General features: G+C 63.9%; 50 protein-coding genes (2 of these 50 cut by a window edge). 28 read left to right on the top strand and 22 right to left on the bottom strand.

Annotated elements, in window-relative coordinates; genetic code table 11:
• Window positions 1-5 carry the end of a Gfo/Idh/MocA family protein gene (locus M8523_RS12775; RefSeq protein WP_282585253.1) on the top strand. The gene continues 1,009 nt to the left of window position 1, outside the view, so only the last 5 of its 1,014 coding nucleotides appear in the window; its start codon lies beyond the left edge, outside the window; it ends in the stop codon at window positions 3-5.
• A 12-nt stretch (window positions 6-17) separates the two neighbouring features.
• Window positions 18-1,073: a Gfo/Idh/MocA family protein gene (locus M8523_RS12770; protein WP_282585252.1), complete on the top strand. Its 1,056-nt coding sequence runs from the start codon at window positions 18-20 to the stop codon at window positions 1,071-1,073.
• Between the two features lie 81 nt (window positions 1,074-1,154).
• On the opposite strand, the gene M8523_RS12765 is transcribed toward M8523_RS12770, so the two are convergent.
• The 3 genes from M8523_RS12765 to M8523_RS12755 all read right to left on the bottom strand — a co-directional run bounded on the left by M8523_RS12765 (window position 1,155) and on the right by M8523_RS12755 (window position 3,769).
• Complete coding sequence (locus M8523_RS12765) at window positions 1,155-2,057, bottom strand: SIS domain-containing protein (protein WP_282585251.1); 903 nt, start codon at window positions 2,055-2,057, stop codon at window positions 1,155-1,157.
• Window positions 2,058-2,185: 128 nt separating this feature from the next.
• On the bottom strand, window positions 2,186-3,136 hold the full coding sequence (locus M8523_RS12760; RefSeq protein ID WP_282585250.1) for a shikimate dehydrogenase family protein: 951 nt from the start codon (window positions 3,134-3,136) through the stop codon (window positions 2,186-2,188).
• A gap of 18 nt (window positions 3,137-3,154) precedes the next feature.
• Entirely contained in the window at window positions 3,155-3,769 is a 615-nt protein-coding gene (locus M8523_RS12755) for a glucose-6-phosphate isomerase (protein ID WP_282585356.1), read from the bottom strand.
• A 148-nt stretch (window positions 3,770-3,917) separates the two neighbouring features.
• On the opposite strand from M8523_RS12755, the gene M8523_RS12750 reads away from it, so the two are divergent.
• The 7 genes from M8523_RS12750 to M8523_RS12720 all read left to right on the top strand — a co-directional run bounded on the left by M8523_RS12750 (window position 3,918) and on the right by M8523_RS12720 (window position 13,275).
• On the top strand, window positions 3,918-5,420 hold the full coding sequence (locus M8523_RS12750) for a xylulokinase (RefSeq protein WP_282585249.1): 1,503 nt from the start codon (window positions 3,918-3,920) through the stop codon (window positions 5,418-5,420).
• Window positions 5,421-5,730: 310 nt separating this feature from the next.
• The gene (locus M8523_RS12745; protein ID WP_282585248.1) at window positions 5,731-6,711 is read left to right on the top strand and encodes a substrate-binding domain-containing protein; all 981 of its coding nucleotides are present in this window, start codon (window positions 5,731-5,733) and stop codon (window positions 6,709-6,711) included.
• A 169-nt stretch (window positions 6,712-6,880) separates the two neighbouring features.
• Complete coding sequence (locus M8523_RS12740; protein WP_282585247.1) at window positions 6,881-8,398, top strand: sugar ABC transporter ATP-binding protein; 1,518 nt, start codon at window positions 6,881-6,883, stop codon at window positions 8,396-8,398.
• Window positions 8,398-9,393: an ABC transporter permease gene (locus M8523_RS12735; protein WP_282585246.1), complete on the top strand. Its 996-nt coding sequence runs from the start codon at window positions 8,398-8,400 to the stop codon at window positions 9,391-9,393. Before M8523_RS12740 ends, M8523_RS12735 begins: the two co-directional genes overlap by 1 nt.
• Before the next feature lie 223 nt (window positions 9,394-9,616).
• Window positions 9,617-10,633 (top strand): galactitol-1-phosphate 5-dehydrogenase, encoded by a 1,017-nt coding sequence (locus M8523_RS12730; protein ID WP_282585245.1) that lies wholly within the window; start codon window positions 9,617-9,619, stop codon window positions 10,631-10,633.
• A 151-nt stretch (window positions 10,634-10,784) separates the two neighbouring features.
• A complete protein-coding gene (locus M8523_RS12725; RefSeq protein ID WP_282585244.1) occupies window positions 10,785-12,305 on the top strand; it encodes an FGGY-family carbohydrate kinase in 1,521 nt (506 codons plus the stop codon).
• Window positions 12,295-13,275, top strand: a complete 981-nt coding sequence (locus M8523_RS12720; RefSeq protein WP_282585243.1) for a sugar-binding transcriptional regulator — start codon at window positions 12,295-12,297, stop codon at window positions 13,273-13,275. The genes M8523_RS12725 and M8523_RS12720 overlap by 11 nt, the downstream gene beginning before the upstream one ends.
• Before the next feature lie 88 nt (window positions 13,276-13,363).
• Here M8523_RS12720 and M8523_RS12715 read toward each other — a convergent pair whose 3' ends face one another.
• From M8523_RS12715 to M8523_RS12705, 3 genes are read right to left on the bottom strand one after another with little or no spacing between them, the layout of a single operon-like run.
• Complete coding sequence (locus tag M8523_RS12715; RefSeq protein ID WP_282585242.1) at window positions 13,364-14,476, bottom strand: alkene reductase; 1,113 nt, start codon at window positions 14,474-14,476, stop codon at window positions 13,364-13,366.
• Between the two features lie 14 nt (window positions 14,477-14,490).
• Window positions 14,491-14,901 carry a DUF427 domain-containing protein gene (locus tag M8523_RS12710; RefSeq protein ID WP_282585241.1) on the bottom strand — a complete coding sequence of 137 codons (411 nt, stop codon included), beginning with the start codon at window positions 14,899-14,901 and terminating at the stop codon, window positions 14,491-14,493.
• 60 nt (window positions 14,902-14,961) lie between these two features.
• Complete coding sequence (locus M8523_RS12705) at window positions 14,962-15,708, bottom strand: SDR family NAD(P)-dependent oxidoreductase (protein ID WP_282585240.1); 747 nt, start codon at window positions 15,706-15,708, stop codon at window positions 14,962-14,964.
• A gap of 121 nt (window positions 15,709-15,829) precedes the next feature.
• On the opposite strand from M8523_RS12705, the gene M8523_RS12700 reads away from it, so the two are divergent.
• Both M8523_RS12700 and M8523_RS12695 read left to right on the top strand, forming a co-directional pair.
• A complete protein-coding gene (locus tag M8523_RS12700) occupies window positions 15,830-16,708 on the top strand; it encodes a LysR family transcriptional regulator (protein WP_282585239.1) in 879 nt (292 codons plus the stop codon).
• Window positions 16,709-17,522: 814 nt separating this feature from the next.
• A complete protein-coding gene (locus M8523_RS12695) occupies window positions 17,523-18,599 on the top strand; it encodes an autotransporter outer membrane beta-barrel domain-containing protein (RefSeq protein WP_282585238.1) in 1,077 nt (358 codons plus the stop codon).
• 116 nt (window positions 18,600-18,715) lie between these two features.
• Here the strand turns inward: M8523_RS12695 and M8523_RS12690 are convergent, their stop codons facing one another.
• Window positions 18,716-21,079 carry a tetratricopeptide repeat protein gene (locus M8523_RS12690; RefSeq protein ID WP_282585237.1) on the bottom strand — a complete coding sequence of 788 codons (2,364 nt, stop codon included), beginning with the start codon at window positions 21,077-21,079 and terminating at the stop codon, window positions 18,716-18,718.
• Window positions 21,080-21,414: 335 nt separating this feature from the next.
• Between M8523_RS12690 and M8523_RS12685 the strand changes: the two genes are divergently transcribed.
• A complete protein-coding gene (locus M8523_RS12685; protein WP_282585236.1) occupies window positions 21,415-22,266 on the top strand; it encodes a hypothetical protein in 852 nt (283 codons plus the stop codon).
• Window positions 22,267-22,746: 480 nt separating this feature from the next.
• On the opposite strand, the gene M8523_RS12680 is transcribed toward M8523_RS12685, so the two are convergent.
• Together M8523_RS12680 and M8523_RS12675 are read right to left on the bottom strand one after the other, a co-directional pair.
• Entirely contained in the window at window positions 22,747-23,829 is a 1,083-nt protein-coding gene (locus tag M8523_RS12680) for a TraB/GumN family protein (protein WP_282585235.1), read from the bottom strand.
• 61 nt (window positions 23,830-23,890) lie between these two features.
• Complete coding sequence (locus M8523_RS12675) at window positions 23,891-24,799, bottom strand: hydrogen peroxide-inducible genes activator (protein WP_282585234.1); 909 nt, start codon at window positions 24,797-24,799, stop codon at window positions 23,891-23,893.
• A 184-nt stretch (window positions 24,800-24,983) separates the two neighbouring features.
• Between M8523_RS12675 and katG the strand changes: the two genes are divergently transcribed.
• Window positions 24,984-27,236 (top strand): catalase/peroxidase HPI, encoded by a 2,253-nt coding sequence (gene katG / locus M8523_RS12670; protein WP_282585233.1) that lies wholly within the window; start codon window positions 24,984-24,986, stop codon window positions 27,234-27,236.
• Between the two features lie 278 nt (window positions 27,237-27,514).
• Here the strand turns inward: katG and M8523_RS12665 are convergent, their stop codons facing one another.
• The 3 genes from M8523_RS12665 to M8523_RS12655 form a co-directional block, all read right to left on the bottom strand.
• On the bottom strand, window positions 27,515-28,240 hold the full coding sequence (locus M8523_RS12665) for a CHASE3 domain-containing protein (RefSeq protein ID WP_282585232.1): 726 nt from the start codon (window positions 28,238-28,240) through the stop codon (window positions 27,515-27,517).
• 185 nt (window positions 28,241-28,425) lie between these two features.
• A complete protein-coding gene (locus tag M8523_RS12660; RefSeq protein ID WP_282585231.1) occupies window positions 28,426-28,845 on the bottom strand; it encodes an SseB family protein in 420 nt (139 codons plus the stop codon).
• 39 nt (window positions 28,846-28,884) lie between these two features.
• Window positions 28,885-30,777 carry a sigma-54-dependent Fis family transcriptional regulator gene (locus tag M8523_RS12655; RefSeq protein WP_282585230.1) on the bottom strand — a complete coding sequence of 631 codons (1,893 nt, stop codon included), beginning with the start codon at window positions 30,775-30,777 and terminating at the stop codon, window positions 28,885-28,887.
• Window positions 30,778-31,088: 311 nt separating this feature from the next.
• Here M8523_RS12655 and M8523_RS12650 point away from each other — a divergent pair, with 311 nt between their 5' ends.
• The 10 genes from M8523_RS12650 (at window position 31,089) to M8523_RS12605 (ending at window position 41,224) form a co-directional block, all read left to right on the top strand.
• The gene (locus tag M8523_RS12650) at window positions 31,089-32,132 is read left to right on the top strand and encodes an NAD(P)-dependent alcohol dehydrogenase (protein WP_282585229.1); all 1,044 of its coding nucleotides are present in this window, start codon (window positions 31,089-31,091) and stop codon (window positions 32,130-32,132) included.
• 34 nt (window positions 32,133-32,166) lie between these two features.
• On the top strand, window positions 32,167-32,535 hold the full coding sequence (locus M8523_RS12645; protein WP_282585228.1) for a hypothetical protein: 369 nt from the start codon (window positions 32,167-32,169) through the stop codon (window positions 32,533-32,535).
• On the top strand, window positions 32,532-32,771 hold the full coding sequence (locus M8523_RS12640) for a hypothetical protein (RefSeq protein ID WP_282585227.1): 240 nt from the start codon (window positions 32,532-32,534) through the stop codon (window positions 32,769-32,771). Before M8523_RS12645 ends, M8523_RS12640 begins: the two co-directional genes overlap by 4 nt.
• 157 nt (window positions 32,772-32,928) lie before the next feature.
• Entirely contained in the window at window positions 32,929-34,596 is a 1,668-nt protein-coding gene (locus M8523_RS12635) for an aromatic/alkene/methane monooxygenase hydroxylase/oxygenase subunit alpha (protein WP_282585226.1), read from the top strand.
• Between the two features lie 225 nt (window positions 34,597-34,821).
• A complete protein-coding gene (locus M8523_RS12630; RefSeq protein WP_282585355.1) occupies window positions 34,822-35,862 on the top strand; it encodes an NADH:ubiquinone reductase (Na(+)-transporting) subunit F in 1,041 nt (346 codons plus the stop codon).
• Between the two features lie 44 nt (window positions 35,863-35,906).
• Window positions 35,907-37,001 carry an aromatic/alkene monooxygenase hydroxylase subunit beta gene (locus M8523_RS12625; protein WP_282585354.1) on the top strand — a complete coding sequence of 365 codons (1,095 nt, stop codon included), beginning with the start codon at window positions 35,907-35,909 and terminating at the stop codon, window positions 36,999-37,001.
• A 36-nt stretch (window positions 37,002-37,037) separates the two neighbouring features.
• The gene (locus tag M8523_RS12620; RefSeq protein ID WP_282585225.1) at window positions 37,038-37,394 is read left to right on the top strand and encodes an MmoB/DmpM family protein; all 357 of its coding nucleotides are present in this window, start codon (window positions 37,038-37,040) and stop codon (window positions 37,392-37,394) included.
• A 367-nt stretch (window positions 37,395-37,761) separates the two neighbouring features.
• Entirely contained in the window at window positions 37,762-38,805 is a 1,044-nt protein-coding gene (locus M8523_RS12615; RefSeq protein WP_282585224.1) for an amidohydrolase family protein, read from the top strand.
• Window positions 38,806-38,810: 5 nt separating this feature from the next.
• Window positions 38,811-39,584, top strand: coding sequence for a metal-sulfur cluster assembly factor (locus tag M8523_RS12610; RefSeq protein ID WP_282585223.1), 774 nt, complete (start codon window positions 38,811-38,813; stop codon window positions 39,582-39,584).
• Window positions 39,585-39,595: 11 nt separating this feature from the next.
• On the top strand, window positions 39,596-41,224 hold the full coding sequence (locus tag M8523_RS12605) for a molecular chaperone GroEL (protein ID WP_282585222.1): 1,629 nt from the start codon (window positions 39,596-39,598) through the stop codon (window positions 41,222-41,224).
• Between the two features lie 54 nt (window positions 41,225-41,278).
• Here the strand turns inward: M8523_RS12605 and M8523_RS12600 are convergent, their stop codons facing one another.
• The 5 genes from M8523_RS12600 to M8523_RS12580 all read right to left on the bottom strand — a co-directional run bounded on the left by M8523_RS12600 (window position 41,279) and on the right by M8523_RS12580 (window position 45,211).
• Window positions 41,279-42,493, bottom strand: coding sequence for a cysteine desulfurase-like protein (locus M8523_RS12600; RefSeq protein ID WP_282585221.1), 1,215 nt, complete (start codon window positions 42,491-42,493; stop codon window positions 41,279-41,281).
• Complete coding sequence (locus M8523_RS12595; RefSeq protein ID WP_282585220.1) at window positions 42,483-43,013, bottom strand: ureidoglycolate lyase; 531 nt, start codon at window positions 43,011-43,013, stop codon at window positions 42,483-42,485. Before M8523_RS12595 ends, M8523_RS12600 begins: the two co-directional genes overlap by 11 nt.
• Before the next feature lie 7 nt (window positions 43,014-43,020).
• Window positions 43,021-43,755 carry an amino acid ABC transporter ATP-binding protein gene (locus M8523_RS12590; RefSeq protein WP_282585353.1) on the bottom strand — a complete coding sequence of 245 codons (735 nt, stop codon included), beginning with the start codon at window positions 43,753-43,755 and terminating at the stop codon, window positions 43,021-43,023.
• Window positions 43,755-44,426 carry an amino acid ABC transporter permease gene (locus tag M8523_RS12585; protein ID WP_282585219.1) on the bottom strand — a complete coding sequence of 224 codons (672 nt, stop codon included), beginning with the start codon at window positions 44,424-44,426 and terminating at the stop codon, window positions 43,755-43,757. Before M8523_RS12585 ends, M8523_RS12590 begins: the two co-directional genes overlap by 1 nt.
• A 74-nt stretch (window positions 44,427-44,500) precedes the next feature.
• On the bottom strand, window positions 44,501-45,211 hold the full coding sequence (locus M8523_RS12580) for a transporter substrate-binding domain-containing protein (RefSeq protein ID WP_282585352.1): 711 nt from the start codon (window positions 45,209-45,211) through the stop codon (window positions 44,501-44,503).
• A 274-nt stretch (window positions 45,212-45,485) separates the two neighbouring features.
• On the opposite strand from M8523_RS12580, the gene M8523_RS12575 reads away from it, so the two are divergent.
• The gene (locus tag M8523_RS12575; protein WP_282585218.1) at window positions 45,486-46,214 is read left to right on the top strand and encodes a FadR/GntR family transcriptional regulator; all 729 of its coding nucleotides are present in this window, start codon (window positions 45,486-45,488) and stop codon (window positions 46,212-46,214) included.
• A 104-nt stretch (window positions 46,215-46,318) separates the two neighbouring features.
• On the top strand, window positions 46,319-47,161 hold the full coding sequence (locus M8523_RS12570) for a transcriptional regulator NanR (protein ID WP_282585217.1): 843 nt from the start codon (window positions 46,319-46,321) through the stop codon (window positions 47,159-47,161).
• Between the two features lie 13 nt (window positions 47,162-47,174).
• Here M8523_RS12570 and M8523_RS12565 read toward each other — a convergent pair whose 3' ends face one another.
• From M8523_RS12565 to M8523_RS12555, 3 genes are read right to left on the bottom strand one after another with little or no spacing between them, the layout of a single operon-like run.
• Window positions 47,175-48,503 (bottom strand): four-carbon acid sugar kinase family protein, encoded by a 1,329-nt coding sequence (locus tag M8523_RS12565; RefSeq protein WP_282585216.1) that lies wholly within the window; start codon window positions 48,501-48,503, stop codon window positions 47,175-47,177.
• On the bottom strand, window positions 48,503-49,762 hold the full coding sequence (oiaX, locus tag M8523_RS12560; protein ID WP_282585351.1) for a 3-oxo-isoapionate-4-phosphate decarboxylase OiaX: 1,260 nt from the start codon (window positions 49,760-49,762) through the stop codon (window positions 48,503-48,505). The genes M8523_RS12565 and oiaX overlap by 1 nt, the downstream gene beginning before the upstream one ends.
• Before the next feature lie 55 nt (window positions 49,763-49,817).
• Window positions 49,818-50,645 (bottom strand): phosphogluconate dehydrogenase C-terminal domain-containing protein, encoded by an 828-nt coding sequence (locus M8523_RS12555; protein WP_282585215.1) that lies wholly within the window; start codon window positions 50,643-50,645, stop codon window positions 49,818-49,820.
• A 195-nt stretch (window positions 50,646-50,840) separates the two neighbouring features.
• Here M8523_RS12555 and M8523_RS12550 point away from each other — a divergent pair, with 195 nt between their 5' ends.
• The 3 genes from M8523_RS12550 to M8523_RS12540 all read left to right on the top strand — a co-directional run bounded on the left by M8523_RS12550 (window position 50,841) and on the right by M8523_RS12540 (window position 55,402).
• A complete protein-coding gene (locus tag M8523_RS12550) occupies window positions 50,841-51,863 on the top strand; it encodes an ABC transporter substrate-binding protein (protein WP_282585214.1) in 1,023 nt (340 codons plus the stop codon).
• Between the two features lie 66 nt (window positions 51,864-51,929).
• Window positions 51,930-54,413 (top strand): ATP-binding cassette domain-containing protein, encoded by a 2,484-nt coding sequence (locus M8523_RS12545; protein ID WP_282585213.1) that lies wholly within the window; start codon window positions 51,930-51,932, stop codon window positions 54,411-54,413.
• Window positions 54,410-55,402 (top strand): ABC transporter permease, encoded by a 993-nt coding sequence (locus tag M8523_RS12540; RefSeq protein ID WP_282585212.1) that lies wholly within the window; start codon window positions 54,410-54,412, stop codon window positions 55,400-55,402. The genes M8523_RS12545 and M8523_RS12540 overlap by 4 nt, the downstream gene beginning before the upstream one ends.
• 160 nt (window positions 55,403-55,562) lie before the next feature.
• On the opposite strand, the gene M8523_RS12535 is transcribed toward M8523_RS12540, so the two are convergent.
• Complete coding sequence (locus M8523_RS12535; protein ID WP_282585211.1) at window positions 55,563-56,783, bottom strand: NAD(P)/FAD-dependent oxidoreductase; 1,221 nt, start codon at window positions 56,781-56,783, stop codon at window positions 55,563-55,565.
• Window positions 56,780-57,197 carry the end of a 4-hydroxyproline epimerase gene (locus tag M8523_RS12530; RefSeq protein WP_282585210.1) on the bottom strand. Its footprint extends 518 nt past the window's final position, so 418 of the gene's 936 nt are visible here — the last part of the coding sequence; the start codon falls outside the window, past its right edge; the stop codon is at window positions 56,780-56,782. Before M8523_RS12530 ends, M8523_RS12535 begins: the two co-directional genes overlap by 4 nt.

The following is a 57,197-nucleotide window of genomic DNA, read 5'->3' as shown; positions in this document are numbered from 1 at the left end:
GTTAGGCGGATCGGGCGATGACACCATCGCGACTGCAGGAGATCGACATGATGCGCATCGGACTTGTGGGCTATGGCACGGGCGGGCGGCATTTCCATGCGCCCTTCATCGCGGCGGCCGAAGGCGTGAGCTTGGCCGGCGTCGTGGCGCGGGCGCCCAAGACGATCGCTCAGGTCGAGGCCGATCTGCCAGGCACCCCGATCTACCCGAGCCTCACCGCGATGCTCGCGGGTGGCGTGGATGCCGTGACGATCACCACGCCCCCCAACACGCGCCGTGAGCTCGTGCTTGAGGCCATTGCGGCGGGCGTGCCGGTCATCGCCGACAAGCCGTTCGCGCCGAGCGCCTCCGCCGGACGGGATCTCGACCGCGCCGCGAAGGCCAAGGGCGTGACCCTGGGTGTGTTTCATAACCGACGCTTCGACGCCGATATACTGACGCTTCGCAAGGTTCTTCAAGGCGGTCGCCTGGGCCGACTCTGGCGGCTGCACTCACGCATGGATCTCGATGACCCGCACACGCTCGATGCCGGCCCGACCGGCGGCCTCCTGCGCGATCTCGGCAGTCATCTCGTCGACCAGGCCCTCTGGCTGCTCGGCCTCGCGGTCTCGGTCCATGCTCAACTGGATCTCATCGAGCGCCCGCAAGGCGCGACGGATGCAAGCTTCGTGCTGACACTGCGGCATGCGAGCGGCGTCCATTCCCATCTCTCCGCCAGCAAGCTGAACCACCTCGCGGTGCGCGAATGGCGCGCCTATGGCGAGGGCGGCAGTTACGTCTCGTCCGGCACTGACGTGCAGGCGCAGGCGATCTTCGCGGGCTTGCGGCCAGCCGCGGATCTCGCGGGTTGGGGCTACGAGACCCCGGAGCGCTGGGGTACCTTACGGACAGCGGAGGGCGTAGAGCCGGTGCCGTCCGAACAGGGTCGCTACCACGACTATTACACGGCTTTCGCCAAGGCGGTGCGCGACGGCACTGCGCCCCCTGTGACCGCGGAAGAGGCCATCCAAACCCTCGCGGTGCTCGATGCCGCGCGCCTCAGTGCGGCGGAGGATCGCGTGGTTGCGATCTGAGTCCGTTCGATGACACCCAGGACCACGGCCTGAACCCAAGATTGGGCGCCCTCGGTGCGGCTGAGGCGCGGAGAGCGCCGCTCAGTCCTCGTTGCCCTCCGTCTCACCCGACCGGAAGGTGTTGAGCCGCCGCTTCATCCCGCTGAGCCTGGCGATGTGGTCTTCACCCCGCCGCATCGCCACGGCGGTCGACAGGATGTCGATGACCACCAGAGCCGCGATGCGGGAGATGGTCGGCGTGTAGACGCTGGTATTGTCCAAGGTTTCAACGATCAGCGTCACGTCGCACAGCGCGCTGACAATCCCTTCCGCGCCCACGATGCCGATCAATTGCGCGCCACTGTCACGCACGACCTGTGCTGCCTCCGCGAGTTGCCGGTTTGAGCCTGTGTTGGAAATGACCACGGCCACGTCGCCCGGCTTCATCATGGAGGCCGTCATGATCTGCTGGTGCGAGTCGGATTGGGCGCGGCAGGGCACGCCGAACAAGGGAAATTTCTGCTGGCCGTCCATGGCCACGATCCCCGAGGCGCCATAGCCGAAGAACTCGATCGATTGCGCCCCGGCCAGCACCGCGACGGCACGGTTCAGCGCCTGGCGGTCGAGGTGTTGTCGCGCCCAATCGAGACTCGTGAGCGTGTAGTCGAAGATCTTGTCGGCCACGGCCCCGGGGTTGTCGGAATCCAGAATGACCGAGTGGGTCGCGGGCCGGCCGAGCGCGAGACTATGGGCGAGCCGGAGCTTGAATTCCTGAAATCCCGAGAACCCGATGGCGACACAGAATCGGATGACCGTGGGCTGGCTGACGCCGGCACGCTCGGCCATCTCGGAAATCGTCGATTCCAAAACCCCGAAAGGCTCTGCCAGCACGACGGCCGCAACCTTCGCGTCCGACTTCCGCAGATCCGGCAAGGCCGCGCGCACCAACTCCAGGACATTTTGTGTTGGGCGCCGTGGTTCGGCCAAGTCTTCGACGCGTGTCATCCTGTGCTTTCACCTGAGAGCGACGCGGCCGCGAAGCTTAGCAAGGCTTATACGCGGATAAGCTAGGTCTTCTCGTCTCTTGGCGACGACGAAAGGCCGATAGTCAAGCGATCCGCATTTGATTCGATTTACGGTTTCGACGCCTCGATGGCGATCTGCGACAGAGCTTCGAAACCCGGGCCCGTTGTGGGGATTGCGATGTGGAACACCTCGGCGATCACCTGCGTCCAGCCGTGGATGAAATAGGTCCAGCCGTCTTCGATCTGCAGGGTCTGGGCATCCTTCTGCGCACGGGCCTGCCGAAGAAAGATCAACTCGCCGCGATAGTTGAGGTCCCACACGATGCCGTTGCGGGGAAACTTGACGAGGCTGGCCAGCGGCGAACCGGGCGCATCCTTGCCGAGACCGGTGGCGTTGATGATCAGGGCGCCCGGCCGCAGGGTGTTCAAGACCGCGTCATTGTCGGACGGCGTCCCGACGCGCAGGTAGTCGACTGGAACATCCGACGCGATCGAGCCGTGGATGCGCCGGATCTCGTCGAGGCGCGACTGGCTCCGGTCCGAGACGATGATGCGCGACGGCGCGTTGGGGCCGCGCTCGCGCCGCATCAGGTGCCAGGTCAGCGCAATGGCCGAACCGCCGGCGCCGATTAAAAAGGCCTCGGCGCCGGTGATGGCGAAATGATCGGGCGGCAGAAAGCCGTCGAGCGCCAACCCCGAGGAGATCGGGTCCTTGGCATGGCAGACGAGCTTGCCGTCATGCTTCGAAAGGCAGCTCGTCTCGTCCATCAGGTCCGCGTGCGGGTCAACGCTATCGAAGAGATCCCGGCAGGCTTTGAAGAGATCGATCTTGTGGGTGGTGACGAGCGCGCCAAGCGAGAGTGGATCCGCTTTGATGAATGCGACCGCCGCCCGATAGGCCCCAGGCTCCGCATGCAGCGGAAAATCGATGCCCTTGATGATCGCATCCTTGAGCCCGAGATGGCGGGCCCAGGCGGGAAACACCCGCATGATCGAACTCTGGCCAGTGGTGACGCCGATGAAATAGAGCGTCGGCTGTGTGGCGGGCTGATAGAGCATGGGAAAAGCGATCCTGCCTCAGGCGGCCGTCGACCAGACCCGCTCGATCTCGGCGGCTGTGCGTGGGCGATAGGTCGGGTTGTCGATGGCGGTCCAGCCGCCCTGGCCATTGTCGATGACGCGCTGTTTCATGCCGCCGGCTCTGGCGATGATGTCATAGTCTTGGCCGGAATCGGCCGGGTACGCGAAGGTCATGACGAGATCGTCGTGGCCGATATTGATCGAGCGATGGATCCAGAAGGGCGGCACGTAGCAGACGCTACGCGGCCGGATTTCGATGAGCCGGCTCTCGCCCGCGGGCGATTCCAGTTGCATCAGCCCGGTGCCGCTCTCGCCGTAATAGATCTCCGGCCGGTTGCCTGTGGCGTGGATGTGGCCGCGCGTCACGAAAAACTCGGCGCCGATCTTTCCAGGGCGCATGCGGGTGACGCCAAAGATCATGTCGCCCGGATGGGTGTTCGGCTTCAGATCCTCGACCGCGTAGACGACCGGATCGCCTTCAGCCAGCATCGCCTCGAAGGCCTGTCGATCGGCATAGATCCCACCCAGATCGGAGAGACGCTTCTCATACCGGCCCGAACCGCCGGCGAGCGTGCCTTTTGCAACATCGACCTGCAGGCACAGGGGTTCCATTAGCTCCACGAGGCTCTCCTTTTTGGTAGTTTTGTTACACACTGCGCCAAGAAGCTCAAGCTGGTCAGCGATGTGAGTGATTGACGTCGCCTCTTCTCGTACTAAAGCTACAACTCAAAAAGTCATCATGTCGTCGGGAGGTTCGGTCTTGACCCAGGATTTCACGCTGGCGATCGATGTCGGCACCGGCAGTGTCCGAGCCGCGCTGGTGGACCAGACAGGCATGATCGTCGCGCTCGCAGCCAAAGAGCAGCAGCAGATCGTTCCGGCCTTCGGCTGGGCGGAGCAGCGACCGCTTGATTGGTGGGAGGGAGCGATCGCGGCCATCCGTGACGTTCTGACGGCGGTTCCCGAAGCGGCGCGCCGGATCGCTGCCGTATGTGCCTGCGGACAGATGCACGGGACGGTTCTCATCGACGACGATGGCGCGCTGACCCGTCCGACCGCGCCGTTGTGGAACGACAAGCGAACGGCAGGCCTCGTGGCTTCGTTCGAAGCCGCGCATGACGCGGCCGCCACGCTTCGAGCGGCCGGCAATCCGGCCACGCCAGCCTGGCCCGGCTTCAAGCTCGCCTGGATCCGCGACAACGATCCGGAGGCCTATGCCCGCACGAAGCACGTGCTCATGCCCAAGGATTATGTGAACTTCCGCCTCACCGGTGCGCTTGCCTGGGACCCGGGCGACGCCTCCTGCAGTTTTCTCATGGATCCGGCCACGCAGGCTTGGTCGTCCGCCATGATCGCGGCGCTGGGCCTCGACCTCGCGAAACTGCCGCCGATCCGTCCTTGCGGCGAAGTCCTCGGCAGCGTGACCCGGAAGGCGGCGGCCGAGATGGGCCTGCGGGAGGGTACGCCGGTTCTGGTGGGTGGGGCGGACTACCCGATGGCGCTGTTCGGATCGGGCGCCTGCCGTCCCGGTCTTGCCTCGGACGTGACCGGCACGTCGTGCATCATCACGGCCATCGCCGACAAGCCGCTGCTCGATCCCGAGATCTGCAATGTCGCGACGATCGAGGGACGCTGGGGACCGTTCGTCCTGCTGGAGACCGGCGGCGACGCCATGCGTTGGGCGCGTCGCGCCTTCTTCGGCAACGATGTCGGCTACGACCACCTGACGGCCGAGGCCGCCAAAGCGAATCCCGGAGCGGAAGCGCTGTTCTTCCTGCCTTACCTCGCAGGCGAGCGACTGGGGCGCCACCGCAATGCGCGCGCCCAATTCTTCGGGCTCGGCGCGGCGCATGGCATGCCCGAGTTGCAGCGCGCGCTCCTGGAGGGCGTCGCTTTCGCGGCGGCGCGGCACATGCGGATCATGGAACAGGCGACCGGGCGACGGATCGAACGCGTGATCGCCTCGGGCGGCGGGGCCAAAACGCCACTCTGGGTGAAGATCAAGGCCAGCGTTTACGGTGTGCCGATCGTCGTGCCGGCCGAGCCGGAATGCGGCCTGATCGGCTGCGCGGCCTTGGCTCAGACCGCGCTCGGGCAACATCGCTCTTTGCCCGACGCGGCCGACGCTCTCGTCCGCATCGCCGAGGTGGTGGAGCCCGATCCGGCCTGGGCTGCCACCTACGCCCGGATGCAGCCCGTCTTCGACAAGCTCTATGCGCATAGCCAGGTCTTCTATGACGACCTGGACGACTTGATCCTATGAGCCGGCGGCGCGGTGGGACTGCCGGCATCTCCATGACCGATATGTAGTATAACTACAAAACCGGGCGGAAAATCTGGCAAGATATGCTCTTCGGTCAGCGAAAGACCGCCATGAAGCGTTGACAGCCTCTCACATTCGTATTCAGATTACGGAAGATGCCATCGGGTGTCTGGACGTATTTGAAGATCACCAATTGACAGCGGCTGGCCATCATGGCTAGCTGATCGGAACAAAAGTGATCTCAATTCACAAAATTGAAGAGCGGTTCGCAGTCAAGCCGCCAAAGATTTGGACCTGTGGGAGGACCTCAATGATCAAGACACTTCTGACATCCGTCGCGAGCGCGACCATTGCCTGTGCGGTTTCGGGCGCCCTCGCGCCAGCGCAGGCGGCTGACTGCAAGGTCGGCATTTCCATGTACACGCTGTCGGCGCCTTACTTCGCGGCGCAGCAGGATGCGGCCGAGAAGAAGGCCAAGGAGCTCGGCTGCACGGTAACGTCGAGCGACGCCCAAAACGATATGCTGAAGCAGATCTCGGACGTCGAGGACATGGTGTCGAAGGGCATCAACGTCCTGATCCTCAACCCGCGCGATCCCAAAGGGCTGATCCCGGCCGCCAATGCGGCCACCGCGGCTGGCGTGAAAGTGATCGCGATGGATTCGACGCTCGACCCGAGCGCCAATTTCATCACCGAGGTGCAGAGCTCCAACCAGCAGAACGGCGAACTCGTGGGCGAGTGGCTCGCCAAGAAGATGGCCGGCAAGCCGATGAAGATCGCACTTCTATCGGGCCAGCAGGGCAACCTCGCCGGGCTTGATCGCCGCGAAGGCGTCTTGCGGGGCATCGCCGAGCAGCAGCTGCGCCAGTCCAACACCGTGAGCTTCGATGTCGTCGGCCAGGGCTGGGGTGCCTGGGCGCAGGAGGGTGGTCAAAAGGCCATGGAAGACCTTCTGACAGCCCACAAGGACATCAATGTCGTGCTCGGCGAGAACGACTCGATGGTGCTCGGTGCCAGGCTCGCGCTTCAGGCGGCCGGTCGTCTCGACCAGGTTCTCCTCGTGGCTGCCGCGGATGGCCAGAAGGAAGCCCTCAAGATGATCAAGGACGGCGGCTATGGCGCGACCGGCTTGAACGACCCGGCGTTGGTCGCCAATACTGCCGTCGACATCGGCGTCAAGGCTCTGAAAGGCACGCTCGGGGCCAATTTCCCCAAAGCATATTACACGACGCCGGCCGTGATCGATCAGACCAACGTCGACAAGTTCTACCGTCCCGACGCGGTGTTCTGAACCACATCTTTCCTTCTCCCGCGTGAGCGGGAGAAGGTGGCCTCGCGGAACGCGAGGTCGGATGAGGGGGAACGCAGGGCCGGAATTCCCCTCATCCGTCACGGCTTCGCCGCGCCACCTTCTCCCGTTCGCACGGGAGAAGGGTTTCCCCAGCGTTTTGGCAATCCCCATGCCCGACCTCGTCGCGATGACCGGCATTCAGAAGCGCTTCGGCGGCCTTGCGGCTCTGAAGGGCGTCGACTTCAGCCTACGGGCCGGCGAGGTGCATGCGTTGCTGGGTGAGAACGGCGCCGGCAAGTCGACCATGATGGGCGTGCTGTCCGGCAAGCTGGCCCCGGACGGCGGTACGATCATGTTCGCCGACAAGCCGGTCCGATTCGGCTCGCCCCGCGATGCCATCGATGTCGGCATCGAGATGATCCATCAGGAGATGGCGCTCGCACCCGACCTCAGTGTCGCGGAAAACATTTTCCTTGGCTCCCTGCCGCCGATGATTTCCTGGTTCGCGCTGCGCCGGAAGGCGCGGGTGCTGATCGAGAGGCTCGGTTTCGCGATCGACCCAGCGGCCCGTGTCGGCGACCTCACGGTGGCGCACCAGCAGGTGGTCGAGATCGCCAAGGCGCTGTCGCGGGACGCCAAGGTCATCATCTTCGACGAACCGACCGCGGTGCTGGCCGCCCGCGATGCCGAGCAACTGCTGCGTATCATCCGCGAGCTGAGCGCCTCCGGGGTCGGCGTTGTCTATATTTCTCACCGTCTCGACGAGGTGCTGCGGATCTCCGACCGCATGACCGTGATGAAGGACGGCGGCTTTGTCGGCACGGTCACGCCGAAGGACACGGGCGTCAACGATCTCATTCGCATGATGGTCGGCCGTCCGCTCTCGGCCCTCTATGGCACTCGCATCGCCCACGACCTTGGCGCGGAGGTGCTCCGCGTCGAGCATCTCAGCGCCGGGCTGCGTGTGAAGGACGTCAGCTTCACGCTTCGTGCCGGCGAAATTTTGGGGCTCGGCGGCCTCGTGGGTTCCGGCCGCACGGAGGTCGCCCGTCTCATCTTCGGTGCCGACAAGCGCGATGCGGGCCGCATCCTGCTCAACGGCAAGGAAGCCGCCCTGCGGCACCCCGGGCAAGCCGTGAAGGCAGGGATCGGGCTCGTGCCGGAAGACCGCAAGCGCCAGGGCGTGGTGCTGGACATGTCGATCCGGGTCAATACGACGATGGCCAGGATGGCGCCGGTGACCAGCGGCGGCTTTATTCGCTGGGCCAAGGAACGCGCGACCGTGATGAAACTTGCCGAGAGCCTGCGCCTCAAGATGGCCGGGCCGGAGGCGCCCGCCTCCAGCCTCTCGGGCGGCAATCAGCAGAAGGTCGTGCTGGCGAAATGGCTGCATGTCGACGGCCCGGTGATGATCCTCGACGAGCCAACCCGCGGCGTTGACGTTGGCGCCAAGGCCGAGATCTATACGATCATCCACCGGCTTGCGGCGGAGGGGCGGGCCGTCATCGTGATCTCGTCCGAACACCAGGAACTCTTCGCCCTCTGCGACCGCGTGCTGGTCATGGGCGAGGGGCGCCTGCGGGGTGAACTCACGCCCGACCTCTATTCCGAAGAAAACCTGCTTTCGCTCGCCATCGGCGGCAAACCCGCCCCGAGCGACAAGGCGCAAGAGGCGACGGTGCATTGATGGCCGACACTCTCACCACATCGCGCGGCCTGGACGTTCCGCGCAAACGGATCGATTTCGCGGCGGCGTTCCACCGCTATGGCACCTTCGTGATCTTCGTGATCATCCTGGTACTCGCCAGTTACCAGTCGGCGGATTTCTTCACCGAGCGCAACATCACCAATGTGCTGCGGCAGACCTCGGGCGTCGGCATCATGTCGGTCGGCATGCTGTTCGTGATCCTGACGCGCGGCATCGACCTTTCCGTCGGTTCGGTCTCGGCGCTCGGCAGCGTGCTGGTGGCCTATTACATCCAGCAATATGCGCCGGAGGCCTCGATCGGGCTCGTGCTGCTCGCAGGCGCGGCCTGCGGGCTCGTGGCCGGCGTCACGGTCGCCTATCTCCGGCTTCCGGCCTTCGTGATGACGCTGGCGGTGATGACCATGGCGCGCGGCTTCGCGTTCATCATCTCCAAGGGACAACCCATCATGGCCGGCGACAACGGCCAGGTGCTGATGACCTTCGCCAACGGCTACCATTTCGGCGTGCCCGATCCCGTGATCCTGATGCTCGTCGTCTTCGCGGTGGCCGGCATCGTGCTGAATTTCACCAAATTCGGCCGTCTCGTGAAGGCGATCGGCTCGAACGAGGAGGCGGTGCGCCTGTCGGGCGTCGCCGTGCCGCGCTACGTGCTGGCCGTCTATGTCATTTCCGGAGCGCTCGCGGCATTGTCCGGCGTCATCGCCACCGGTCGCACGGGTGTCGGCGCCCCCACTGTGAGCACGGGCGCGGAACTGCAGGTGATCGCGGCCGTGGTGATCGGCGGCGCAAGTCTGATGGGCGGGCGCGGCGGTGTCTTCAACACGCTGCTTGGCGCGCTCATCCTCGGGGTCATCGCCAATATCATGAACCTTGCCAACGTGCCGGGCTACAGCCAGCAGGTCTTCATGGGTGTCATCATCATGGTGGCGGTGCTGGTGCAGCAGGGCACGCAAGGATTCCGCTTCGGGCGGTAGTGCCCGCACGGCCGCCATGTCAGCGCGAGGCGGCGAAGCCGCCGTGGCAATCCATGCAGCGCCGGAGATATGGATCGCCTCGCTCCGGTCGCGATGACGGGCTGGTGACCGATCGCGAAGCGGTCCGCTGCACATGCATTCGCCGTGCCCGGAAGGGAAGCGGCGGGAGCCGCCGATTGGACGGCTTGAAGACGATATCGGATCCACTGAACTGGAGAGTTTTATGCGCGCCGCCGTCATGCATTCCCCCGGCGATATCCGCCTGGAGGATCGGCCGAAGCCGCAGGCCGGCCCCGGAGAAGTGCTGCTCAAAGTGGCGGCGGTCGGCGTTTGTGGGTCGGACATCCCGCGCATGCTCACCAAGGGCGCACACCGGATGCCGATCATCTGCGGCCATGAGTTTTCGGGCGAGATCGCGGCGCTCGGCGAAGGCGTCGAGGGGTTCGCGACGGGCGAACTCGTCGGTGTCGCCCCGCTGATCCCCTGTCGCGTGTGCGACCAGTGCCTCACTGGCAATTTCTCGCGCTGCAAGGACTATGATTATTTTGGCAGCCGCCGTGATGGCGCCTACGCCGAATTCGTCGCCGCCCCGATCGGCAATCTCTTGAAGACCCCGGAAGGGATCGATCCGCGCGCCGTCGCCATGACCGACCCGGCCTCGATCGCGCTACATGCCGTCTGGAAAGCTCCGATCACGGTCGGGTCGCGAGGCGGCGTCATCGGCTGTGGCCCCATCGGGCTCTTCGCCATCCAATGGATGCGCCTGATGGGCGCCGCCGAGATCGTGGCGATCGATATTTCCGAACAGAAGCTCGACATGGCGCGCGAGGCGGGCGCCACGCAGACCTTCCTGTCGACGGCCACGCTTCCCGCCGACCTCGGCTGCGACATCATCGTGGAGGCGGCCGGCCACCCCTCCTCGATCAACGCGGCGGTTCGGCTCGCTGCGCCGGGTGGCCATGTCGTGTTCATCGGCATCCCGATCGGCGACGTGGCGTTGGAGAACAAGACTTTCGCGCATCTGCTGCGGCAGGAAATTACCCTGCACGGGGCCTGGAATTCCTTTGCCGCGCCGTTTCCGGGACGGCAATGGACCGAGACGCTGAAGCGCCTTGGCACAGGCGAGCTGAAATGGGAGTTCATGATCACACATGAACTCGGGCTGGAGGCGCTGCCCGAGACCTTCAAGATGTTCAAGACCCGCAACGAGTTCTTCTCGAAAGTGATGTTCCGGCCGTGAGGATTCCCCTTCTCCCGTGTAAACGGGAGAAGGGGCCCGGCAGGTCGGATGAGGGGATCCCCGGCATCGCGATTCCCTCATCCGACCTTGCTTCGCAAGGCCACCTTCTCCCGCTCTCGCGGGAGAAGGGAACAAGATTGTGTGAGCGCTCATGCCCTTCGTGATGGGACTGGATTTCGGGACGGGGAGCGTCCGGGTCGGCTTGTTCGACCTTGAGACGCGCGCCATCGTGTGCGAGCGCGAGGCGCCCTACGCGACCGCCTACCCGAAGCTCGGTTGGGCCGAACAGTCGCCGCTCGACTGGTGGGAGGCGCTGGGCAGGGCCGCGCGTGCCGTCATGCGGAGTTTCGGAGCCGTGAAGGTCGAGGGCATCGCGGTCGCGACCACGGCATCGACCGTCGTGGCCTGCCGCCGCGACGGCCAACCGCTCCGCCCGGCTCTCCTCTGGATGGATTGCCGGGCCGCCGCCGAGGCCGAGCGCACTGCGCTCAGTCGCCATCCGGTGATGGCCTATAGCGGCGGCAGCGATGCCGCCGAGTGGCTGGTGCCGAAGGCCATGTGGATGGCCGCGCATGACCCCGACTTCTCCGAGGCCGAGGTGGTGTGCGAGTGCCTCGACGTCATCAACTTCTGGCTGACCGGCCGCTGGGTTGCGTCGCGCATGAACGCGACCTGCAAGTGGAACTACGATTCCATCGCCCGGCGTCTGCCGGGCGAGCTTTACCGGGAGTTCGGTGTCCCCGGGCTCGAGGACAAGCTGCCCCAGACGGTGATCCCGGTCGGTGAGCCTGTCGAACGCTTGTCCCGCGCCGCGGCGGCCCATCTGGGCCTCGACCATTGTCCCGTGCTGGCCCAGGGCGGCATCGACGCCCACATCGGCATTCTGGGGGCCGGCACCGTGCGGCCGGGGGAACTGCTGATGATCTGCGGCACCTCGGTTGTGTTCCTGCTCCATATGGAAACCGAAAAACCCGTCCCGGGCTTCTGGGGACCCTATCCGCATGCGCTGGTCGACGATCTCTGGCTGGTCGAAGGCGGGCAGGTGTCGGCCGGCTCCATCCTTTCCTGGTTGAGCCGGGACATGTTCGGCCTCACCTCCGAGCAACTCCCGGCGCTGTGGGACGAGGCTGCCAAGCGGCCCGTCGGCAGCACGGGGCTACTGCTGCTCGACCATTTCATGGGGAACCGGACACCCTATCGCGATCCGCACCTGCGCGGCGGTATCCTGGGGCTGACGGTCGGCCACGACCGGGCATCGCTGTATCGCTCGGCGACCGAATCGGTGGCGGTCGCCTCAGCCCATATCGTCGAGCGCATCAAGGCGCTGGGCATTCCTTGCAAACGCATCGTCAGCTCGGGCGGCTTCACCAAGAACCCGCTCTGGTTCAAGGCGACCGTCGATGCCATTGGCATGCCGGTGGCCCTGCCCGAAGACAGCAATCTCACCATCGTCGGCACGGCCGCCGCGGCCGCGACCGGCGCCGGTCTTTTCCCCAATCTGACGGCCGCCTCCGATGGGGTCGCCCGCATCGGCCGGACCGTGGACCCTGACCTTCGCCACCATTCCCGGTATCGTGAGCTCATGAAAGAGTATCACGACACGACCACCCTCCTGGCGCCCACGCTGCGCCGCCTCGCGTCTCATCCCGAACTGCATAAAGATGTTGGCTGAGGCCGATCGGGAGATTCAGTTCCGGGGCTTGTCGCCGGATCAGCGCGAGCATCTGATGCTCCGCGCCGCCAAAGGCTATTACGACCTTGAAATGACGATGGCGGATCTTGCGCGTGAGCTCGGCCTTACCCGCTTCCAGGTCAGCCGACTGCTCAAGGACGCGCGCGAAACCGGCATCGTCCGCATCGAGATCGTACCGCGCACGCCGCGTCGCCCGGATCTCGAAGCCGGATTGCAGCGCCGCTTCGGGCTCAAGGACGCGGTCGTGGTCCCGAACGCGATCGACGATGCCATGACGCTCGACGCTGTGGCGCAGGCCGCCGGGCGCTTCATCGCCGGCCTCGCTCCGCAGTCGCTGATCGGCGTCTCCTGGGGGCGAACAATGGCGGCGGTGGCGCATCGGCTGCCACCCTTCTGGGCCAGCGGGATCGAAGTGGTGCTGCTGAACGGCGCCATGAACATCCGCTCGTCGGCGTCCCGCACCAACAATGTCGCCGAATTGTTCGCGCAAGCCGGCGCCGGCGCGGCCACGTTGCTGCCGGTCCCGGCCATTGTGGGCAAGGCCGCGACCCGCGACGCGCTCGAACAGGACCCGACCATCGCCGACGTGCTCGCGCTCGGGGTCGCGGCCAAGACGGTGATCTTCGGCATCGGCTCGGTCGAGCCCGGCTCGGTCCTGGTCCAGTCGGGATTCATCACGGAACGGGACCTCGCCACGCTGCGTCGCAAGGGTGCCGTCGGTGACGTTCTGGGTCGCTTCATCGACCCGCACGGCGTCATCGTCGATCCCGCGCTCGACGCCCGCACGATCGGCCTCGCCCCAGCCGCCTGCCGCGACAAGCCCTATGCCATCGCGGTCGCGGCAGGCGCCTCGAAACATGCCGCAGTCCGGGCGGCGCTGCGAGCCGGTTACATGAACGTGCTCGTGACCGACGAAGGCACAGCCGCGTTTCTGCTGGGCGAAACGTGAGGCGGCCAGTGACGTGTCAACTCACGTGGTAGAGCGAGCACCGATAAGCGTGCGGCAGCGGATGTGCTCCGGATGACGCGGGCAGGACTTAGCGACCATTTAGCTTTGCATAGTCGGTGTAGCCATGCGCGCCGCCGCCGTAGGCGGTGTCGTAGGCAAATTCATTCAAATCCGCACCGATCCGTATGCGCTCCGGAAGGTCCGGGTTGGCGATGAAGAGCCGGCCGAACGCGATGGCGTCCGCGGAACCATCGGCGATCATCCGTGCCGCGACAGCCGGGCTAATCCCACCGTTGACGATGATCGATCCTTTGAAATGCGGCTTCACGTCTCGCAGGATCTGCGGCATGGCGGGCTTGCCGGTGGCGAAAGCGGCTGTGTCGGCAAGGTGAATATAGCCCAGCCCCTTCGCTTGGAGCATCGCGGCAGCATGGCTGTAGGTTGCCGGCGGATTATCGTCCAACGCGTGATTGTACGGCGCGTAGGGAGACAGACGGACACCGACCCGGTCCGGCGGAAACGCCGAGATCGCCGCATCCACGATATCGTGCAGGAAGCGCACCCGGTTCTCGACCGAACCGCCGTACCGATCGGTCCGCTGGTTTGTCGCGGACGACAGGAACTGATGCGGAAGGTACCCGTTCGCGGCGTGGATCTCGATGCCGTCGAATCCGGCGGCTTTCGCGTTCACGGCGGCCACGCGATATTCCTCGATCACGGCTTCGACTTCACCGGTCGAAAGCGCACGCGAAGGGGTTGCCTTGATGTTCACGTAATGGCCGTTGGCGAGCTGCGCCCAGACTTCGAGCGCATCGAGATCGTCGTTGACCCCGGAAGGCGAGACCGGCTCGCGTCCGTCGAGCAGACCTTTGGCGCTTACACGGCCACCGTGCCAGAGTTGAAGGAACATGTGACCACCGTTGCTATGGACGGCTTCCGCCACCGCGTGCCATCCCGCGACTTGGTCGGGCCGCCAGATGCCGGGCGCGTACTCGAAGGCACAAGACAGCGGGCCAACGTTCGTCGCCTCCGTGATGATCAACCCGGCCGAAGCCCGCTGAACGTAATATTCGACATTGAGCGCGCCGGGCACGCCAGCGGCGCCGGCGCGCGACCGCGTGAGCGGTGCCATGATCACGCGGTTGGGAAGATCGAGACCGCCGATCCGGACCGGATCATGCAAACTGAGCACCTGCGACATGGACGAACTCCTGGTCATTGCGAGTTGCCTGCCGTGGAACGGCCGGGTTGCTCCTGCGACGCCAACTCGATCTCCACCCGGTCGGAATAGAAGGCGAGATGGTCCTTGATGGCGGCGACCGCATCGAAGGGCGCCTCGTAGGACCAGACTGCGTTGGCGCCGCTCCCATCATTGGCCGGCAGGTCGAAGTAGGAGCAGTCTCCCTTGAACGGACAATAGGTCTGGTGCGCGCTCCGTGTCAGCCGCGCCATATCGACGTCCTTACGCGGGAGGTAATAGACCACCGGATACCGCGCCTCGCGCAAGGTCAGGGCATCGCCCGTATCCGCGAGGACCTGCCCGCGCCAGCTGATGCGAACGCGTTCGGGTGTGGGTTCGATGGTGATCGGATGATCGGGCCCCGGGACTTTGATGAGCTTGTTCATGAGTTGATCCTCCTTCTTGCAAGTATAGACCTGAACCACGAGCCGGAGCTACGTGCTGGCTCAGCCGGCCGACTTGCCGCCGTCGACGCCCAAGATATGTCCGGTGATGAACGACGCTTCCTCCGACGCGATGAACAGGATGGCGCGTGCCACCTCGTCGGGGTGGCCGATCCGCTTCTGCGGGTTGAGCGTGGCGAGATAGGCTTTGCCATCCTGCCCGCCGGCAAATCGGTCGAGCATGCCGGTGTCGATCGGTCCGGGCGCGACCGCGTTCACCCGCACGCCATAGGCGCCCGCTTCGAGCGCAACCGACTTCGTCAGGCCTTCGACCGCGTGCTTGCTCGCCACATAGATCGAAGCGCCGGCGCCGCCCTCGTGCCCGAAGGTCGACGAGATGTTGACGATGCTGCCGCTCCGCTGGCCCTGCATCACGCGCAGCTCGTGCTTCATGCTGAGTACCGTGCCCAGCACATTGGTGTCGAATGTTGCCGCGTAGCTCTCCGGGGTCTGCTCCGTCGCGGGGCCGGGCCGTCCTTCCGTGCCGGCCGAGTTGACCGCGATGTCGAGGCGTCCGAACCGGGCGACCGTTTGATCGACCAGGGCGCGAACGTCGTCCTCGTGACGGACATCGGCGCGGATGAACTCGGCCTCGGCCCCGGCGGCACGCAGTTCGGCGGCGAGTTCGGCGCCAGCCTGTTCGCGGCGGCCTGAGACGACGAGCCGGGCGCCTTTTTGGGCATAAGCGACGGCTGTGGCGCGGGCGATGCCGGTCAGGGCACCGGTGATGAGAACGACTGGATGGTTCATGAAATTTCTCCTCCGGGCCAGTTTGGCCATCGGAGATGATGTAGGCCGTGCCGATCGAGCCGGGTAAGACTTCCTTCGCCCGCTCCGATACTTTCGAGGCATCACTTTGGACCTTCGACACTTGCGTTATTTCATCGCCGTGGCCGAGGTCGGCAGCCTGCATGTGGCTGCGGAGAAGCGCCTGAACACGGCTCAGCCGTCGCTCAGCCGCCAGATGCGGGACCTTGAGGCCGAATTGGGGTGCAGCCTGATGACCCGCTCGTCCCGCGGAATCGAACTGACGACCGCCGGCCGCGTGTTCCTCGACCATGCGCGCGTCATCCTGGCCCAGGTCGATGCCGCGGGCGAAGCCGCGCGCCGCGCCGCGGCGCCGCCACGAGCAGAGTTTGTCCTGGGGTTCCTCACCGGCCACGAGTTCGATTGGCTGCCCGGCGTCATGACGATCCTGCGTGAGGAGATCCCGGAGGCGGAGGTCACCGTCCTGAGCCGTTCGTCCCCCGATCTCGCGGCCGGCCTGATGCGCGGCAAGATCGACCTCGCGCTTCTGCGGCCAGAGCCGAACACGCCAGGCGTCGTTTTCGAAACCCTTAACTCCGAACCGCTGGTGGTGCTGATGCCTGCGGACCATCGTCTCGCGATCCGACCCACGGTCCGCCCGCGTGACCTTGGCGCGGAACGGCGCATCGGCGTTCCGGCTGCCAGATCCCCCGTGCTGCGCGCCGTGACGGACGGTTATGCCAAGAAGGTCGGGGTCGACCTCGCGCCCGACTACGAGGTCGACAATCTCTCGATGGCGATCTCGCTTGTCGTGTCGACCGGCGGGATCGCACTGATGCCGCTGTACGCGCGCAATCTGCTTCCGCCGACAGTGGTCAGCCGCCCTCTGGAAGGGGAACCGCCCTTGATCGACGTCACGCTTGGATACAGGCGCGACACTCCACACCTTCAGCTTGCCGCGATTGTCGCGCGGGTCAAGCAACTCCGAGCTGGTGCGAGATGAGCAGAGAAGCCGTCACTGTCCGCCGGTCGCTGGTGAGATCGTCGATCCTGCCGGTACGAACATTTCACGGCACGGCATAGACGACGCGCCCATAGGGCTGGCGGATGATGTCGTCACCAGAACCAGATTCGAGACCGATTTAGCATTCCTGCCGGCGATCCCGATCGGCCTCTGGTCGCAGACATTGAATTGTTCCGCCGCCCGAGGGTTGGTGCATGGCTGTATTTTATGGTAAATAAATAAAATATTCCAAATATTTAGCTATATTTATCCGTTCGGTTGTTGGTGCTCGATCAGGCCATTTTGCTCAAAAGGTGGCGGAATTATCACATCATTCGAGCGAGGTTTGGGTTAGAATCGATCCGTTCTTTTAACTGGCTGCCATCATTTCATGCGCCCATTCGTTCACCGAATTCAGATGATGTTGCTTTCGGCGACGATGGCTCTTGGGCTCTTATATCTTTGCGCAAATCCCGCGCGAGCCCAATCTGCGCTTTGTCCCGCCACAATTGCTGGAGAGACCGGCTTCGCTCTTTCGAGCGGCACTTGCACGAACGGTTCGACAGGGGCGTTTTCGGGCGCCGCCTTGGCGACGCAGGCCCTGAGCAATCTTTCGCAGTCGGCGACGCAGGAAACGGTCCGGAACACGACCTCTGCCATTGCGACGCGACGCGAGCAAGAAGCGCAACGTTGTCCGGCCGGTCTTACACGGGTCGGCGATACTTGCGAGCGAGTGACACGGGTACCATCGACTCCTGTCGCGGCGCAGGCAGCGCCCCCGAAGGCCTCGCTCAGGCCTCTCAGGAGAGCAAATGTGCGCGATCGACGGATTGCGGCGCGCCGTTCCGCGCCGCCCGCCCCGCCGCAGGTCGCGCTCCCGGCGCCCGGGATCTACCCTGTGCCAATTTACGAGAGCCGGTACGGTGCCTGGGCTCAGGGCTTCGGCAACGTCGAGGACCGAAGCGCCGTCGGCCGCACGTCGATCAACTGCTGCACCGCGCTTCCAGGATTCGCCGCTGGTATCCCGATCGGACTGACGATCACTGAGAAGAGCCATGCTGATACCTATGGCTTCCTCGGCGGGATTGATTACACCGCTCGAAGCCTTGCCCGGCCCGGCGATGGCCTCATCCTTGGCGTGCTGGTCGGCTACACCGAATCCGATTTCCGCATCAAATCATCAACCACTTCGAGCCTTGTCGCGAACGTGGGCAATGGTGCGGGTACGGTTCTTGCCAATTTGTCCGGAGCATCGACCGGTGCTTACGCGACCTATTTCTCCGGGCCGTTCACGGCAGATCTCACCTTCAAGGCTGACATTTTCGATCTCAACGAGAGCTTTGCCGATCAGCTGGCCTTCACGGTCAACGTCGACAATGCCGGAAACCTCGTGGCGCCTGGGGTCAACGCCTTCTCGGGCACGGGCTCCGGCGGCCTCACCAATCTTTCGACCTTCGGAAATCTCAGCTACCGCCTCGACGCCTTCGGGCCGATATGGATCGAACCTACTGTCGGGTTCCAGTATACGGCGTCGCTCTTCGATGGCCGCGCCAAGCGTGAACTGGGCCTCGACAATGGCGACCTGCTGATGGTGCAGGGCGGTGCCCGGGTTGGCACGGACACGATCCTCGCCAACCAGAGTCGGCTGAGCACCTCTTTGACCGGCTTGGTCTTCAGCGACGTCATCGTCGACGGCGGGTTCATTCAGGGCGGCTTCTTCGGCACCAACCTCTTGGCGAAGTCCGACGAGGGCAAGGTGCGAGGTCGCGGGATCCTGGCCGTCAATTACGACGTCGGCAACGGCGTCAACCTGTTCGCACAGGGCGACGTTTATGGCGGCGACCGGCTATTCGGTGCCGGCGGCAAGGGCGGCCTTCGGGTCCAGTGGTAACCCGCTACTCGGGCGCCCTGTCCTCCGGGTGCGCGAGGCGGGACGATCGGCAGGGGCACGTCACCGCGATTCGACCGGCTTGTCGTTTCGCTGCCGGGCAATGACGCCCCTCACGATCACTTGGTCTTGAAATAAAAATCCTCCTCGCCGGGCGTCGATCCATAGACGAAAGGCTGCTGCCGGTTGCCGGTTGCCGTGAGGACGTCCGAGGTCACCAGCCGGAACACCTTGTTGATCTCGACCCGCGGCGTCGTCATCCGACTGATCAGGGCTTCGGCGAAGGGACTGTGCCCCGATGAATTTCCATCGGCCGCCTGTTCGCCATCCTTGGCCGCATAGACAACCATTTCGTTCGCGACCCGGGGTTCATAGGGTGCGAGACCGCGCGCTACGGCACGCGAAGCGATCTCGCGTTTCATCATGCCTTGGAACGGGTTCTCTCGGCACGCATCGAGGATCACCATGCGGAGTTTGCGCGCATTGTGGATGCGGTCGAGCACGTAACGCAGGGAGACGCTCTCATCATCCGCATCGCGGTCGGATTGCAGGCGCGCGTCCGTGGGGATGAGATAATTCTGGCCTGAGATTTCGATCCCGTGGCCCGCGTAATAAACCATCGCCCAGTCCGCATCGTCGGCAATCTCCTGGAAGGCGCGAAGGGCCTTCTTCATCTGGCTCAGAGTGGCATTCTCCACCAGTGAAACGGAATTGAAGCCGGCGTCGCGGAGGCTCTGGGCGACCGCCTCGGCGTCTTTCTGCGGGTTCGGCAGCAGCGGAACGGATTGATAGGTCGAATTGCCGATCACCAGGGCCACTCGCCGCCCCTGGTCGGGCAGGGGAGCCGGCGCGTTTGCCGCCGCGATCTGCGCTTCCAGTTGCTTGGCGCGTTTTTCCGCCTGGCTGATGCGCTCTTCCGCTTCCGCCTCTTGGGCCTTGACGGTCGCCTCCAGAGCCTTGGCCCGCGCTTCCGCCTTCATGGCGCCCGTCTGTGCGGCGGCCTGCTGGAGTTCAGCCTCGCGCAGCTTGGCTTCCGCGTCACGCGCCTTGGCTTCGGCGTCGCGTGCCTTGGCCTCCGCCAGCACCGCGCCTTGCTCGGACTTGGTCCGTCCCGCCGCCTCGGCCGCCGCCGCCTGCGCTTCGACCGCCTTCTCGTTCTCGATGCGGGCCAACTCCTGGGTGATGTTCGCAAGGCCATCGCGGGCGAGCGCCTGTGCGGGCTTCGCCTTTTCGGCATCGGCGTCGGACGGCAGCTTCAGGGCCTTCTCGAATTCGGCGCGGGCCGCGGCGAAATCCTGCTTCTTCTCATAGACGAGACCGCGGCCCGTATAGGCGGCGACATAATCCGAAACCGCGCGTGTCGCCGCATTATAGGCGTCGAGCGCATGATCGAGCTCGCCCTTGTAGCGGAGTGTGTCGCCGAGCAGCGTCAGCGCGACGGGCGACTTGGGATTGAGGGCTGTCGCTTTCTCGAGATCGCTCATCGAGCGGTCGTAGTCACCCTTCAGCTGCCAGATCTCACCCCGGTCCGCATAGGCAAGGTCGCTCTTCGGATTGCGCAGAATGGCTTCGGCGAGATCGGCCTGTGCCTTCTCGTAGTCCCGCTTGTCCCGGTAGACGAGGGAGCGGTTGATGTAGACGCTGTCCTGATCGGGCGCGAGGCGGATCGCCTCGGTATGGTCGGCGAGCGCCCCCGTGAGGTCGCCCTTCAAGCGCTTGGCTTCGCCGCGGATGCTGAGCGTGGCGGCGTTTTTGGGATCCAGGCTCCGCGCCTTGTCGAGATCGCGGATGGCCGAGTCGAAGGCGGCGCTGTCCATGAAGACGGTCGCGCGGCCGAGATATCCCTTGGGATCCTGCGGCGCCGAGCGGATCACCGCGCTGTAATCCGCCAGGGCCTTGTCGGTTTGCCGCATGTGGAGGAACGCATAGGCGCGATTCTGATGGGCGTTGACGAGGGTCGGATCGGCCGCCAGCGCCTTGTTGAAATCCTGCACCGCGCGCTCGAACTCGCCCATCGTGTTCAGCGACTGACCCCTGAGATCGTAGAATTCCGGCGCATTCTTGCTCAGCTTGAGGCCCTGACCGAAATCCGACAGCGCGCCTTCCAGGTTGCCGGAGACGAGACGCGTGATGCCGCGGTTCTTGTAGGCCGCCACGAAATCGGGGCGCCGGTTGATCGCGGCGTCGTAATCGGACGCCGCGCTCGTCATATCCCCCATTCGCGCATGGGCATTGCCACGATTGAGGTAGACATCGGGCGCGCTCGACGCATCGATCCCTCCGTCGAGGAGCGCCGTACAAGCCCGGATGGCTTCGACCGGCGGCGTGGTGGCGGCGTCGCAGAGATGATGATCGTCCGCCCGCGCCGGGACAAGCAAGGCGCCGAGCCAGACCGCCACGCCGGCCCGTAAAGCCTGCTTTCGAATGCTCGTGCCAGTAAAGACGTCGTATAACACGTGAATTCCCGCGAATAGGACGCTCATACGTATTTGCGTCTAGCCAATGCCAGTAGGTTCAAAGAGCCCCACATCAGCACGCTCTGCGTCTACACGCAATGCGGAGGCGATCCGGGCGCCGGTCCTGTGTGACAAAGGTCCGGAATCCGGCCTCATCGCTCAGCGGATTTTGATGAGAGGATGCCGAAGGGAAAGGGAAACCCTGCACGGACGCAGTATCATGGCGCAAACGGCACAAGCACTCTATAGCGGTTCGCACCACATTTTAGGGCATGAGCGGCGACATTCCCGCCTGGCTCTAGCGGCTTTGGAGATGGAAGGAGTACGATTGGAAAATCTTTTATTCTTGCCCAAATGAGCCAATGTCCGGCGATCCAAAGCGCAACTCCGTCGTTCCTGACTTTCTCCTGGGCGCACTCTTCACGTTTGTTTTGCTGGCTTCTGCGCTCGCTTTCGCCTCACATAAGACCCAGGAGCAGAAGCAGGAGGATCGGAGCCGCTACGGGCAAGTAGTCGGTCAGGCGCGCAAAGCGGGATTGACGAAGCAGGAATGCGATGGCGATCAAGATCATCGTTCCACAGCCGGGATAGGCTCGTTTGACGCGCTGACTGATTGGCTGCTCGATGTGAAGCTGAGCGACTTGCTCCTTGTCGCCTTCACTGCTGTTTTGGCTTGGAAGACCGCTGGGCTCGACAAATCCACGCGAGATTTGTGGGAAGCGAGTCGGTTGCAGCGGAAAGACAATCTTAGCATCGCTGCTGGGCAGTCCCGAGATATGCGAAGCTCGATAGAAGCTGCTCGGGACGCGGCTTTTGCTGCAAAACGATCTGCAGACGCTGTAGTCGCAGTAGAAACTCCAAAGCTTGTTCTGAGCAGCATTCGCATCCACGCGATCTATGACAAGACTGGAACAAGCAGTATCCGTTTGGGGTTGCAAAACCCAACGGCTATTTGTGAAATCCGAAATTATGGAAGATCTCCAGCTTTCCTCGCTCAATCCTCTTGTGACATCTTCTTGGGAGGCAAGCTCCCAGACGAGCCAGATTATCAGAACGTCCTTACCCTACCGTTCAATGCAGTTGTTGATGGTGGCGAAACGCATGAACTGGACGCCGCAAGGTACGCGACGCTTGGCCTCTCTAATGACGAGGTGGCTGGCATTATGGAAGACAAAATTACCCCTCTGGGTATACGGCATAGTTACATACCGTAACTTCTTGGGACAACTGCACGTCGCACGCTTCTGTAAGCGCTTTGCGCCCTCCCCGCATATGGACAACGTCTATAGCTGGTGGGATGGAGACGCACCCAAAGCTTACACTGAGAGTAGCTAGCGCTCCAGCGAGCGCACGAGCCCACATCGGTTTAACTCGGACCTTCCTTGCATGAACGACGTGGTGGGCTAAACGTCGTCAACGGAGGGCGGAAAGTGCGGCTGAGAGACTACCAGCGGGGATCGGTCTTCAGGCTGGTCATCGCGGCCGTGGCTTTTGTGTTTGCCTTTTCTCTGCTTCAGTAGCAACCAACACCCCCCAATAGCAAAGCCGAGGCCGTCCAGGTAAGTACCAAGAGTCACAAGCCAGAAGCCTTCTGGGAGACAACGAGGAACGACCCTACGGCGTTCTTCACCTTGTGTCTGGTCTTGGTAGGTGGCGTTTTGGCCGGCATCTTCGTGGGGCAGCTTGCCCCGAGGCTAGAGGAGCCGTTCGACTCGGTAGCCCGCCCTTTCGCAAAGCGCGGCCAGTCCGTCCTGGCCAGGAAGGTGCAGAGCGCCCACGGCGATGAAGGCACCCCCCTTGCTAAGGATGGGAAGCAGGCGATCGCGCATCCTGAGGTTCCTCACGCGAATCGTGCGATCCACGAAAGCGAGCGGAATGGCGGCCGCGGCCTTTCCGGGAAAGGGGTCGAGGGCGCTCGTCCAGGCCAGCAGCAAGCCTGTTCGACCCTGCTGATAAAGAAGGATCGAGGATTCAATGATGTTCTGGGCTTCCCGAGACTGGGTCAGCACGGCTTTCAGGAGGGTCGCCTGGGTCTCGGGTGACAGCCCATCCGCGACCGTGAATTGCTCGAGGGCCGATTCGAGACCGATCGTCTTCAACCCTTTGGCTTTCGCCCTCCCCAGCACTTGTTCGTCGACAAAGGGTGGATCGCCGGCCTTGTGGACCGCGCAGGTGGGAAGATCGAGCATCAGGGCCAAAGCCGAAGGTTTGGCGGTTTCCACCACTGTTTCGGGAAGGCCCCGCAATGCCGTCAGAGCTTTGAGCCGAGCGAAATCGACCCCGCCCAAGAGATGTTTCGACTTCTCCTGGGGCGTCGCCGTGAGGGCGGTCGACAGCCCCGTTCCATCCGGGCCGCCGCCCACGAGACTCCGCCCGTCGAGATCGAGGGTTTCGAGCACCACGGCCTTCGAGGCGTCCAGCCCCTCTTTTGCCTGCGCGGGCAGGGACGCGAGCCGCGGATCGGCGACGTGCAGGGTTCCGAACAGAAAGGAGGGTGAGATGCCGTCCCGGCTCACGCGAAACAGCGTGCCCGTGTTGAACGGCATCGCCTGAGCGGCCGTGGCGATCTCGGCATAGGCATCCGGGTTGCGCTCCATGATGGCGCGCAGAACGTCGTGCCCATGACAGGCGGCGCGGGTGGAACTGGTCAAGCCGGCACAACAGCAGAGAGCGAGCGCCAATGATGCCAATGTGGATCGCAGATGGCGCCGATCGCGGGGAGCCCTGATGTGGATCACCTTCATGACGCTGGACGGGCCTTCCTGGTCGCGACGCATGCCGTCGTTTCGTTCGCACATCTTGCAACGCTCTTGCGAGGTGTCGGTCTGTCGCGACGCGTCATGTGATCACCGCGGCCCGGATGGTCGCCCCGAGAAGTTGCAGGTCGGACGCCCGGGGAGACCGCTTCCGCCAGACCAAAGCGATGCGACGCTCGACCCCGGGCCTGATGGCTCGACTGGTCACACGCGTGCCGTGCAGGATACCGGCCGCAACGGCCATCTGCGGAACGAAAGTCACGCCGAGGCCCGCATCGACCATCTGCACCAAGGTCTGCAGTGTCGATGCGATCAGCGGCGACTCGGACGAGGCATTGGAAAGATTGCAAGCGGCGAGCGCCTGATCGCGTAGGCAGTGACCCTCATCGAGCAAGAGCAGCCGCGACGGATCGGCGGTCAGCTCCGAGACCTCGCCGAGGGCCGCGCCCTCGCGCGGCCGTGCCGCAACCAGGAGCTGGTCGGCCATGATCTCGCAGATCGCCACGTCGCCGCACTCGGCCGGCAGGGCGAGAAGCACACAATCGACGGTGTTCCTCTGCAGCGCCTCGCAGGCGCCGCTCGTCAGCATTTCTCGGACGAACAGCCGAAGGCGCGGCCATCGCGCGCCCACGGCCGTGACGATGCGGGGTAGCAGGAACGGCGCGATGGTGGGAATGGCGGCCATCCGCAGCGTGCCCACCAGGGCTTCGCGCTCGCTCTGCAGGCCCTCGCACAGGTCTTCCACCGAGCGGATCACGTCGCGCGCATGGGCCGCGACCACCAACCCGACGGCCGTGAAGCGCAGGCTGCGCTTGGAGCGCTCGACGAGCTGCGTCTCCAGGATCAATTCCAGCTCGGCAAGCGCCGAAGACAGGGTCGATTGCGTCACCGCGCAAGCAGCCGCCGCACGCCCGAAATGCTGATGCTCCTGCAACGCGAGAAGATAGGTCAGCTGCCGGAGAGTGAGCCGCTGGATAATCGATTTGCTCAATGAGAGAATTCGCTAAAATCCATTTGAACGATTTATCGCGCGGGCTTATCCCATTGTCGAGCGGAAGCGCGACGACCCTGATCTGTCGGGTGCGCAAGACGCTGGTTTTTCGCTGGCGCGGCCGGCACCCGAAGGCGTTTTCGCCAACGCGCCGGCGCGCTGCATCAAAGAACGGGATCTGCACATGGACGCCAAGGTCGATGACACGGTGGGGGGATGCCCGGTCGCGCATGGCGGCGGCGGTGGAGGCGGCTCCGGGGGCGGCGGCGGTCGTCGTCATGGCGGCAATGGCTCGTGGTGGCCGGAACGGCTCCGGCTTGAGAGTCTGAACCAGCATTCGCCCCGCTCCAATCCGTTTGGCGGGGACTTCGATTACGCTGCGGAATTCAAGACGCTCGATCTCGACGCCGTCATCGCGGATCTGCGTCAGGTGATGATCGACTCGCAGGATTGGTGGCCGGCGGATTTCGGTCACTACGGCGGCCTGTTCATCCGCATGGCCTGGCACAGCGCGGGCACCTACCGCATCACCGACGGACGCGGCGGCGCAGGCGGCGGGCAGCAGCGGTTCGCACCGCTGAACAGCTGGCCCGACAACGCCAACCTCGACAAGGCACGGCGCCTGATCTGGCCGATCAAGCAGAAGTACGGCCGCAAGCTCTCCTGGGCCGACCTCTTCGTGCTGACCGGCAACGTCGCCCTGGAATCCATGGGCTTCAAGACCTTCGGGTTCGGCGGCGGCCGGGCGGACACGTGGGAGCCGGAAGAGCTGTTCTGGGGCCCCGAAGGCACGTGGCTGGGCGACGAGCGCTACAGCGGCGAGCGCCAGCTGCACCCTGGGCTCGGGGCTGTCCAGATGGGCCTCATCTACGTCAATCCGGAAGGGCCGAACGGTAAGCCCGACCCGCTGGGCTCCGCCCACGATATCCGCGAGACCTTCGCCCGCATGGCGATGAATGACGAAGAGACCGTCGCGTTGATCGCCGGCGGGCACACGTTCGGAAAGACCCATGGGGCAGGGGATCCTTCCTTCGTGGGCGTCGAGCCGGAAGGCGGAGTGATCGAAGACCAGGGGCTCGGCTGGCGGAGCACGCATGGCACAGGCCATGGCGCCGACGCCATCACGGCCGGCCTCGAGGTCACCTGGAGCCAGACGCCCGTCCAGTGGTCGAACCATTACTTCGACAACCTCTTCAAGCACGAGTGGGAGTTGAGCAAGAGCCCCGGCGGCGCTTGGCAGTGGGAGGCCAAGAACGCTCCGGCGGACATTCCCGACGCGCATGATCCAGCAAAGAAGCGCAAGCCGACCATGCTGACGTCGGATATCGCGTTGAGGGCGGACCCGATCTACGAGAAGATCTCCCGGCGCTTTTACGAGAACCCGGATCAATTCGCCGACGCGTTCGCCCGCGCCTGGTTCAAGCTCACCCATCGCGACATGGGACCGATCGGCCGGTATCTCGGACCGCTCGTGCCGAAGGAAACCCTCATCTGGCAGGACCCGATTCCCGCGCTCGACCATCCCGTGGCCGACGATGCGGATATCGCCGCCTTGAAGGAAAAGGTCCTCGCCTCCGGTCTCACCGTGCCGCAGCTGGTCTCGACCGCCTGGGCGTCGGCTTCGACCTTTCGCGGATCCGACAAGCGGGGCGGTGCCAACGGTGCGCGCGTGCGCCTCGCGCCGCAAAAGGATTGGGAGATCAACAACCCGCCTGAGTTGGCCAAGGTGCTGCAGGTGCTGGAGCAGATCCAAGCGACGTTCAATGCTTCGGCTGCCGGCGGCAAGAAGATCTCCATGGCCGACCTCATCGTGCTGGCCGGCAGCGCGGCGGTCGAGAAGGCCGCGCAGGACGCGGGGGTCGAGGTGAAGGTCCCCTTCACGCCAGGCCGGATGGACGCGTCGCAGGACCTCACCGACGTGCCGTCGTTCGAAGCCCTCCGTCCGCTCGCCGACGGCTTCCGCAACTACTACCACGAGGCTCACTTCATGGCCCCGGAAGAGGCCTTGGTGGATAAGGCTCAGCTCATGCGCCTCAGCGCGCCGGAGATGACGGTGCTGGTCGGCGGTCTTCGCGTCCTGGGCGCCAATGTGAACAACGTGAAGGAAGGCGTGTTCACCCAGACCCCGGGCAAGCTCACGAACGACTTTTTCGTGAACCTCCTGAGCATGGACACCGAGTGGGCGAACAGCGGGTCCAAGAACCTGTTTCAGGGCACGGATCGCCGCACCCAGCAGCCGAACTGGACCGCCACGCGGGTGGATCTGATCTTCGGGTCGCATTCGGAACTCCGCGCCCTGGCCGAGGTCTACGCCTTTGCGGACGCCAAGGTGAAGTTCGTGCAGGATTTCGTCGCCGCGTGGAACAAGGTGATGAACGCCGACCGGCTCGACATCGGCAAGCCGGCCGACATCTTCAGCCAGAAGCTCTCAGCTTGAGCTGACGGAGCGGGTTTTTGAGGAGCCCGCTCCCGTTGATCCTTAGGACCCCGAGGACAATGATCGGCGTGAGCGTTACGTCGCGTGCCGATCATGCGAAAGCTTTCTACGCCGGCTCTCTCGCCGCAGTGTGCAGACCGGGATCGTAAGTGACTCCCGTGGGCGAAACGGTCTGGCCGAAGAGAGCCAACCCATTCTCTTCACACTGCATCTGCCTGCATCTGAGATTTGCCGGGGCGATCCTGGACACACATGATAGTGGCGAACTGTCTGGCCTTCTATGCCAGTGGCGCGGAGGGATTGTTTGCCACGCTCGATGTCCGTGACACCGCGACGCCCGATGTCACGCGGTCCTGCGCGAGTTGCTTTCGCGTGATGTAGAGCTCGACGCCGGCGCGCGTCAGCAGGGACGCCAAGCCGACCAGGATCGCGACGAGTTGCACCCGTCGCTCGTCCTTCTGCACCTCGGCGTCCCTGGCGCTCAGAAGCGCCTTCTCGCCTTCGGTGATCTGACCGATTTCATGCCGGATGGCATCCATGGTCGCCCGCTCGGTGCTGGCGCGCTCCGTCGCGAGGGCCGCCTTGAAACCCGCTTTGTCACGAACATCGATCGCGGCCTGCAATTCGCCGAGCTTCGTTTGCATCAGCGTCGACAAAGCGGCGAAATGGGCCGTCTGTTGCGAATTGTCGGCGAGTTGCTCTTTGAGGGTGGCGCTCATCCACCCAAGGCGCTCGCGGGCATGCCCGTAAGGCTCGAGGTCTCGACGTTCGCCACTTAGCAGGTAACCCCGCTGCCCGGTCTCGGCATCGTCGAGACCGATGAGGACGTCCTTCGCCATTTCGATGACCTCGTGCGTGTGCACAACGAGATCGCGATGATCGCTCAACAACCGGTGCGTCCAGGTGGTGAGCACCACACCCGTGACGAGCACGATGCTGATCGGCACCAACCGCAGCAGGTTCGTCGCGGAGAGATAGTCTCGCACAAAGCTTCGAATGGACATGGCGAGCCGATCCGCGTCGATATCACAAGGTTTGGATCGAACGGGATGCGAGCGAAAGCGTTCCCGGAGCGGCGGCTTGCGGGCGCAACCCCGATTGATCGTTCCAAAGGCCGAGTGTCAGGCGCACCAGTCTCCGTCAATTTGGATTGTGTATGGCCTTTCATCGGTAGCCACGAAACCTGTCCTTACGTGGCCTTGTTCAGTGCATCAAAGATTTCGCCGGACAAGAGCAGAGCCACCTCACTGGCCGGCATGGGCTTTTGACATTCGGAAAGCGGGTTGAACCAGAAGTTCGAGCCGGCCAGCATCGGCAACATGTTCTTGGCGACCGCGCCGAAGCAGGTTTCGGGTTCCTTGACATAGGCCGAGATCCGCTTCTTCGATGTGAAGGCCGGATGCCAGCGGAGCCCCTGGAACTCGACGGTCGCGACGTGAAGAGGCTCCAGATATTTGAGAGAGCGGCGTCGGCCCGGTTCCATCTTGGCCTCGGGGGTCAGGATATAAATTTCGGATTCAAGAAGCGTCCGGTAAAAATCGGCGATTTTGGTCGTGTCCCGCACGGCCTGCTGCATGGCCCGTTCGAGGTCGTTTTCCGGGGTAAACATGGGGTTGGTTCCAAGCACTGGAGGGCCGATCGCGATTGGTCAGGAATGAAGGTCGTCTTTGGTCGCGGCTTTGCCGAGCCCGAGAGCGCGATAGACCGTGTTGCGGGAAATACCGAGACGACGGGCCGTCTCGCTCACGTTGTCGCCCGTCTCGCTGTAAGTGGCGGCGATTCTGGCGCGTTGGAAGTCGTGCAACGTGCCCGCGACCCTCTGTCGGCACGGCATGGTCGAGATGGCTTCGATCGCGTCCTCGTCGATCATGTCATCGCCGAGGTCGAGCGTCAGCCGCGAGAGCACGTTGCGCAGTTCCCGGATGTTGCCGGGCCAGTCGAAAGCCGCCAGCCGCGCGACGGCCCGATCACTGAGTTGTCTGTTGGGATCGATCAGAGCCAGCAGGTGCCGGGCCACCGCCCCGAAATCGGCGCGATCCCGCAGGGGCGGCAGCGTAACTTCCAAGGTATTGAGCCGGAACAGGAGATCGGATCGGAACCGTCCGCGCGCGATCGATTCGTCGAGATTGGCGTTTGTGGCTGAAACCAGAAGGATGTCGATGACCCGCTTCGTGCCGCCTATGGGGCGCACGGTCCAGTCGTCGAGGAAGCGCAGCAGGACGGCTTGCAGGGTGACCGGCATGTCGCCGATCTCGTCGAGGAACAATGTGCCGCCGTCGGCTTCGCGGAAGAGGCCGGCCGAACCGCCTTTGCGGGCGCCTGTGAAAGAGCCGTCGGCATAGCCGAACAATTCGGCTTCGATCAGCGTCTCGGGCAGTGCCGCGCAATTGACGGGGACGAAGGCGCCCGGACGGCGGCTGGCCGCATGGGCATATCGGGCCAGTTGTTCCTTTCCGGTGCCGGTCTCGCCCCGGATCAGGATCGGCATCTTGCGCAGGGCTGCGAGTTCCGCCTGATGCACCAAGGCCGCGACGCCACGGTCGGCGGAGACGAACCCGGTTGGTGCGGCGCGCTTCAGATCGGGCGCGTTCGTGGCCACCCGGAGCTTGCCGGCCGCCTGCGCCATGGCAACCGGACGCGAGTGGCCGATTGTCGCGACGAAGCTACTGCCCACTTCGTCTTGCAAGCGCTGGCGCTCCTGGCGGCGACCATCGTCAAGAAAATCATCGAATCGGGTTCGGAAAATGTCGCTGAAATTGCGTCCGGGCATGGCCGGCAGGCCGAGCAGCAGCATGTTGGCCGCCCGGTTCACGGCGAGCACGCGTCCGGCAGGGTCGACGGCCAAGAGGCCGGCGCTCAAAGTGTGCAGGTATTCACCGCGATTGTGGAATGCGATGATCACGTCGGCGCGATGCTGTTCGCGAAAGAGGCCGTTTTCGATCTGCGTGGCCGCCATCGCGACCAGCGCCTGGGTATGGGTCTGGCGCGACAGGCAATCCGACGAGGCGTCGAGGACGCCAGCAAGCTTGCCGTCTGGCCCGAAGACAGGAGACGCCGTGCAGGTCAGCGATCTGTAGCGGGAAAAGAAATGTTCCCCGCCTTCGACCGTGATGGGTCGCTTTAGAAAAGCCGCTGTGCCAAGTCCGTTCGTGCCGCAGAGATCTTCGGTCCAGACGCAGCCGGGCCGGATGGCCGCGGCATCCGCCGTGTCGTCGAAGCTCTGGTCCGACACGATGTCGAGGAGCGTGCCGCCCGGGGTCGCGAAGGCGATCATATAGTTCGAACCGGCGATCTGCTGATGCAGCGTGTGCATTTCCGCCAAGGCCAGCCCGCGGATGAGCGCATGCCGTTGCTGTTCCTGGCGCAGCGTGCTCGCGCTAACCCTGTGAATCGGCGGCGGGCGCTGGGTGTTCAGGCCGAGCGCAATGCAGCGCATCCAACTGTCATAGATGTCGGGCGCGAGAAGGCCGGCCGGAACCGTGCCTCGCCGTTCGAGAATGAGATGCGCGGATTCCATCCGCTCAGGCGCGGAGTCGGCCATTGATCCTCCCAAGGCCGACGTTTGACGTCGGCTCGATGCCTGTGATTGGCCCAGTGCGACAATCCGGCACATAGGAGCAGACCTTATCGCTCTAAGGCAGAATGGCAAGCAATTCGATTCTTTATTCTGAATTGATCATAGGCGGAACAATCGTACCAAAGCCGCTGTTCAGTGACGGATCATGTTTATTCCATGTCAAATGTAAAATAAATATATAGATCAAAGACTTAATGAAATGGCACAGCGCTTGCGACCGAATAATCAATGCGCACCGAACAGAGAAGCGCTAAAAAATAGAATGGGACGGAACGATGAAAGCGGCAGTGCTCCACACGTTCGATGAATCATTGACATCCGACGAGTTCGTTCGCTACGAAAATGTGCCTGATCCCAAGATCAGCCGGCCGACGGATGTCATCGTCCGGATTGGCGGCGCTGGCGTCTGCCGGACCGATCTGCACATTGTCGAGGGCATTTGGCGCTCGAAGGTCGACGTCAAGCTGCCCTATATTATGGGGCACGAGAATGCGGGCTGGATCGAAGCCGTCGGCCCCGCGGTCGAGGGTTTCAGGGTCGGTGAACCCGTCATCTGCCATCCGCTGGTGACGAGCGGCCACTGTCTGGCCTGCCGACGGGGCGACGACATGCACGCGACCGACAGCTCGTTTCCCGGCATCAATGCCAACGGCGGCTATGCCGAATACCTGCTGACCGGCACGCGGGCCCTGATCAAGCTTCCGAAAACCCTCGCGCCCAAGGATGTGGCGCCGTATACTGATGCCGGCCTCACGGCGTATCGGGCCGCCAAAAAGGCCTCGCGCCATTTGCTGCCCGGACAATTTGCCGTGGTGCTCGGCGCGGGCGGCCTCGGTCATATCGGCATTCAGGTGCTGGCCGCGCTTTGTGCGGCCGAGATCATCGTGGTCGATCGGTCGGAACAATCGCTGGAACTCGCCAAGACCTGTGGGGCCCATCATCTCGTCAAGGCGGATGGGCACGAAGTCGAGGCCGTGCTGGCCAAGACCAACGGGCGCGGTGCCGAGGCGGTGATCGACTTCGTGGGCGAAGGGGATGCCGTGGCGCGCGGCCTGGCCATGACGGGCAACGGCGGCTTTTACTATGTGGTTGGCTATGGCGGAAAGATCGACATTCCGACCATCGACATGATCACGACGGAAAAGACCATCGTGGGCAACCTCGTCGGCACCTATGCGGAGCTCGTTGAACTCATGGCGCTGGCCGACCGCGGTCTCGTCAATTTGCATACTCGCGAATATAGCCTGCGGGACGCTAACGACGCGCTGCATGACCTGCATGCCGGACGCATTCACGGACGCGCCGTGCTGATCCCCTGACACTTTACGCGAACCGAGCCGGGAGGCGAGGACGATGCCGATCACCACTGCCAGCGCCAAGGGGCCGCAGATCACCGCAGACGACGCGGACACGCTCATGAGCGCGCACGATCGGATGCTGGCCCGCCATAAGCTGATCGAAGACATGATCCGCAACAACGAGTTGCAGTTGAAGAACGAGAGCGCCCGTGGCGGCGCTGAAATCGAACGCGCCTCCGCTCTGCGAACGGCGGCGACCGACTTGGTGGCCCAGGCCGAAGTTGAAAAGCTCGATCTTCGTCTCAACGCGCTCGCCAGCGAGCATCTTCGGCTGGTGAGCGAGCGGGAATGGCTCAACGCCTCGCTGCTCGAGTTCGAACAAGACCCTTTGGCCAACAGGCATGACGAGGCAGGCCACGCATGATGACGTATCAGCCATCGAACGCGGCCAAGCCCGCCGCGGCCGCGCCAGTCGAACCTCAGCCACTGAGCGAGGAGGACCAGTCGAAGGATGCGTTCTTCGTGCAGCTCGGCGAACTGGCCGAGGCGATGATCGCCCGACACGGCAAGGACTTCGCCATGGGGACGCTGCTGCTTTCAGCGCGATTTATCGCTGAAAACAGGCCGCTGATCCGGCGCAGCAAGGCGCCCGGACCCTAGGTCTATATTCTGGCGGCTTGAGACACTTCATTCCCGACTAAAGTACATTATTGAGATCGATTTCCATTCACCTTGTTGTTCGCTTGTACGGCAACCTTGCTCTAATTTTTGGTGCAAGATGTGCCGAAGTACTTGAAATCAGCTTAAGGAGAGATGTATGTCAGCTTTGACACTGAACAAGATTACCGCGCAGAAGGGCATCACGATTGCGGAAGCCGCCAGTCGTGTCGCGGATCTTGGGTGGACGCCCAGCTACGTTCAGGAGGCCATGACCTTCCCGACCGACTACAAGATTTCGAAGACTCCACGCGACCCGATGAAACAGGTCTTGCGGTCCTACTTCCCGATGCAGGAAGAAAAGGACAACCGGGTCTACGGCGCACTCGATGCGGCGTTGCGCGGCGACATGTTCCGCAATGTGGAACCGCGCTGGGTCGAATGGATGAAGCTGTTTTTGGCCATCATCCCGTTCCCGGAGATCTCGGCGGCGCGCTCGATGGCCATGGTGGCGCGCCTGGCGCCCGGCGAGGAACTCCGTACCGGCATGACCATGCAGATGGTCGACGAGTTCAGGCACTCGACGATCCAGATGAACCTCAAGAAGTGGTATATGGAAAACTACATCGATCCCGCGGGGTTCGATATTACCGAAGCTGCCTTTGGGCGTTGCTATGCCACGACCATCGGCCGCCAGTTCGCCGAAGGCTTCTTGACCGGCGACGCAATCACGGCCGCCAACGTCTACCTGACGGTCGTGGCTGAAACAGCCTTCACCAACACGCTGTTCGTCGCCATGCCGTCCGAAGCCGCCCGCAACGGCGACTACGCGCTGCCAACGGTGTTCCTCTCGGTGCAATCCGACGAGTCGCGTCACATCGGCAATGGTCACTCCATGCTGATGGCGATGATCAACGATCCGTCGAACCACCAGCTCCTCGAACGCGATCTGAAATATGCCTTCTGGCAGAATCACGCGATCGTCGATGCCGCCATCGGAACCTTCATCGAATACGGCACGACCAATCGCGACAAGAACAAGGAATCCTATGCGGAGCTCTGGCATCGCTGGATCTACGAGGATTACTACCGCACCTACATGCTGCCGCTCGAGAAATACGGCATCAAGATCCACCACGACGATGTCGCGGCAGCCTGGGACCGGATCGTCAAGAAGAACTACGTTCACAAGACCGCGCAATTCTTCTCGGTCGGCTGGTCGCTGAACTTCTGGCGTATCGAGGCCCAGACCGAAAAGGACTTCGAATGGTTCGAGCACAAATATCCGGGCTGGTATTCGGAATTCGGTGACTATTGGAAGTGGTACGCCAAGCTTTCGAAGCCGGGCGAAACCAACATCGTGTTCAATGCCGACGTGGGCTACGTCTATCCGCACCGCTGCTGGAGCTGCATGGTGCCTTGCCTGATCCGCGAGGAATTCTGTTGCGACGAAGTCGACGGCAAGATGTACACCTACTGTTCGGAGCAATGCCGCTGGACCCATAAGGTCGCGTTCGCGGCGGAGTACGAGGGTCGGGCCACGCCTGCGATGGGCCGCTTCAGCGGACGCCGCGAGTGGGAGGAATGCTACCACGGCTGGGATATCGCCGACGCCATCAAGGACCTCGGCTTCGTCCGTCCCGATGGCAAGACCCTGACGCCGCAGCCGCATCTGCGCTTCGAGGAGAAGGACATGTGGACGCTTGACGACGTGCGCGGGCACGTTCTCGGGAGCCCGTTGCGCAGCTTCCGGGCGCTCAGCCCGGCGGAACGCGACGTCGCGGTGGCCGAATACCGCAAGGGATTCACCATCAATCCCTGCAACTGAGTCGCACATTTCAGTGGGGGACGCGGAAGCGCCCCTCACCCTGTCGAGACAAAATTTCAGCCTCAACGTCTTCATCCTAAGCCGGGTGCGTAGCGCCCGGGTCGAAGCAGGCACCAGCATTGTGCATGTTTCGAGACACGGCCCGCTGCCGCTTCTCTGGAGGAAGATCAAAGTGGCATTCCCCTTTGGAAAGTATCCGCGATGTCCGAAGCCGCGATCCGCAAGATGCCCGCTCCCGCGGTCCATATGGTCAGGTTCGAGCCGGTCGGCCTTGAAATGGAAGTCGAGGAGGGTGAAACCGTTCTCGACGCTGCCTTTCGTCAGGGTATCTCTCTGCCGCATGGTTGCAAGGAAGGCCAATGCGGCAGTTGTAAAGCCAAGATCTCCGAAGGCGATTTCGAGCTTTTGAAATATTCGACCTTCGCGCTGCCTGATTACGAGAGCGAGGACGGTGCTGTCCTGCTGTGCCGCACCCATGTCTTCGGCGACATTACGGTCGACCTCTTGAATTTCGATGCGGAATTGCTTGGCCGGGCTATCGTGGTGAAGTCATACACCGGGCACCTCACGCGCATCGAGCCGCTGACGCATGACATCCGTCTTCTCGAAATGGAGATCGACGCGCCCCTCAAGTTCTGGGCCGGCCAATATGTCGATCTGACGATTGCGGGTCGGGGCATCGTGCGGGCCTATTCGATGGCGAGCCCGCCGGGCGACGCCACACGGCTTCGCTTCATCATCAAGAAATACCCTGACGGCGCCTTTTCGGCACTGCTGGACGGGGAGTTGAAGGTCGGCGACGCGCTGCTGGTCAAAGGGCCCTACGGCACTTGCTTCCGTCGCGAGAGGCGCACGGGCGCCATGCTCCTGATCGGCGGTGGCTCCGGCATGTCGCCATTGTGGTCGATCTTGCAGGATCATCTCGCGAGCGGCGAACAGCGTCCCATCCGTTTTTTCTACGGTGCCCGGACGGAAGCCGACCTGTTCTACCGCGAGGAACTCGCCGCCATTGCGGCGAAGCTCCCGAACTTCACGTTCATCCCCGCCCTGTCGCATTCGCAACAAGGCGATGGATGGACGGGCGAGACCGGTTTCGTGCACGAGGTCGTGCTGCGTCACCTGCAGACCGAAAAATTCAGCGGCGAAGTCGACGCCTATACGTGCGGGCCGACGCCGATGATCGATGCAACGATCCCGATCCTGCTGCGCAACGGGGTCGAGCCGGAGCACGTCTATTTCGACAAGTTCACACCAGCGCTCCGCTAGAGAGCGCACGGCTAGAACACACCATCATTCAGGGAGAGGTCATGATGCCGTCATCCACGATTGAGTCCGTAAGCCCAACGCCAGTCAAATCAGGTGCCGCGGGTTCGGCGAAATTCCCTGGCTCGGAGAGCCGCAAATATAATTACTTCGAGCCGAAGGGCCGCAAGGCCTCGCATTACGAAGACATGACGGTGGACGTCCAACCCGACCCGGAGCGCTATCTGCTGCAGGATTGGATCATCTCGTTCCCCGACGGTACGCCGACCTATTCGAAGGACTGGACCGCCGCGAAAAGCTCCAACTGGCACAAGTTCCGCGCCGTCGACCAGGAATGGGAACGCACCCATTACCAGCGCCAATCGACAATCTGCGGCATGGTGCAGAACACGATCGAGAACGGCCGCAAATCGGGTGCTTCGAAGCGCTTCGACCGCGCCTGGATCAAGATCCTCGAAGACCATCTCGGCGCCTATAAGCACGCCGAATTCGGACTCGGGACTTCGACCATGCAGGCCCAGCGTTACGGCTATACGCAAATGGTCAACAACGCCATCCTGACCAACGCCTCCTACAAGCTGCGCTTCGCCCAGGATCTGACACTTTACTTGAGCGAGATCGGCCTCGACATCGAAGGATTCAACAACGAAGCCGGCAAGAAACACTGGCTCGAAGACCCGATCTGGCAACCGACACGGCGCTCGGTCGAATCGATCATGGGCTCGAACGATTATCTGGAGCAGTATTTCGCAACGAACGTGGTCTTTGAGCCGCTGGTCGGAGAATTGTTCCGCTCCGGCTTCATCATGCAGGTGGCGGCCTCTCAAAATGACTTCATCACGCCTGCTGTCGTCTCGGCCGCCGAGGCCGATTATGAGCGAAACCTCGCCAATACGGTCGAGCTTTTCCATCTGTTGGCCGAAGACGAGCAATACGGCACCCACAATATCGGCCTGTTCAATTCGTGGCTGCACAAGCACGCGGATCTCGCACTTGATGCCGCCCATCATCTGCAGCCGATCTGGTCGCAGCCGCGCGTGAAGATCGCGAGCTTCGCCGATGCTCTCGCGCAGGCCAAGAATCGCATCAGGGGCATCGCGACCGAGATCCAGCTGACGGTTCCGGCCTCACTGGCCGTTTGATTTGTGCGCCCGTCCTCATACAGACCGGAGACATCGATGTCCGAAGCCCATGCCAATATCTTCAAGCCGATGAGTGAGATCGAATTCAAGGATACGGTCTCGCATCAATGCGGGGTGACGATGAACGACAGCGTCGAGGCCCGCGCCATCGCCGAGGTGATGGGGCGCCGTGACAATGTCACGGTGACGTTCATGCCGGCCATGATCCGCATCGACGGTGACGGGAAGATGGAATTCAAGATGGATGAAATCTCCGAGGAACTCGGAAGAGAAATGACACCGCATCTTTTCGAGATTTCGACCTCAACACACTATGGCCGAATGGTCATGGTCGACGACAAGACTGTGATGTTGTTTGGAGATATGAACGAAATGATGTCCTACATCGTCTAAGACAAAAGTACATTTAGGCAAGCCGGTTGATTTCTGAGAAAGTCCAAACCGGTTCTCCTTCTCCCCACAAGCGACTATTGGATTCGTACAACGGTGGTGATGACGCCTTCTCCCCTCTCCCTTGTGGAGAGGGGCAGGGGGTGAGGGTTGCAACAGTCTAGCCGGTGCCTCATCGGTCGAGTTCCAGGCTGTCCAACCCTCACCCCCAATCCCTCTCCACAAGGGACAGGGGAATACGGGGCGTATTTCCGAAACGTGCGAGTGCCGTGGCGGTCTGTGGGGGCGAAAGGGTAGACCTTGATCGTCGCATCAGAACAACAAGGGCAGGCCAAGAAGGCCGCCGTCATTCAAGCAAAGGGAGACGCAGATGTATCGAACATCCACCGGTGAAGAGATCTTCGTGATCGATGGTCACACGCATTTCTGGGATGCCAGCCCGGCGAACCAGAAGAACGTGCATGGCAAGCAGTTCATCGAATGCTTCTATGCCTATCACTCTAATCTGAGCCCGCCGGAAGAGCGCTGGTCTTTGGAGAAATTCTCGAAATACGACGGCCAGACCATGTACGACGACCTGTTCGTCCGTGGCTATGACGACATGGCCATCATGCAGCCGACCTATCTGTATGATTTCTACACGAATGGCTTCAACACGACCGAGCGCAATTCGGCGATGAAGAAGAAGCATCCGGACCGCTTCATCCTCAACGGTGCCTTCGATCCGCGCCACGGCAGCAAAGGGCTCGAAGACTTGCACCGCCTTGCCGAACAGCACAAGCTGCAAGGCGTGAAGCTCTACACGGCCGAGTGGCAGGGCGACTCCAAAGGTTACAAGCTGTCCGACAAGGCGAGCTATCAGTACCTGGAAGCAGCTCAGAAACTTGGCATAAAGAATATCCATGTCCACAAGGGCCCGACGATTCTGCCGCTCAACCGGGATGCCTTCGATGTCGCCGACATCGACGATGTCGCGACCTCGTTCCAGGATCTGAACTTCATCGTGGAGCATTGCGGGTTGCCGCGCCTCGACGACTTCTGCTGGATCGCCACCCAGGAGACCAATGTCTATGCCGGCATCGCGGTCGCGCTGCCGTTCATCCACACGCGGCCAGCCTATTTTGGTCACGTCATGTCGGAACTGTTGTTTTGGGTCGGTCCTGACAAGATCCTGTATGGCAGCGATTACGGGATCTGGACGCCCAAGTGGCTGATTGACAAGTTCATGGCCTTCGAGATCCCCGAGGACGTCTCCAAGGAGACGGGCTCCGTGCTTACCTTGGAGACCAAGAAGAAGATCCTCGGCCTCAACGCCGCGCGTCTCTACAATATCGATGTCGTGGCCCAAAAGAACAGAATTGCGGCGAGCGGGGGCTACGCCCATCTGGCCGCGGCCGCGCAAGCGGCGGAGTGAGCGCCATGCCGGGCCACCAACGCACAGCGCGCGAAGCCGAGGTCTGGGCACAGCTCGATGGCGTGAGCGACCCGGAACTCGACGAGCCGGTCACGGATCTCCAGTTCGTGACTTCCGTCACCGTCGACGCGGAGAACCGCGTCGCCGTCGCGTTCCGGTTGCCGACCTACTGGTGCGCCGCGAATTTCTCGTTCCTGATGGCCGACGACATGCGGGCGGCCGTGGTGGCGCTGCCGTGGGTCCGGTCCGTCGAAGTCCGTCTCGGCGAACACATGTATGCCGACACGATCAATGCGGGCCTCGCCAAGGGCCTATCGTTCGAGGACACCTTCGGGGCCGAGGCCGACGGCAACCTCGACGACATCCGTCGGACGTTCCTGCGCAAGGCGTTCCAGCGCCGGCAGGCGGCGCTCATCGATCATCTGGTGAAAGCCGGCTTTGCGCTGTCCTGGATCGCCGTGGTGACGATCGCCGGCCTGAAGGCAATCACGTTCGAGCCGGAGGCGTCCAAGCTGGTGCGGCGTTACTTCGAGCGCCGTGCCGTCGTCGGCCCCATGCGTGACGAGGCCTTCGCGTTCATCGATGTCGATGGGGCCCGCCTGCAACCGGAGACGCTGCTCGTCTATCTCCGCAATCTGCGCCGGGTCGGCATCAATGCGGAATTCAACAGCGCCCTCTGCAAAGGGTTGCTGGCCGCGCGCTTCGACACCGACACCCCCTTCGTTCCACCTAGACAAAGAACGCCCGCGACGGTGTCCTCCGCGACGGGCTGTCATTAGGGAGCAGGTCCATGCCCAATATCATGTTGCACGATGATGAGGCCCGCAAGGCGCTCGGCCGCGGTGTCGCCAAGATGGCCCGCGCGGTCCGGGGCACGCTCGGGCCGCGCGGCATGAACGCCATCATCGATCGGCCGATCGGCACGCCGATCGTGTCCCGCGATGGCGTCAGCATCGCGAGCGAGATCGAGCTCGAATGCCCGTTCGAGAATATGGGCGCCCAGGTGCTGCGCGAGGTTTCCAAACAGACCAACGAGGTCGCGGGCGACGGCACCACCACGGCCACGGTGCTGGCCGATGTGCTGGTGCAAGGCGGCCTGCAATGCCTCGCCGCCGGCGCCAACCCGGTCGAACTCGTCGAAGGGCTCGATCGCGCCGTCACCGAAATCATCGCGGCTTTGAAACAATCCGCCAAAAGCCTCGACGGAGCCAAGGGACTGCGTGCCATTGCCAGCATCGCGGCGAATGATGCCAAGCTGGGCGCCCTGGTGGCCGAGGCCTTCGAGCGCGCCGGCAATCAAGGTATCGTGGCGGTCGAGTTCGGCAATACGGTCGAGACGACGCTTGAAGTCGTTGAAGGAATGGCCTTCGAGCGGGGCTACCTGTCCCACCACATGGTGACCGACGTCGAACGCATGCAGGCGGTGCTGGACGCACCCTACATTCTGATGACGGACCACAAGATCCAGAGCATGGAGGAACTCGCGGGCGTCTTCTCCCTCATCGAGAAGAGCGGCCGCCCGTTGCTCCTCATCGCCGAGGAGATCGCCCCGCCGGTCATCATGCAGCTGCTCGCCCGGCGCGAGAAGACCGGCATTCCGGTCGCGGCGATCCATCCGCCGGAATATGGCCATTGGCGCAAGGCCATGCTGGAGGATATCGCGATCACGACGGGTGGCCGGGTGATCTCGCGTGACCTCGGCGGCAAGATCGAAAAGGCCGAACTGGCCGATCTCGGCAGCGCCCGGCAGGTACGGATCTCCTCGTCGAAGACACTGATCACGGCCGGCAACGGTAAGCCCAAGACGGTCGCGGCGCGCCGCGAACAGGTGATGCGCCAATACGATGCCGCGCCGGAGAACATCGAGCGCGACAAGTTCCAGGAGCGCATCGCCAAGCTGTCGGGCGGCACCGCGATCATCATGGCGGGCGGCGCGACGCCGGTCGAGCAGAAGCGCCGCACGCAGCTGATCGAGGATTCGATCAATGCGACCCGTGCCGCCATCGAGGAAGGGATCGTAGCGGGTGGGGGCGTCGCCATGCTGAAGATCGCGCCGCATCTCGACGCGCTGATCGGCACGCTCGACGGCAGCACCCGGCAGGGCGCCGAGTTGCTGCAGCGCTCGCTCAGCCGCCCGCTGTTCTACATCGCCGCGAATTGCGGCTTGAACGGCGAGAGCGAGGTCACGAAAGTGGCCAAGAGCCACAATGGCCACGGTCTCGACGCCCGGACGGGCGGCTCGGTCGACATGATGAGCGCCGGCATCATCGATCCCGTGAAAGTCACCTATAGCGCGATCCGGAACGCCGCATCAGTCGCAGGCCTGATTCTGACGACGCAAACCCTGATCGCCAAGAAGCCCGACAATTACGACCCCACCTCCGGTCCGGCGCTGGGCGGCGGCGCGGAACTGCTGTGACGGAAGCGGAGCGGGTCGCCAAAACCCGCTTCGATCTCGGAGAAACTCGGGTGCTTACTGCAGCGCGCGATCGAGGCCGCCGATCAACCGATCGACTTCATCGAGCGTGTTGTAATGGACCATCGACACCCGCACGACGCCGTTGTTCTCGGCAAGGCCAAGATGTTCGATCAGCCGTCGTGAATGGAAGTCGCCGAAGCGGATCCCGACGGCATGGCGGTCTGTCTCGCGCACGATCGCGGCCGAGTCGCGTCCCTCGATCTTGAAGGCGATCGTCGGCACGCGTTGGGCCGCATCGCTGGTGCGCAGCCCGATGATACGCGTGTCATTGCGGCTGCGCAGATAGCCGAGAAGCCGCTCCGCAAGCGTCGCCTCATGAACCGCAATGGCCTCGAAGGCGCGAGTGAGGGCGGCCCGATCACCGGTCGTGCCTCCAAGCGTGTCGAGATAATCGACGATGCCGGCCGCGCCCCAGGCGAGTTCGTAATTGGTGTTGCCGGGTTCGAGCTTCGCCGGGACTTTGTCGCGGCCGTAGAAGTAATGGTACAGGCCGTCGAGCTCCAGCAGCTTGTCATATTTGCCGTACAGCACCGCGAAATGCGGCCCATAGGTCTTGTAGAAGCTGAACACGTAGTAATCGACGTCCCAGGCCTGCACATCGACCGCGCGATGCGGCGCGTAGGCGACGGCATCGACCACGATCTCGGCGCCGCGCGCGTGAACCCTGCGGGCGATTTCGGCCACCGGATGAATGGTGCCGAGGATGTTCGACGTGTGGGTCACGGCGACGAGCCGGGTGCGCTCGCTCATCAACGCATCGAGCGCGTCGAGATCGATCGTCAGCGTCTCCGGGTCGAGGCTCCAGGTCTTGATGACGATCCCGCGCTCTTCCAGGCGCCGCCAGGGACCGATGTTCGATTCATGGTCGAAGTCCGTGACCACGACCTCGTCGCCCGGCTGAAGCCGCCCTTCCATGGCACGGGCCAGGAACTGGCACAGCACGGTGGTCGAGGGGCCAAGCACGATCTCCTCGGGCTGGGCCGCGTTGAGGAGCAGCGCGATACGTTGTCGGGCCTCGCGGAGCCGCTCCACGGCGCGCTGCGATTGCGGATAGCTCGCGCCGGTCTGCACGCTCGTGGTGAGCAGATAGTCGCGCACCCGGTCGGCCACTGTGCCGAGCACGAGCGAGCCACCGGCATTGTCGAAATACGCGAAGCCGTCAGCGAGCGCTGGAAACTGGCTTCGGACATAGTCGAGATCAAGCGCCATAGGGTGTTCTTTCGGAAGAGACGTCGTCTTGGATGAGCAGCGGCACGGCGAGCCGGTGTTCGATGCAATCCTCGGTGGTGCCGTGCTCGGCCATCAACATGAGAAGGTCGCCGCCGGTCCCGAGCGCCATAATCGGCATGTGCCACTGGTTCGAGCGGTAGCTCACGCCCATGCCGGCCAAGCCCACAAAGACTTGCGCGGCGGCGGCCACCGGGAGACCGTCGGCGCCGCGCGGCGCCACAACCACGAGAAAGCGCGGCACGCTGAGCGACACGAAGGTTTGCGCCGACAAGGGATGTCGCTCGAACAGCGTCAACCGCAGGGGCAGGGTCTTCGGGGTGGCGCGGTAGAGCGCCAGCACGGGCTCGGTCCCGGAGGCGTATTCGAACAGGGCGCACGCGTCGGCCCGCAGCGCCGTGCCTTCATTGACCAGGCGAGCTGCCGCCGACTCGAAGGCAATGACCGTACCGAACGGCGCAAACGCGTCCGCTTCGAGCGGCCGGGACGTCAGAGCGATCATGGCGCGCCTAGTGTGACAGCACGGCCTGCAGGAAGCCCCGTAAGCGCGGGTCCTGCGGCGTGTCGAAGAGCGTGGTCGGCGGTCCCTGTTCGACGATCCGGCCTTCGCACATAAACAGGATACGGTCGGCGACGCGGCGCGCGAAACCCATCTCATGGGTTACCACCACCATGGTGACGCCGGTGCGGGCGAGCCCCTGCATCACGTCCAGGACCTCACCGACCATTTCGGGATCGAGCGCCGACGTGGGTTCGTCGAACAGCAGGACCTTGGGTTCCATGGCGAGCGCGCGGGCGATGCCGACGCGCTGTTGCTGCCCTCCCGAGAGCTGGGTCGGGTATTTCGCGACGTGAGCCTCGAGACCGACGCGGACCAGCAGCTTGCGGGCGCGCGCCTCTGCCTCCACCCAGGAAAGCCCGCGCACCCGCACGGGTCCGAGCGCCACATTACGCAACACGCTCATGTGCGGGAACAGGTTGAAGTTCTGGAATACCATGCCGGTTTCGGCGCGGATCGTCGCGAGTTGGCGGGTGTCGCCGACCGTGAAGCCGTCGACCACGATGTCGCCGGCGTCGTGCGTTTCCAGGCGGTTGATGCAGCGGATCAGCGTGGACTTGCCCGATCCCGAGGGGCCGATCACCACAAGGGTCTCGCCCGCCATGACATCCAGTGTCACATCGTCGAGCGCCCGGAAGTGGCCGAAATATTTGCTCACGCCGCGCAGGCTGATGATCGACGCCATCATCGCGCCCGCCGGTTGAGGCGGTTTTCGAGGAGCCCGACCGAGCGCACGAACGGGAGAAGCAAGATGACGTAGATCACGGCGGCGCCGATCAGCGGTGTCGGATTGGCGGCCAGCGCCTGGGCCTGGGTGGCCTGTTTCAGCAGGTCCGGCATCGCCACCACGGAGGCCAGCGCCGTGTCCTTCATGACATTGATGGAGTTCGACGTCAGCGGCGGGATCACGAGCTTGACGGCCTGGGGCAGAACGATGTCGGTCATCTGGCGAATCGAGCTCAGGCCGATGGCGCGCGCCGCTTCGAACTGCCCTTTCGGCACGCCCTCGATGCCGGCCCGCAGGATTTCGGCCGAATAGGCGGCGGAAACCAGGCTCAATGCCGTCGTGGCGGCCCAGAATGGCGACAGCCGGATGCCGACGAAGGGCAGGGCGTAATAGATGACGATGAGCAGCACCAGAACCGGCACCGAGCGGAACACGTCGATATACCCGATGGCGAGCGGCGACATCGGCAGCCCCCCGTAGAGCCGCAGCATCACGAGCAGGAGACCGCCCGCGAGCCCGAGGACGATGGAGGTCAGCCCGAGGCCGACCGTGATCCAGAGACCGCGCAGCAGGGCCGGCAGCGATTCGACGAAGACGGACCAGTTCAGGAATGTGTCAAAGATCGACATGAGGGCAATTGTTTCGAACGAGGCGTTGCCGGTGCTCCCTTCTCCCACAGGTGGAAGAAGGGAGGCTCAAAGCCTCAGAGCTTCGGCATCTCCGCCTTCATCACCGTCGAGGTCGTGGCTTCCGGCTTGGCGCCGAACCACTTCTCGTGGAGCTTGGCGATGAAGCCTTCGTCCTTGAGCTTGGTGATCTCGTCATTGACCTTCGGCAGCAGCGGGCTGCCCTTCGCCATCATGATCGAATATTGCTCGCCTGTTGGAATGCGCTCGACCACTTTGTAGGTCGGCTTGTCCTTGACGTAATATTGCAGCGCCGGGATGTCGCTGATGTAGCCGTCGATGCGGCCGGCCGCGAGGTCGAGCATCGCGGGCGAAAGCCCCTCGTATTTGCGGATGTCGCTGATCTTCGTCTCGTCCATGTGCTTGGTGGCCCACATGTCACCGGTCGATCCGGTGTCGACGCCTGCGACCTTGCCGCTCATGCCCTTGAGGCTCGTGATCCCCGAGTCGGCTTTCACGGTCAGCGACTGGTCGCTGTCATAATAGGGCTGGGCGAAGGCGACGCTCTCGAGCCGCTTCTTGGTGATGGTGATGGACGATACCGCAGCGTCGATCTGGCCGGACTGCACGGCGGCGAACAGGCCCGTGAAGGGAATGTTGACGAAGGTCACGTCCATTCCGAGACGCTTGCCGATCTCCTTGACGAGGTCGACCTCAAAACCGACCGTTTCACCCTTGGCGTCCTGGAACTCCCACGGCACGTTTCCGATATTGGCCCCGACCTTCATGTCCGCCGCATGGGCAGTGACCGAAACGCCAAGGCCGAGCGACAGCGCGGCGACTCCGACAACTCGCCGCCGCAACCATTCTGAAACATTCACTCGGAACATGCAGCACTCCTGCTTGAAGGCCGTCTCACATCTGGCCAGACCGGTTTGACCAATCTAAGGTGACGGATCGATCTGAATCGCGCAAGCGCGCAACGGGTGCGATCTTGACCGCAACTGTGATGCGAGGCGGAAAAAGCGTGCACAACGCTCAACATCCAAGCAACTTCCCCAAATGACCTTCGATTTGCCCCCAAAAGGGTTCAAGATGGATCCCGTGGTTGAGCCGTTTCAGGGCGAGCGGCCACTCGTCTCACGCGCTGTGTCCGACCATCTGCAAGCCCTGATCCTGAGGGGCGGACTGAGACCCGGGGACAAGCTGCCCTCCCAGCGCGACCTCGCCGAAAAACTCGGTGTGAGTCGGCCGTCACTCCGCGAGGCGATCTCCGTTCTCGAAGTGATGGGACTGGTCAAAGTTCGTATCGGCAGCGGCGTCTACGTCAACCAGGTCACGGACCGCGCCCCTTTGTGGCGGTTCTCAGAACGCTGCTCGCCACGAGATGTCTACGAGGCGCGCGAGGGGCTCGAGAGCCACGCGGCCCGCCTTGCCGCCCTGCGTTGTGACGAGCCCGGAGCCGCACGACTTAAAGCCGCGACAGAGGCCATGCGCAATGCGCTCGCGGCGGATGACATCCCGGCCATGGCGGCTGCGGATGCCGTCTTCCACGATAGTATCTTCGACCTGGCGGCAAATCCCGTCCTGGCCGGCATGTATCGACCAGTGCGTGACATGATGGTGGAGACACAGAGACTGCCCATGACGCTCCGCATCCGCTTGGGCGACACATTGCGCGAGCATGAAGAGGTGTGCGACCGCATCGCCGCACGGGACAGCTTGGGCGCAGAAACCTCCATGCGAAACCACATCCGGGCGGCCGCGCGACGTTATGGCATCGAGCTCTGACCCGCCACGACGGAGAGCGTCGGTTTGAAGCGTGAAGCACCGGGCAGGTCGGTCGCCAAGATGAAATCGCTTCGCGAGACCACGTTTGGGGGAGTATGGGAGAGATGCTGGTATCATCTCCGATCCAGGCTGAGGTTTGGCCCCGCGTGCTTCCCGCCATCGAACCCATCACCCGCCGCAAATTGTCCGATGAGGTCTTCGATCGGCTGAAGCATATGATCACCAGCGGCGACGTTGGTCCGGGCGGTCTCATGCCGTCGGAGCGGCAGCTGATGGAGCGGTTCGGCGTGGGCCGGCCGGCGATCCGCGAGGCCATGCAGGCGCTGAGCAATCTGGGGCTCCTGACGATTTCGCATGGTGAACGGGCCCGGGTCACAACCCTGACGGCGCGCGCCGTGACCCAGCAGGTCGACATGGCGGCGCAGATCATGCTGGCGACGTCGCCCGACTCGCTCGGCCACCTGAAGGAGGCCCGGCTCTTCTTCGAACGCGGGATGGTCCGCGATGCCGCCCTCAAGGCGACGGCCTTCGATGTCGGGCGGCTCAAGGATCTCATTCTCGTGCAACGCGCGTCTCTCGGCGACGCCGATCGGTTCATCGCGGCCGACATGGAGTTCCACGCCGTCATCGCAGGCATTTCGGGGAACCCGATCTTCGCCGCGGTGAGCGAGGCCATGCTGGGCTGGCTCAAGCGATATCATACCGACATGCTGATCTGGACCGGCAAGGAGAATTTGACGCTGGCCGAGCACGAGGAAATCCTCGACCGCATCACAGCCCGCGACCCGGACCGCGCCGAAGCCGCCATCGTGCTTCACCTCACGCGTTCGGCGGCGCTCTACGCGCACCGGATCGAGGCGGAAGCCCCGGCGACACCGAAGCGGGGTCGGGCATCGCGCCGGACTGCGCGCCCCAATGCGCCGCTCCCGCCAGATCCGGCGTCTTGATGGCGGGTGTTGCTCAGATCCCCGGAAAGCCGTCGCGGATCCTGGAGAAATAGTGGTCGTCGCCGACCTGACCGCCCTTGAAGGCGATCTCCAAGCCGCTGAAGATGGCGCTCTCGCTATGCGCGGTGCAAAGTGGCGAGCCGGGTGACGCCGCAAGTGGCATGCGGGTCGTGAGCGCCATGGTTTCGATTTCGCGCAATGCATGGCTCGATGTGTCGCCGCCGGCCACCACGGCCCGGGTCAGCCGCTCAGCTGCCACAAGGCCGGCCAGGATGCGGCCGAGGCCGCGGCCGACGAGGTGGCGCGCGCCCTCCATGGCGGCGCCGAGGTCGGTGGCGGGACCGAGTGCCGTATAGGCCAGCACGCTTTTCCCCTGGCGCAATCGCGCGGTGCCGTCGGCGACCGCTCGCGCGACGGTTTCCTCTCGGTTCGGGCCGATGAGATCGCGTGGGTCGAGCGCCAAGCCTTCGAAGCCGTCGCTGAGCGCGGTCCGGATCTGCGCCTCCGTGGTCGGCGAGCAACTGCCGGACACGACCGCGAGGCGTTCGACCGGAGCCACGGCCGGGAAGGAGGCCGTGCCGGGCAAAAGGCCTTGCCGCGCCCATTCGGCCAGAAGCGCGTATTCGATTCCGGAGGAACCCACCGTGAAGCGCCGGCCCGCTTGAGCGAGCCGCCACAGCTGCCGTCCGGCTTCGGCTTGGGTGGCGGCATCGGCGACGTCGATCAGCAGAAGGCTGTCGGGCGTGGCGAGAAGGCGGTCCACCGTTGCCGATGGATCGGGGCCGGCGAGAGCCACAAGATCCGCCAGCGTCACCGGGCGCGCGGTCTGGGCCGCCAGATGAAGGCGCAGGTCGGCTTCCCGCATCGGCGTCACGGGATGGCGGCTCATCACCGGATGACGGTCGATCCGATACGTCTCGCCCCGAAACGCAGCGAAGAGATTGCCGAAGGCGGTGTAGCGCTTGAGCTGCGGCGCCCCCACGACGAGCGGCACCACATCCTGGCCGAAGGCCGCCGCGCCGAGTTCGGCGGCCCGGCCGATGTTGCCGACCTGCGGCGCCGAATCGAAGGTCGAGCAGACCTTGTAGTGGGTGACGGACGCCCCGAGGCCGCGCAGCGCCGCGAAGGCCGGGGCCAGATGGGCGTCCATCCAAGCCGGCGTCTCGCTGCGGCTCGTTCCAGCGATGCCGATGGCGCGCGCTTCGGGAAACCGGCTGCGCTGCGCTGCCGTGGGGACATCTGTGAAAAGCACCGTCGGCACGCCGTGCGACGCCAGCGCTTCCATCACGTCGGTCGAGCCGGTGAGGTCGTCGCCGTAATAGGAGAGCAGGAGAGAGGACATCAGGCGGCCGCGTCCGAGGCGCCGAACGTCTGCAGCGACTGGGCCAGTTCCTCGTGCTCCCGCGCGTAGGCCTCCAGCGGGACGCCGGCGACCGTTGCGTCCCAGGCCTGCCGCACCGCCTTGACGCCGGCGGCCGGGCCGCCCGGATGGCTGACGACGCCACCGCCGCACAGATAGAGCAGGTCGGTGGTGCGGCCCGTTTGGGCATAGGTGTCCGGGGCCTGGCCGCCCCATTGGCCCGAGCCCACCACCGGCATGGGGCAATCGGCGGGGGAGAACAGCGGTGTCGTCACGGCCTGGAAGGAGCGCACGAAGCTGTCGTCCGGCTCCCAGTATTTCACGCGGATGCCGTTGATCTGGAACTGGTCGATGCCGAGCAGGCGCCAGAACTGCTGGTACACCGAGAAGTCGAGGCCGAGGCTCGGGTGACGCGTCATGGCATCCCAGCCGGCCCGATGCGCGTGAAGCGCGAGCCGGGCGCGTTTGCGCAGGAATTTCAGGCCTCCGAAACCGACCGCATTGATGCAGATCACGGCCGCGTTGCCGCCGGCGTCCGCGACGATGTCGTGGTTGCGGACCATCTCGTCGGGATCGTCCGACGAGATGTTGAAGGCGTACATGACTTTCTTGCCGGTCTTCTGCTCGTGATCGCGGACAATCGGCATGATGGCCGCCACACGATCGGCGAGCGGCGAATAGCGCGGGCTCATCAGCTTCTCGTCGTCCTTGATGAAGTCGACGTCCGCTTCGACGAGTTCACGTACCAGAGCGGCCGTCTCGTGCGGGCGGAGACCGAGCGCCGGCTTGACGATGGAGCCGATCACCGGCCGGCCGTGAACGCCCGTGAGTCTCCGGGTCCCGGCGACGCCAAACTGCGGGCCAGGATAGGCGCCCGCAAAGGCGGGCGGCAGGCGCAGGCCCGTCACCCTGAAGCCCGAGAAGCCCTTGATGGCCGAGGCGCCCCCGACCGCGATGGTCATCAGGGCCGCAAGATCGGTGCCTATGGCTTCAAGCGGAAAATCGATGTCGGCTTCCGCCGCGCGATAGGTTGCGCCCGCGGCCCGTCCGTCAGGCCAGGCGGCCTCGCCCACAGGCGGCAATTCGCGATAGCCGACGACCCGGGCCGCCACCCGCGCCTTCAGCTCCGGGGTCTCGCCCGGCAGCGCCACGAACGTGCCGGTCGATTGGTCGCTGGCGATCTTGGCCGCGAGCCGCTCTGGGTCTCCCGCCGTCTCGATGTGATAGGTCAGCCGGATCACATCGTCCGGCAGGCGGCTCTCAGCCTCGGCCACGCCCGTGCTCCCAAACCGTGCGTCAGGTGATGCGCTGTATGCTGGCCGCGAGTTCGTCAGGCTCGAACACCCGACGCCAGTCGTCGCGCATCAAGGCCGGCTTGCCGAATTCGATCGCCTTGTTACAGGCGTCCGAAAAGAGGCCCGGGCGCTCCTCGAAGATGACAGAGGCGAGCACGTTCATGTGCCCGAGCAGGAAGTCGCGTGCGGCTTCGCGCGGCACGCCGCGGGCGATCACATCGTCCATGGCTTCCTTCATGACGACCAGCAGCGTGGCGCAGACGGTTTCGGACAAACCCGGCTCCAGCAGCGCCATCTGCTCGACCGTGACGCGGTGCGAACGCATCACTGGCGCCCAGATCACCTTGGCGATTTCCTCGCCGAGCGCATAAGCGCTTTCGGGACCCTGCATCAGCGAGCTGACGATGTGCTGCTTGGCCGCCACGCCGCCGAAATAATCGGTCTTGGCATGCATCTCGACCTCGTCGTTGAAGATCGGCGGGTGGCAGGGATGCGTCACGAAATAGGTGAGGTCGGGGCGCTCCGGCAGATGACCCGCGAAGGGCGCCGCGGCGTCGAGCGCCACCACCATGGTGCCGGCTTCGAGCAGTGGGCCGATCGCAGCCGCGACCTTGCCGATGATCGTGTCCGGCACCGCCAGGATCACAACCTCGGCACCTTTGAGCGCTTGCGTCTGCTCCACCGTGTCGATGCCGAGGTCGTCCTTGAGGCGTTTCCGGCCCGCCTCGCTGACTTCGACATGGCGCACGTCGAAGCGCGAGCCTTTGAGGTTGCTGGCGAGGCGGTAGCCCATCTTCCCGCCAGCCCCGAACAAAGCAATGGTGGTCAAGCAACCCTCCCCCGATCAATGTGATTTTGCCTGAAATAATCCAACTGGTATGATGAGTCTATCGATTTTTTCGAGACCTTACCGTTAGCTACGTCACGAAGTGCTCAAGTGGGCCTTGTCCCATCTGGTATGATGAGGTAGTGGCTACACAAATAAAAAGACCTGCCAAAAGGCCGATCGCCCGGAGGAGCAAACATGACCAAACTGACCCTTATCGTTGCAGCGACCAGCTGTTTGGCGGCGGCAAGCCAGCACCCGGCGGCGGCCTCGCCCGACAAGCCCGTCATCGCCCTGTCGAACGCCTTCTATGGCAACATCTGGCGCCACCAGATGGTTGAGGCCTTCGAGGCTGCTGCCAAGCAGGCCAAGGCCGACGGCAAGATCGCCGACTACGTCGTGCTGAACGGCGACGGCAGCGTCAATCAGCAGAACAGCCAGATGGCCGAGCTGATCTTGAAGAAGGTCGATGCCATTGCGATCGACGCAGCCTCCGAGACAGCCGAGAACGGCATCATCGAGAAGGCCTGCAAGGCTGGCATCAAGGTGATTTCCTTCGATTCCATCGCCTCAGCGCCCTGCAACGTGCAGCTGAACTTCGACTTCAAGGGCTACAAGAAGCAGCAGGCCGAAGCCGTCATCAAGATGATCGGCGACAAGGGAAACCTGCTCCTCGTGCGCGGCGTGAAGGGATCTGCCCCCGACGCCGATATGTACAGCGCTCAGGAAGCCGTGCTGAAGGAGCATCCGAACGTCAAGGTGGTGGCCACGGTCTATGGGCAATGTACGGCCTCCGTGGCTCAGGCGGCCGTCGCCAATGTTCTGCCGAGCCTCGCGCATGTTGACGCGGTTCTCGGGCAGGGCGGCGACGATTTTGGCGTCGCGCAAGCCTTCGACCAAGCTGGAGACGCCTATGCGAACCACCCGCCAGTGATCGAGGGTGGCGGTAGTTCGAACTTCATCAAATGGTGGTCTGACAAGAGCAAGTCGCACAATTACAGCACGATTTCCATGAATACGACGCCAGGCATCGGCGGCGCCGCGTTCTGGCTCTCGCTTGCCTACGTGAAGGGTGCGACGCTTCCGAAGACACTGATCATGCCGGTTGCGACCGTCGATCAGGCGAACCTCAAGGACTATGCGGACCTCGCGCCCAACACGATTGTCAGCCCATCCTATTCGGAAGATTGGGTGAAGCAGAACCTGCTCGCACAGAAGTAACCTCTCCGGCTTTGCCGTCCTCAAGGACGGCACGGTATCCGCCCTTTTCCAGCGCCGAGGGAGTTGATGGCGACCAACGCTGTTTCCGTCAGGCCGCGCTCCGAAGCTATGGTGTCTTCAGCGGCATGCATGGTGGAGATGCGCGGCATCACCAAGGCGTACGGCCCGACGCTCGCCAATCGAGCCATCGATCTTCTTGTGCCGCGCGGGGCCGTGGTCGGCCTTGTCGGGGGTAACGGCGCCGGAAAGAGCACGTTGATGCGCTCCCTGTCCGGCGTCGAAGCGCCCGATGCGGGATCGATCGCCATCGACGGCCGGCCCGTCGACCTTCGCATCTACGATGCGGGTGAGGCCCAGCGACGCGGTATCCGCATCGTCCATCAGGAACTCTCGCTCTGCGGCAACCTCACGGTCGCCGAAAACTTCTTTCTCGAAACCCCGGAGGCCGCACGCCCGCGCCCGGGTTGGCGCCGCGTCTACCGGGCTCGGGCCCGTGCGGCGCTCGACGCCGTGTTCCCCGGCAACGGCATCGATGTCGACCGCCGGATCGACGACCTGCCGCTCGGCCAAAGGCAGATGGTGGAGATCGCGCGGGCTGCAGGCGCTCCCGGACTCATGCTGCTCGTTCTCGACGAGCCGACCTCGTCTCTCGACATCGAGCGCAGCCGTCAACTTCGCACCTTCATCAAGGAACGTGCGGCTGCGGGCCTGGCCTTCATCTTCATCAGTCACAAGCTTAACGAGATCATGGACATCTCGACCGGCATCGTGGTGCTGCGCAATGGCGCCGTCGTGTGGTCGGGCAGCACCGACATCTCAGCGGCCGCCCTCGTCGAAGCCATGGGTGGTCCGGCCGAAAATGTGCTCCGGAGCCAGCACGCCCGCGTGGCGAGCCGAAAAACAATGGTGCTGCGCGTCAGCGGCGACATCGTGGCGCCACTCGGGCGCAACCTCGAATTCTTCACGGGCGAGATCGTGGGTCTGGCCGGCCTCGAGGGGAGCGGTCAGAAGGCGTTCCTCCACCGCATTTTCGCGGCCGCCCGTCGCAAAGACGCGGGTGTTCGGCTCATCGGCAATGCGAGCTTCGTGTCGGGCGATCGGCAACGCGAGGGCATTTTTGCCTTCTGGAGCGTGCTCGCCAACATGGACATCGCCCGGGTGGCGCAGCGCTTCGCGCTTCGGCCCTTTCGTGACGCTTCGGATGAAGGCGCCACGCGCGATGCCGCCCATCGGCTCAGGCTCGATGCCGAACGCCTGGCCTCAGGCATCCTGGACCTCAGCGGCGGCAACCAGCAGAAGGCGCTGGTCGGGCGCGCGCTGATCACCGACGCGGCAACGATCCTACTCGACGATCCGACGCGAGGGGTCGACGTCGGTGCCAAGGCGGATTTCTACACCGCGCTCGCCCGGTCCGCGGGCGTGGGCCGTCTGATGATGTGGCACTCCACAGAGGACGCCGAGTTCCTGGAATGCGACCGCGTTCTCGTCTTCAGCCGTGGCCGGATCATCCGTGAATTGTTCCGGGCCGACCTGTCCGAGCAGGCGATCGTCGATGCCTCCTTTGCAGAGATGACGACCGCGACAAACGGAATGCCGTCGGCGGCTGCCACGACCCCAACTCGGCGCCGCTGGGCCGAGACGGCTTTGGCGACGGCACCCTTCATTAGCCTGGTCGTGGTTTTAGCCGTGCTGAGCTTCGTCAATCCGACGGCGGCATCCCCATTCGGCCTCGACCTGCTGCTCGGCCCGGCGGTAGCTCTGGTGCTGGTCGCGCTCGCTCAGATGTTCGCGGTGAGCGGCAGCGAGATCGACCTCGGCATCGGCGCTTTCGCCGGCTTCGTCAACGTGCTGAGCGCCACGCTGCTGGTGGAGCGTCCGCTCGTCGGGCTTGCCGGCATCGCCCTCGCGTTCATGGCCTATGCGGGGCTCGGCCTGCTCATCCAGTGGCGCAAGATCCCGGCCATCGTCGTGACGTTGGGCGCGTCCTTCATTTGGTCCGGTGTGGGCTACACATTGCAACCGACCCCTGGCGGCAGCAGTCCCGACTGGCTGACGGCCCTGTTCGGTTGGTCGATTCCGGGCATACCCACCATGGCTGTCCTGATCCTCCTGGCAGGCCTTGTCGCCTTCGCGCTCGACCGCTCGCCGCTTGGGGTCGTGCTGCGCGGCTTCGGAAACAATGCGGCGGCGCTCAACCGAGGTGGCTGGTCGCCAACCCGCTATGCCATCGTGCGCTACCTGATTGTGGCTCTCTTCGGCACAATCGCAGGATTGTCGTTGACGGCGATCAACACTGCGAGCGACATCAACGCGGGTGGTCCGTTCACCCTGCTTAGCATCGCCTCGGTGGTGATGGGCGGGTGCAGCCTCATCGGCGGCCGTGTCGCCTCCGGTGGCGTCGTGGCGGGGGCGCTGACGCTGTCACTCATCGGGGCAGTGCTTGCGACGGTGGGCGTCAGCACCGACTATAATGCGGCGGTGCAGGGTCTCCTGCTGTTGCTTGTCCTCATCCTCCGTTCGGGACTTTCCACGCGCACGGCCGACCAATGAATTCCGTCGGAAACCTGCTCAAACTGCTGGGACGAGCACGCTGGATTCCGTCTTTCCTCGGTGTCGTACTCCTGTGGGTGGTGCTGTCCGCCATCACCAGCCGGGTCAGCCTGCAGAGCCTGTCCGGCGTGCTGGCGACGGCCTCATTTCTGGCGATCGCGGCGCTCGGGCAGATGTTCGTGATCACGGGTGGGCGCGGCAATATCGACCTGTCCATTCCCAACGTCCTGACCCTGTCGGCCTATGCGAGCCTGATCGTGGTCGAGGGGCAGAATGGTCGGTTGCTGCTCGGCTTCGCGACAGTGCTCGGTATTGGTCTGCTGATCGGCTCGGCCAATGCGGTTCTGGTGTGCTTGTTCCGGATTCCCGCCATCATCGCGACGCTTGCGAGTGGCTACGTTCTTGCGACGGCGACGCTCCTCGCCAATCGCTGGCTCGTCTCGGCCGCCGTGGCGCCGGCGCTCAAATACGTGGCGGCGGCGCGCCTCGGCGGAATCCCGTTCATGACGCTTGTGGCGATCGCTGCCGTCGCGGCGGCGGCCCTTGTCCTGGGCCGGTTCGTCTACGGCCGTACCCTGTCCGCCGTCGGCCAGAACCGTCGCGCGGCAGCACTTGCCGGCATCGACGTGACACGCGTGGTGGCGAGTACCTTCGTGATCAGCGCCGTGCTGGCGGCCTTGGATGGCTGGGCGCTGGGCGCCTATGTGGGGGGCGCCTTTCCGGACATGGGAACGCCCTATCTGCTGCAATCCGTCGGCGCTGTAGTGCTCGGCGGCTCATTGATCATGGGCGGCGCCTCCACGGCTCTCGGCACGCTGTTCGGCAGCATCCTCCTCGTTCTGATCGTGACCACCATGCAGATCGCGGGCTTGCCGCCCGGAACGCAGGATATCGTTCAAGGCGTGGTCGTTATCGCGGTGCTGGGTCTCGCCGGGGTGAAGCGCTCGCGGGCGGTGCCAAAGAACCTCCCGTCGCCCGCCACGCCCTGATTGGAAGCCCAGCTTTGCCGACCTCGGGTTGCTTCGGCAAGACTCTGATGCAGATCTTGGGCCGACGAACTTCAGCGTCGCCCGGCGAAACGCTCTCGCGGGCCGCCCTTCACCCATGTCACACGGCTACGCTCCCAACTTGTCCGTAACGAGACAACGCTCACCGGCCGAACCGTTCCACGGCGAATGGGCCAAGCTCCATGCTGCCCGCTTCGGCGAAGGCCAGCGAGGCGACGAGATCTCCCGTGATCGGGCCGAGCGTGAGGCCGAGATGCTGGTGACCGAACGCATAGAGCACGCGCGGGTCACGGCTGCTGCGACCGATCGCCGGCAGGTAGTCGGGCAGGGTCGGGCGCGAGCCGTACCAAGTCTCGACCGGCGAGTCGAACGGCAGGCCGAGATCATGGGCGTGGTTTTTCAGTCGCTCCCATTTCCTTGGGTCCGGCTCGGCGTCGGGGTGGGTGAACTCGATGAAGCTCGTCGCCCGCAGGCCCGAGCGGAACCGTGTGGCCACCAGGGCGCGTTCCTCGAACAAGACCGAGGTCAGGTCCATGGGCCATCGGCTCTGCGCCGACTGAATATGATAGCCGCGTTCGGCGATGAGCGGCACCTCATGGCCGATCTCGCGCATCAGTCGGGCCGAGCGAACGCCCGCCGCGACGATGACCAGATCCGCGCCCGAGCGTCGTGCCTCCGCGAGCGTCGCGGTTCGCACCTCGACCGTCCCGCCGCGTCCGAGGAACGCCGCGCGCAACGCATCAAGTACGGCGGCGGGATCGGCGACGCTGGCGGTCCCTTCGAAACGGACGGCATCGGCCGGGGCCGACCGGAGTTGGCCGCCCAAAGCTTCTGCCTCCGCGGCCGTAAGGTCGCGCCAGCGCGCGGCTGGGCTTGCGTAGCCTTGTAGCGCCGCGCGGGCACGCCTGGCTCCAGCGACGCTTTCCCAGGCGACGATGTTGCCCTGATTTCGGAGAAGATCGGAGGCGCCGATGTCGCCCATGAGGCGGCGCCAAGCCGGCAGCGCCTCGACCAGCAAGGCGCCGAGCGCCTGCTTGCCCTGCGCGAAACGCGACGGCGACACGGCGCGGATCAGGCGCAGGCCGAACGGGAGCCACTGGCCGACCGCGCCCGGCGGAAAGCTCACGGGTCCCCCCATGCTCATCAGCCGACGCGGTAGCGCGCGGATCATCGCCAGTGACGCGAGGGGCTCGTGCTGCTCCACCGCGATTTGGCCAGCGTTGCCGGCCGATGCAGGTGCCCGCTCACCAGCCGCGTCGACCATTGTCACCGCCAGCCCGCGCGCCTGCAACGCGAGCCCAATGCTCAGGCCCACGATGCCGCCGCCGATCACGAGGGCGCCGCGTGGCGAGGGTAGCGTCATGGCGCGCCGCCGATGCCGTGCGGGAACGGATCGGTCGGGTCGCGGTGAAGCGTCGCCTCCATGGTGACCCAGGCGCGGCCGGTGACTTGGGGCAGCACGGTCCCCTCCGGACCCGCAGCGTAGCGAGCGAGAAAGCGCGTGCCGATCACACTTTCCTGCACCCAGGTTGCGCCGGGTGCGAGCGCGCCATGGGCGGCCAGGCAGGCGAGCTTGGCGCTGGTTCCGGTCCCACAGGGCGAGCGGTCGTAGGCGCCCCCGGAGCAGAGCACGAAACTGCGTGAATCCGCGCCTGTCGGCGAGGCGCCGAAAAGCTCGATATGGTCGATCTCTCCGCCATCCCGGCCGGTTATGCCCGCGCGAACCAGCGCCTGCTTGATCCGGAGCGCCGCTTCCGTGAGCGCGGGAATGTTGGCG

The organism is Lichenifustis flavocetrariae, from assembly GCF_026130545.1.
GTDB lineage: Bacteria > Pseudomonadota > Alphaproteobacteria > Rhizobiales > Beijerinckiaceae > Lichenihabitans > Lichenihabitans flavocetrariae.
The sequence above is the reverse complement of the archived record's forward strand: the minus strand, read 5'-3'. Positions and strand labels throughout refer to the sequence as shown.

Excerpts from the sequence above, each read along its gene's own strand:
- M8523_RS12575 (WP_282585218.1), top strand. The coding sequence starts at position 45,486 with ATGACCTTCGATTTGCCCCCAAAAGGGTTCAAGATGGATCCCGTGGTT.
- M8523_RS12595 (WP_282585220.1), bottom strand. The coding sequence starts at position 43,013 with ATGATCGCTCTGACGTCCCGGCCGCTCGAAGCGGACGCGTTTGCGCCG.
- M8523_RS12535 (WP_282585211.1), bottom strand. The coding sequence starts at position 56,783 with ATGACGCTACCCTCGCCACGCGGCGCCCTCGTGATCGGCGGCGGCATC.
- M8523_RS12585 (WP_282585219.1), bottom strand. The coding sequence starts at position 44,426 with ATGTCGATCTTTGACACATTCCTGAACTGGTCCGTCTTCGTCGAATCG.
- M8523_RS12705 (WP_282585240.1), bottom strand. The coding sequence starts at position 15,708 with ATGAACCATCCAGTCGTTCTCATCACCGGTGCCCTGACCGGCATCGCC.
- M8523_RS12545 (WP_282585213.1), top strand. The coding sequence starts at position 51,930 with ATGGCGACCAACGCTGTTTCCGTCAGGCCGCGCTCCGAAGCTATGGTG.
- M8523_RS12680 (WP_282585235.1), bottom strand. The coding sequence starts at position 23,829 with ATGCGTCGCGACCAGGAAGGCCCGTCCAGCGTCATGAAGGTGATCCAC.
- M8523_RS12760 (WP_282585250.1), bottom strand. The coding sequence starts at position 3,136 with ATGCTCTATCAGCCCGCCACACAGCCGACGCTCTATTTCATCGGCGTC.
- M8523_RS12715 (WP_282585242.1), bottom strand. The coding sequence starts at position 14,476 with ATGTCGCAGGTGCTCAGTTTGCATGATCCGGTCCGGATCGGCGGTCTC.
- M8523_RS12770 (WP_282585252.1), top strand. The coding sequence starts at position 18 with ATGACACCATCGCGACTGCAGGAGATCGACATGATGCGCATCGGACTT.
- M8523_RS12540 (WP_282585212.1), top strand. The coding sequence starts at position 54,410 with ATGAATTCCGTCGGAAACCTGCTCAAACTGCTGGGACGAGCACGCTGG.
- M8523_RS12580 (WP_282585352.1), bottom strand. The coding sequence starts at position 45,211 with ATGAAGGTCGGGGCCAATATCGGAAACGTGCCGTGGGAGTTCCAGGAC.
- katG (WP_282585233.1), top strand. The coding sequence starts at position 24,984 with ATGGACGCCAAGGTCGATGACACGGTGGGGGGATGCCCGGTCGCGCAT.
- M8523_RS12615 (WP_282585224.1), top strand. The coding sequence starts at position 37,762 with ATGTATCGAACATCCACCGGTGAAGAGATCTTCGTGATCGATGGTCAC.
- M8523_RS12565 (WP_282585216.1), bottom strand. The coding sequence starts at position 48,503 with ATGTCCTCTCTCCTGCTCTCCTATTACGGCGACGACCTCACCGGCTCG.
- M8523_RS12665 (WP_282585232.1), bottom strand. The coding sequence starts at position 28,240 with ATGTCCATTCGAAGCTTTGTGCGAGACTATCTCTCCGCGACGAACCTG.
- M8523_RS12625 (WP_282585354.1), top strand. The coding sequence starts at position 35,907 with ATGCCGTCATCCACGATTGAGTCCGTAAGCCCAACGCCAGTCAAATCA.
- M8523_RS12660 (WP_282585231.1), bottom strand. The coding sequence starts at position 28,845 with ATGTTTACCCCGGAAAACGACCTCGAACGGGCCATGCAGCAGGCCGTG.
- M8523_RS12740 (WP_282585247.1), top strand. The coding sequence starts at position 6,881 with ATGCCCGACCTCGTCGCGATGACCGGCATTCAGAAGCGCTTCGGCGGC.
- M8523_RS12735 (WP_282585246.1), top strand. The coding sequence starts at position 8,398 with ATGGCCGACACTCTCACCACATCGCGCGGCCTGGACGTTCCGCGCAAA.
- M8523_RS12650 (WP_282585229.1), top strand. The coding sequence starts at position 31,089 with ATGAAAGCGGCAGTGCTCCACACGTTCGATGAATCATTGACATCCGAC.
- M8523_RS12635 (WP_282585226.1), top strand. The coding sequence starts at position 32,929 with ATGTCAGCTTTGACACTGAACAAGATTACCGCGCAGAAGGGCATCACG.
- M8523_RS12720 (WP_282585243.1), top strand. The coding sequence starts at position 12,295 with ATGTTGGCTGAGGCCGATCGGGAGATTCAGTTCCGGGGCTTGTCGCCG.
- M8523_RS12570 (WP_282585217.1), top strand. The coding sequence starts at position 46,319 with ATGCTGGTATCATCTCCGATCCAGGCTGAGGTTTGGCCCCGCGTGCTT.
- M8523_RS12600 (WP_282585221.1), bottom strand. The coding sequence starts at position 42,493 with ATGGCGCTTGATCTCGACTATGTCCGAAGCCAGTTTCCAGCGCTCGCT.
- M8523_RS12550 (WP_282585214.1), top strand. The coding sequence starts at position 50,841 with ATGACCAAACTGACCCTTATCGTTGCAGCGACCAGCTGTTTGGCGGCG.
- M8523_RS12755 (WP_282585356.1), bottom strand. The coding sequence starts at position 3,769 with ATGGAACCCCTGTGCCTGCAGGTCGATGTTGCAAAAGGCACGCTCGCC.
- M8523_RS12630 (WP_282585355.1), top strand. The coding sequence starts at position 34,822 with ATGCCCGCTCCCGCGGTCCATATGGTCAGGTTCGAGCCGGTCGGCCTT.
- M8523_RS12685 (WP_282585236.1), top strand. The coding sequence starts at position 21,415 with ATGTCCGGCGATCCAAAGCGCAACTCCGTCGTTCCTGACTTTCTCCTG.
- M8523_RS12690 (WP_282585237.1), bottom strand. The coding sequence starts at position 21,079 with ATGAGCGTCCTATTCGCGGGAATTCACGTGTTATACGACGTCTTTACT.
- M8523_RS12645 (WP_282585228.1), top strand. The coding sequence starts at position 32,167 with ATGCCGATCACCACTGCCAGCGCCAAGGGGCCGCAGATCACCGCAGAC.
- M8523_RS12605 (WP_282585222.1), top strand. The coding sequence starts at position 39,596 with ATGCCCAATATCATGTTGCACGATGATGAGGCCCGCAAGGCGCTCGGC.
- M8523_RS12730 (WP_282585245.1), top strand. The coding sequence starts at position 9,617 with ATGCGCGCCGCCGTCATGCATTCCCCCGGCGATATCCGCCTGGAGGAT.
- M8523_RS12710 (WP_282585241.1), bottom strand. The coding sequence starts at position 14,901 with ATGAACAAGCTCATCAAAGTCCCGGGGCCCGATCATCCGATCACCATC.
- M8523_RS12655 (WP_282585230.1), bottom strand. The coding sequence starts at position 30,777 with ATGGCCGACTCCGCGCCTGAGCGGATGGAATCCGCGCATCTCATTCTC.
- M8523_RS12765 (WP_282585251.1), bottom strand. The coding sequence starts at position 2,057 with ATGACACGCGTCGAAGACTTGGCCGAACCACGGCGCCCAACACAAAAT.
- M8523_RS12610 (WP_282585223.1), top strand. The coding sequence starts at position 38,811 with ATGCCGGGCCACCAACGCACAGCGCGCGAAGCCGAGGTCTGGGCACAG.
- M8523_RS12620 (WP_282585225.1), top strand. The coding sequence starts at position 37,038 with ATGTCCGAAGCCCATGCCAATATCTTCAAGCCGATGAGTGAGATCGAA.
- M8523_RS12640 (WP_282585227.1), top strand. The coding sequence starts at position 32,532 with ATGATGACGTATCAGCCATCGAACGCGGCCAAGCCCGCCGCGGCCGCG.
- M8523_RS12725 (WP_282585244.1), top strand. The coding sequence starts at position 10,785 with ATGCCCTTCGTGATGGGACTGGATTTCGGGACGGGGAGCGTCCGGGTC.
- M8523_RS12590 (WP_282585353.1), bottom strand. The coding sequence starts at position 43,755 with ATGGCGTCGATCATCAGCCTGCGCGGCGTGAGCAAATATTTCGGCCAC.
- M8523_RS12745 (WP_282585248.1), top strand. The coding sequence starts at position 5,731 with ATGATCAAGACACTTCTGACATCCGTCGCGAGCGCGACCATTGCCTGT.